The organism is Sporosarcina contaminans (genome assembly GCF_042679045.1).
Taxonomy (GTDB): Bacteria; Bacillota; Bacilli; order Bacillales_A; family Planococcaceae; genus Sporosarcina; species Sporosarcina contaminans.
In genome coordinates this window covers 1-40,942 of record NZ_JBHTLT010000121.1, presented here as the reverse complement: position 1 = coordinate 40,942, position 40,942 = coordinate 1, and the positions used below count along the sequence as shown (strand labels likewise).

The following is a 40,942-nucleotide window of genomic DNA, read 5'->3' as shown; positions in this document are numbered from 1 at the left end:
GAACGGAAAGCGACGGTTGTCAGGGGTTCCCCATTTATTCTCCAACCAGAAAGGGACTATCACAGAAAATCAGTTTTCACTGACTTTCTGGACAGCCCCTTTTATAGGAGCAACAGATTCTTTTATTCGAAAACGCATAAATCATTTCAAATACGCATAAGTGTCATTGCATGGAGCATAAATAACATCGATTGCGCATAGAGCTTCCCAAACGAGCATAAATTGCATAAATAACGCATTAACCTCTTCAAAAACACATAAACCTCATTACTCACAAACTCATAAATATTCACTAAATGACATAACCCCAAAATAAAACAAAGAAGAAATACAAAACGAACAAATTCAATTCTGCAAACTGGCAGTATGATGAAGAAAATGATGTGTACTTATGCCCGAATCAGCAGCGCCTCCCATTTAAATATCACTCTGTCCGCACGGATAAGTCTAGTTTCACGCGAGAATTTAAAGTTTACGAATGCGAAGACTGTTCAGGGTGCCCATTTCGTTCATTGTGTACGAAAGCAAAAGAAGGAAACAATCGAACACTAATGGTGAACAAGAAGTGGGAACAGCAAAAAGAATATGTAAGAGAAAGGCTTTCAGAAGAAAAAACAGATTCAATTTATCGTCAGCGAACAATTGACGTAGAACCAGTTTTTGGATTTTTAAAGGCTAATTTGCGTTTCACTCGATTTTCCGTTCGAGGAAAATCGAAGGTTGAAAACGAAATGGGCCTTGCGCTAATGGCCGTGAATTTACGGAAATTCACGGCCAACCAGTAAGGTTACCGTAAAAAAACAGGAAAAAGAGAAATTGAGCGAGCTCAATTTCTCTTTTTCCTTATTTGAAGTTCGTTATGTCCCAGCCTCTAAATTCATTTCTTTTTCTTTGAAGGGTGCTTCCGCATTCCTTTCGTTACTTGTTTCCACTTATTCCTTTCGGCAATTTGTGCTTGGCGATCCATTTTTCTATCTAAAAAGGCAAGTTCTTTTTGCAATTTCAAGTAATTGTCATATCGCTCTATCGGCAAAACACCTTTTGCAAGTGCTGCCTGGATTGCGCAGCCCGGCTCTGAGCGGTGTCCACAATCCCGGAACTTGCAAGCTTCTGCCAAGGTCTCAATATCTTTAAAGCCTGAATCCAAGCTTTCACTTTCATTCCATAATTGAAACTCTCTCATACCCGGCGTATCGATTAAAATACCGCCTGTTGGAATTTTAATTAATTCACGGTGCGTCGTCGTATGCCGACCTTTCGCATCGTCTTCCCGTATCCCTTGTACCGCCATACGATCCTCTCCACAGAAAGCGTTAATAAGCGATGATTTACCGACACCCGATGAGCCTAATAGAGCTGCAGTTTTTCCGTTCTTCAGCATTTTAGATAGAGTATCGATTCCATCTCCTGTCACGACGCTAACCGCTACAACATCTGAACCAATTGCAGTTTGCTGCGCTTCTTCTATATACAATTCCGGATTGTCACACAAATCCATTTTCGTTAAGACAATGACTGGCAATGCGCCGGAATCATAAGCCGCCACTAAGTAACGTTCTAATCGCCGTACATTGAAGTCATCATTCATAGACATAACAAGAAAAACGATATCGACATTCACTGCGATCATTTGCTCCGCAATCGTAGTTCCCGCAGCTTTCCTTGAAAAAAGAGAAGTTCGTGGCAATACTGTATGAATAATCCCTCGCTCCTCGCCCGGCATTTTCTCTACAGCTACCCAATCCCCTACTGCTGGGAAATCCCGCCGCTCAAACGCCGCATGCTGAAAAGCTCCAGAACAGACAGATAGCCATTCTCCCTCTGCTGTAGCAACTCTATACATCCTTTTATGCTCAAGTGTAACACGGCCGGCTACGTAATTTTTTTCTCCGCCAGACACGATGTAATCGTTCCAATACTTTTGACGTTCTTCATTCCAACCATATTCTATCAACTGATTCAATTGTAATTCCTCCTGTTATACACAAATAAAAAAGCATGGTCCCGATCGGATCCCATGCTTTCACGCGCATAACAGAATAAACATGCCTTCTATACAGGCATGGCAGGTGAATGCATGGATCCAATCCTATTTACAATAGCCATTTTGATTGTCACCATAAAACATCACCTACTTTCTGAAAGATAAATATAGAGTAACAAATAAAAAATTTGGAGTCAATAAGGAATTTATATGTATTTATTTTTGTGGAGTTACATTTGTCGGTTGAATTTGCATCTCGGGCGATTAGCAGGATGAAATGAGCGCTTGTAACTGTGGATCGAGCGGTCGGTAGGAGGCAACAGCGGGTGTAGTTGCGGATCGAGCAGTTGTGGAGTTACAACGGGCGATTCAGTTTGCGAATCAATCTTTTACTGCCCCTGCTTAACATTTGAGATCCGCTAGATCCATCCCTTTTCTCGACAAATGCCTATCGCTTCAATTTTATTTTTCGCCCCTACTTTTTGAAGGATTTCAGACATATAGTTGCGTACTGTTCCTGCTGATAAAAACAGCTCCTCACCAATTTCTTTAGACGTTTTCCCATCCACGGACAGCTGCAATACTTCGATTTCCCGGTCAGTTAATGGATTATCCGAATGGTACGTATTCATTATGAGCTCAGGTGCAAATTCACGTCCACCTGCCATTACTTTGCGAATCGCCGCCGATAAGTCGTCAATGGACCCATCCTTCAATAAATACCCATGAACCTTTGCCTTCATAGCACGTTCGAAATAGCCCGGGCGAGCAAACGTCGTTAAAATGATTACCTTGCAAGCGGAACCATTTTTCTGCAACTCATCCGCCACTTCCAAACCGCTTTTCACAGGCATTTCAATATCCAAAAGACAAATATCCGGTTGTAATGATTGCACCATTTGCAATGCTTGCTCTCCATTTTCCGCTTGACCGATCACTTCTATATCTTTTTCAAAATCCAATAGCGTCCCTAAAGCACCACGAAGGATTCGCTGATCTTCCGCAATGACGATTCGAATCATAGCACAACAACCCCTTCCTCGGTTTTGACGACAATGGGTATCGAAATCCGCAAAATCGTCCCCTTTTCAGAATCCACACACAGTTCTCCTTCTATTAGAGAAAGCCGTTCCTCCATACCTTTCAGACCATTCCCCCACTGCTGATCACGGATTCCGACCCCATCATCTTGAATGAACAACGACAGCTTGCTTTCATCACGTCCGATTCGCAAAAAACAATTATTCGCTTTACTATGTTTCACAATATTCGTGGAGGCTTCTCGTATGCACATCCCAATAATCTTTTGCTGCAACAATGAAATATTGGGCAAAGTATCCTGCATATGAAGATGCAATTGTATATTCGCCGCTTGCAAAATCTTTTCTGCTTCAGCTATTTCCTCTTCAACTGTAATGACCCGCATATCCGAAATGAGTTCCCGTACTTGCTGAAGTGCAGTTCTCGACGTTCTTTCAATGCCCTCAGCTTCTGTCTTCACTTTTTCCGGATGATTAGCCACTCTTTGAATAACCTGACTTTGCAATGTAATTAACGATAAAGTATGTCCTAATGTATCGTGAAGATCCCGTGCGATGCGGATCCGCTCTTCTCTTTTAATGAGCGTCCTAATTTGTTCATTCGCTTCATCCAACCGGCTTTCCAACTCCATTTTCGCATTCATATTCCGGATTGCAAAAGGGGAAATGAGCATTACAATGATAAAGGGTAATTGGAAAAGCACGTTTTGAATGTTATATGCATACGTTATATAGGAAATCATTCCTACGTATACGAGTGTGAATACGGCAATTGCCCGTTTAAAGTTTTTCTCTCTTTCATACCAACTAATGAAATTTGATATGTAAAATCCTAAAAATAAATTATTGGGATGATAAAATATTGAAAGAAGTACGATCACGCAACCCTGCACAATTAGCCATAACGAGAACTTTCCATCACTTTTCCAATTGTATAATTGCCGATAAGAGAGTAGAAAAAGCAACAATAAAGCATAGCCAATTGCTGCCTTTCCTCCTTCTTCCTGTATTATAAAATAGAGCGGCATTAATAAATAAACTAAAAAAACATAAGGGGCCATGCCGAATCGTTTCGGAAAAACTTTGATTTTCTTCGCCATTACACCACTTCCTGTCTCCTTCTAATATAAGCCGATAATACCATGAAAAGGACAAGATAAATGAACAAAAACACAAAATTTTTAATTTCGGGAACGCCCCCGCGTATAATGGACCATGCGCCACTGCCGTAGTGAAAAGCCGGCAAGTACTCCCCAATCTGCTGCACAATTTTCGGCAATGCTTCCATTGGCATCCATAGGCCGCCTGTTATCGCCATCGAAAGATAAAGTAGATTGCTAACCCCGGAAGCCGTATCTACTCTCGACATCGTACCAATCAACACACCAATTGCAAGAAACGGAAATGAGCCAATTAATATCCAAGCGCCCGAAAAAAACCATTCATGAATCTGCATCGATACACCATTAATGACGACACCGGCTAAAAAAATAACTAAGATCGAAAATATGTGGACCGATGTCTGCCCAATCATTTTCGCAAAAAAATAACTCACACTTGGAAGTGGCGTCACTTTCACCATCGTCGTCCAGCCTGAACTTTTTTCCTGCACCATTCGAATTCCTAACGTCATAATCGAACTGCCCATCACACTGAAAACAGCGATGGACATTAGAAAGTGGCGGTTCCATAACGCTTGATCATCCATATTTGTATTCAACACTTTTGTAAAAATGAAATAAAACAATATTGGCATGAACAAGGACCAAAAAACATAATATGGGTTTCTAAAAATCCGGAGTACTTCAATTTTGCATTCATTCATTAACATTTTCATTTAAGAAACCCCCTCTTTGTCCGTCAATTGTTCAAATACATCATCTAAACTACCTCTTTTAATTCCAATATCCTTAATGCCAATCTTCATTGCAAATAGCTCTGCCAAAACTGCATCTGCATTATCCGTCAATATGGAATACGAGCCGTTCACGACATTTACCGCTTTTACATTCGGCAACTTATCCAATTGTCCTTCGTGAATGCTCTCCTTCGCACGAAAAGAGACCGTTTGCTGTAAATGGTTTACTTTAATTTCTTCCGGCGATCCATCTGCAATGACCTTCCCTTTGTTGAATAAAATGATGCGTGTTGCAATATCATCCGCTTCTTGAAGATAATGTGTAGAAAAAAGAATTGTTTTCCCTTCTGCCGATAGCTCCTTCACCTTTTTCCAAAACTTTTTACGGACTGTACTGTCCATTCCAACTGTCGGTTCATCGAAAAAAAGAACATCTGGATTTCCAGCAAGCGATAGCATAAAACCTACTTGCCTTTTTTGCCCCCCTGACAGTTTATCCGTCCGTTTACTTAACTCATTTCCTGTCAGCCCGGTAATGCCGACCAGTTCCTCCAACGATAATGGGTTTGCATAATAATTCCTGAACAAGGAGATGAGCTCTTTCACTTTTAACGCGTCAATTAGGTTGATATGTTGCGGCATTACACCGATACGCTCACGAACTCGCCGATCGTTCGGAACGAGACCAAATAATTTCGCTGTTCCTGCAGACGGCTCTAATAGCCCTAACATCATGTGCATCGTTGTACTTTTACCAGCACCATTCGGACCTAAGAGCGCTACAACTTCCCCTTCGCTGACCGTAAAAGAAACATCATCAACAGCTTTCTTTCCTTTAAAACTTTTTGTTAGATTGCTTATTTCAATCGTGCATACCATGAAATCCCTCCCCTTGTAAACCATCATATGAGAACGGTAAATGGATTTTAAGTAAGCAATGTCATCGTCTTAGATGACAGTTGTCATGTAATTTAAAAAGCACAAGCTACCATTTTGCAGATAGCTTGTACCCTATGAATCATAATTTTCTTTTCATTCGTAGCGAAACTGCTTGATCTTCTGGGCGTGATTCATAACTCATACGCTCTTCCATTTTTACAAAGCCGCGCGCCTCATAGAAAGGTATGCCTTTTCCATTGCCTTTCGTGACGGAAACCCATTGTTCTTCCGCTCCATAAGATTGCTTTTGAATATCTGTCAAATAAGAAAGCAGTTTCGAGCCAATTCCTTGCCCGCGCATTGTTGGGTCTAAATAAAGGACAAAAACTTCAGCCACTTTCGCATCAATCATACCGCCGCCAATTGCACCGACAATTTTGCCATTTTGAACAGCAACAAAATACCCGTTCCATTCCTCGCTCGTCTCCATAATTTCTTGCCGGATCCGCGCTGGTGTATAGAACTTCTCAATGACGCCTTCTATATAAGACTTGTCATATATTTCACTGTAAGTTGCCCATTGTGCATCGATGCACACGTCAGCAATTTGCTGTTCATCTCCAGCGACAGCTTTCCGTATTTGCACTTCTGGTGACAAGCATTTTTTCGGTATCCATCCGACCGTACCGTCGCCTTTTTTAACTAAAACATAGCCTTCGCATTGATCATGGACAATCGATACAGTTTCTCCTTCACGAACAGACAACATTGTTGTGCTTATGTCGCCTTTGCAAACCCCATCCTGAATAAATTCATTCTTAATCCATTGCTCAATGCCGAGTGTTTTATTTTCACAAAGCGTAAAGAAAGGCTCTTCTCGAATAATTTTCAATTCATAATTCGGATACGTGACGGTGCCGATTCTCCCTGTCTTATCAGTATGAGTTGCATAAACAACTTGTTCTTTCAAGTCATCAACATATGTATAAGAAATTTCTTCGCCTTCTATGAGGATGGCGTTTAATTGGCCGTCCCTTTTAATTCGATTTCCTCCGTCCATCGAAATGATCCTGTTTTCTAAATCGATGACAGGATTGTTTGAACTAACCGTATTTGCTCGATAATTAACGGTTGGCCAATGTCCTACGATAACTATTTTGTCAGCTTGATGTCCTTTTTCATAGAATGAGGGTGTATATAAAGCGACTTCATAGGTCGTTTCTTTCCAATTCTGTATATTTTCTATGCCAGCATGGATGAGTATGTAGTCATTCGTTTCATAAGCAATCGGCAAGCTATTCAACCATTCGATTTCATCTCGGTAATGCGTGAGGTAAAACTGTCCCAACTCGTCTAATGAGGCAAATTCCTCCAAACTTTTGCCTTGCGCAGCAAGCATTTCATTCAAAATGGAATCTTTTCGTTGCGTCATATAATTTTTAACGCCTTCTACATTATTAAAGACATAGTCATGGACAACATCGCAATTTCCTTTTGTAATGAATACACGATCCGACTGTGCGGAAAGCTCCCTAACATAAGCAATGGTACTAAGACTGTCCTGCCCCTTCTCACATAAGTCACCGACAATGAACAAATAATCTTCGGTTGAATACTCCACTTTTTCAAGTAGTCTTTTAAATAATGGCAAATTCGTATGTATATCAGAAGTAATAATGATTCTTCTATCTTTCTCCAAATCCAATTGTCGAATATCGATCATGTTAGTCCGACCCCTTTAATTTCTTTTCAATGAACAGCGGAATTTCAGACAAACAATCTACTATATACTCCGCTTCACTATGCTTTTCATCTTTATTTCTTTTCCAAACACCAATCATACCTGCCGCAATCGAAGCCCGAACGTCATTTTCAAGATGATCCCCAACGAATACACAATTCGCACGCTCTACTCCTAATCGTTCTGCTGCCCGCTTAAAAATTTCGCTATCCGGTTTCTTAATTCCTTCTTCTTCAGAAATTAAGATTTCATCAAAAAAATGTCGTATACGCAAAGCATCTATATTGCCGTTTTGGAATGCCGTTCTGCCATTCGTAATCATCCCTATTTTATAACCTTTCTTTTTCAATTCATTCAATGTTTTTTCCATATATGGAAACGGAATGCAAAAACGAAAAAATTCTTGTGTGTACTCTATTAGTAAATCGTCGAATGGCAAGTCAATCGTAAATTCATCAATCAATCGCTTGTACACTTCATCTTTCCATACATAACCGCCGGCATCATACTCAACATACTTCTTAGTGAATATTTCTTTTGGAATATGGCCAATCGCAGCATTCCTTGCTTCGTATTGATAATCAATAAATTGCAGTAGCGAAGCATCCCGGTCTAATAGCGTTCCATCCAAATCGAAAATTATCGCCTGAATCGACACGAACTCTCCCCCCTCACCAAGAATCAGAAATCTTCAACTCTTTCAAGTATATAGTTAGCATTTTTGCCTGTCCATATAGGAATTGCAGATCGCCTATACAATAGATGATTCCAACGACTGCATATTTGATAAAAGCCATCCATTTCATTTGAAAAATTGTATATCATCTCTTAAGATAGGCATATAATATTAGAGAGAAGTGACTGAACACTTCTCCCTACAACCTCTACCATCAGGGTGGCGGTTGTCAAAAATTATTTTTTGTTTTGAAAACCACCCTTTTGCTTGTGACGGCGGGGGGTGGTTTTCCTTTCTTCTAAAAATTTCATCTGAAAGTAATGCCCGCTCGTAACGCGAATGATCCCTTTCAGAACTTCTTTTAGAAAATCAAGGAAAAGCTCCATGGAAATCACCTCCTTCCAACGAAGAAGTGATAACCAACCACCCTCACAATATAAGGTTGTACTCTATTATATTTCGAGAAAATGACGATCTATATGCATTTCCTCCATGTATCGAATTTTTATTGTGCTTGGCGCTTTAAAAATTGGGATTATGCATAATGGTATTATTCGGTAAGGTTTATTCTCTCTTGAACTGTTTTCAGCAGTAAGGAAGATTAGTTGACGATGTTATGAGGCTGTTTTTAGCGTAACGGGAGGATTTATCATGGCAGGAGCTATTGTATCGCAAACGGGATTGGTTCAGACAAGCAGGAAAATTTACTGACGTAACGAGTAGGTTTTCAACGGCCTATTTTCATACATGGTCAAGATAGATAACATAAAACCCTATCTTGATTGGAAGAATGATAATTGCGATAATGGAAATAGGTTAATTCTGGCGGAAATGTGGAGGGATGGTATGATTAAAACGATCATTGTTGATGATGAAAAGCTTTCTTTGCAACATTTGCAAAGGAAATTGAATGACTTTGACAATGTTGAAGTCGTAAAAGCTTTCACAAATGCCACTGACGTTTTGAAAGAAATGCGGCGCATTGATTTTAATACTGCCTTCTTAGACATTGAAATGCCCGGATTGAATGGATTGGAATTGGCTGAAATCATCCATGATTGGAATTCCGATATTCAAATTGTCTTTTGCACTGCTTTTAGAGATTATGCCGTCCAGGCTTTCGAGCTTCATTCAATTGATTATTTACTGAAACCGCTTTTAACGGACCGGCTTCAAAAGACAATTACGAGACTCGAACGGCAACTAACAGCAAGTAGTAATACGGAAGCCAAAAACAAGCACATAGATTCACTCCTACGGGTCAAATGCTTCGGAGAATTTGTCGTATACGAGGACGATTCGCCCGTGAAATGGAGAACTGCGAAGGCGAGGGAGCTGTTTGCATTTTTTATCGCAAACCACCAAACCTACATTCATCGAGACTCGATCATCTATGCAATTTGGCCTGACATCGAATACGGCAAGGCGAAAGTCCAATTGCATACATCAATATCCTATTTACGGAAAACATTGAAGTCAATCGGCTACCCGGATGCCCTTACTTTTCTAAATGAAAGCTATGCGATGGAACTTGATAAATTCCAATGTGATGCGATTGAATTGGAGCAAGCTTTTCATGACCATACGACTGTCAATGAAGACAATATAGCATTTTTGGAATATGTAGTAGATCGTTATAAAGGCGACTATATGGAGCAAAACGGCTATGAATGGGCATTGCCAAAAGTCGAATACTACCGTACTCTATACATGCAATTACTGCAAAAAATAATTGCCTACTATGACATGAAAATAGGTACTGAGCAGAAAAAAATAACCTACTTACACCGTTTATTGCAATACAGTCCTTACTCTGAGCATATTATCCAGCAACTAATGAACTGTTATATGGATATGGGCAATCGAGGGAAAGCAATTACAATTTATCATACATTCGCAAATAATTTGTTAGAGGATCTCGGCATTACGCCAGATCAGACAACTCAAAAACTATATGAAACTGCCATCGGATTAGAAGAGTGAAGAAAAGACGCCCAAAATGGCGTCTTTATCCTTTTATTGGGATAACGAAAGATACGGAAGTACCGATCCCTTCTATACTTTTAATAAAGAGACCCTTGCCATAAAGTTGCTTCAAACGTTTATTTGTGTTCATAAGGCCGATTCCTTTGCCAGGTTTTTCTTCCACAAACAAGTTTGTAATTTGCTTATCTGACATTCCAACACCGTCATCCTCCACTTCGATAATGACGTAATTCTCTTTCTCCAAAATTGTAATCGTTACTGTGCCACCTTCCGGACGTTTGAGAACACCATGCCTTACAGCATTTTCAACAATCGTTTGCAATGACAGCGGTGGGATGTTTACTTTTGATTGAACATTTATATTAAAGTTCGCAATTAGCCGATCATCGAATCTCGCCTGCTCAATGAACAGGTACGATTTCACCAGTTCGATTTCCTTTTCCAACGGCACTTCTTTATTGACATTTTGAAATATGAAACTTGAGTTCAGATAGTTGCCGAACTCATCCAAAAGCCTCATCATTTTCGGAAGATCTACTTCACTTAAGGCGGCGATCGCATTCAATGTGTTAAATAGAAAATGCGGCTGAATCTGCGCTTGCAGCCAAGCAGCTTCTAATCGTACCTGGTCGTTAACGGAGCTTTTTAAATCAATCAACAGTTTCACACGCATTAGCAACTCTCGCTTATCAACTGGTTTTGTTACATAATCATTTGCTCCACAAGCAAAACCGATTTGCATATCTTCCACCTGACTTTTTGCAGTTATTAATAAGATCGGGAGTTCAGTTATGCTGTAGCGTTTCCGTATTTTCTCTGTCAATTCATATCCCGACATGCTCGGCATCATAATATCCGATAAAATTAAATCCCAAACAGTACCGTTCAATTGTTCCAAAGCCGCTTTCCCGTTCGGGCATGTTTTCACAAAGTAGCCTTCTGACTGTAAAAGACGTTCGATAATTTCCAAGTTCAAAGGATCGTCATCGATGACTAAAATACGTTTCCGATCGACTGCATTTGTAGTCTGCTTCATTTCCTGCATTAGCTGTATGATAGGGAATTGTTGTGTTTGTTCTGTTTTCCCGCTTCCTTTAGGCAACGAAAATGTAAAAGTAGATCCCTTTCCTAATGTTGATTGAACAGAAATCGTGCCTCCATGCAGCTGTACAAGTTGGTCGCAAATACTTAACCCTAAACCAATGCCGCCACCAATCGACGTTGTGCTTGGATCGGCTTGGTAATAAGGAAGAAATATTGATTGTTGCACTTCTTCATCTATGCCAATTCCTGTATCGATTACATGAATATTGACAAACGAACCGTCCCAGTCAGCAGTGACGGTAATTTTACCTTCTACTGTAAATTTCAATGCATTATGAATTAAGTTATATAGAATTTGGAACAGCCGATTTTCATCTGCCTCCACATAAGGAGTTTGTTCAGGTATTGATAAGGAAAGCTCAATGTTTTTATTAGCTGCCAAATGGTTTAAAGTATCAAATATGCTTAGGACGACTGCAGAAATGCTGACATCTTTCAACTGCAGCTCGATTCTATTTTCCTTCAGTTTCGTTAAATCAAGTAAATCATCTAAAATGTAAGACATCCGCCTTCCGAGCGTTTGGACTATTTTTAGGTTTCTGCGGCTCTCATCAGATATGCTTTTCTTCTCTGCTTCGTATACGGCTTCCGAAATATGGATGATGCCGTGAAGCGGGTTCCTTAACTCATGTGATGTATTTGAGAGAAAATCATCCTTCTGTTTATCCATCTTCTGCAGACGGATAACCAATCGTTCATTTTCGTTTGAGGTCCTGAAAAACTGATTGACAAAAAACATTGTGAGCATAGCAATACCTATTAAAATGTCAAAAGGATAATATGGATAAACTAATGAAAAATTGGTTTTTATAATTCCCCACAAAGCACTTAGCCCGACTGCTGTCGCTCCTAAGAGCAAATATATATAGCCTCTTTCCCGTCGGTCCCCAAAAGCTTTGAAAACGATAATTACGATAAGGATAGGGATGCCGAGCATGAAGATTGCCATTGGAAATTTATAGACACTTCTTTCTGCCAATATAATCAAGAGCAGAAGGGTTGTCATATACATACAAATGATTGGATTGATCATTTTACCAAAACGCACTCGACCCCAAACTTCCGGAAAGATGGATCTTATAAAATAGAAAGCAAAAAATAGAGCCATTACATACATCATTAAGTTCAATTTAATGAGCCATTCATATCCATTGACTTCCATAATATACATAATCGTTCGATCATCATCAAAAAGTATGGATAGCCCTCCAAAGAAAGTTGCCAATGATAAATAAAGCAATTCTTTCTGTCGTGAAAATAAGACATAAACCCCGAGCGCGTAAATTGAATGCAGCAAAAGAATCGCAGCAGCGATAAATTGCGTCGCCACTGTTTTCGTCTTTGCCGTTCCGATCGCTTCTTCCTTGCCAAATAGTATATTCTCTGTTATGCCCCCGGATTTATTTGAAGAAAAGTTCGCCACTTGTATTGTTAAATCGATTTCGCCATCCACAGGCTCAAGCCATATGTCCATCGGTCGGTAGTCCGAAATGGCAAGTATGTCGTTTTCAGCTATCTTCCCTCTACTGCTCTTCAATTCACCATTCACGAAGACATTCGCTGCCACTTTTATTTGCTTTGCATACATCCGGAAAGCCTGCTGTTCCGCGTCCGGTAAAAGTATACGAAGATGATATGTCCCAAATCCTTTCGGTAATTGTTCATCTTTTGGAAATCCCTTCTCCCAATTTCCCGGAACCATTACAGTATTTCCCTCTGCTTTTTCCCTAATTTCGTCAGAAGTAAGAAATTCAGAAGGAAAAAAGAGCCATTCTCCTTTCAATAAAACTACTTCATCTTCATTGAAATTCGAATGACGAAGATCCAATATTCCCTTCTCAATCAGCGAGTCATGTGCAGTTTGATATTTCCAAACCCATCCAAGTCGCAATGCCGTCAGCGCAATGATAAACAGCAAGATAACGGCAATGATATTTTGCTTTTTCATAATCACCTGTCCGCTCTTTATGAAATGGAATCCGGACGATCTTCAAAGAAGACGATTGGTGACTTCATTTCTCCCGTGGAGTTTTCCAATTCTCTGGGTCTCGAATGATCACCTATAGTTCATACTTCCAATCGATTCCTTTCCCTATTTCTTTTCACAACTATAAGTACAATCAGAATCATAATAAGTAGACTTGCAAACCCTACAAACCACCAAACAACAGACTCTTTTCCCTCTGTCTGTGTTTGTTTGCTTTTCAATTCCCCAGCCATGCTACTTACTTGCATGGCATTTGTATAGAAGCGCTGGTCCTTCGTTTGAACTGCAATTGTTGCAGGGTCTTCTAAATTTTTAATGGAGTCAAGAAGTTTATCATTGATCTTTTTTTCGGTCTCGCCCATTTGACCAATCATCATCATTAGATGATCTTTGCTGAATGGGCTTTCTTGCATCCAACTGTAATAATCGACTGCCTCTTGCAAAAAGCCGAACGGTTGAAAATTAGGCACACCAGTTTTGTGAGAAACAATTAGGTCATCAGCGTGCTTTTCAAGCACTGGCTGATTTGCAAGTCCACCAATAAACAGCAAATGTTGATCGCCTAACTCATCGTCTTTAAGTTGCCCTCCATCCGCCAATTCAACAAGTGGGACACGTCCATTAACGACAAGCGAATTGTATAACGTTAATAAATCATCATCATCCACTTCTACTGCCGCCGGCAAGATGATCATCATCTTTTTTGTTCGTTCACTAAACGGAAAAGGGAAGCTTGATAGCATTCCCGCGTCTGCAGCATCATTGTTTGGGAATGAAATAAAACTGTCATCCATCACGTATACCCAACGATTATCATCAAAACTAAAGCAAGGATTTTTCACCCTCAACCCGTTCGCTTCAAAGCTTAATGAAATCATCCTATTATTTTTTATAACATTTCTCTCAATGGGCAATGTAACTGTATAGATGCCATCCTCTTCCTCACCAAGATTTTGTAAATTTATAGAATGAGGAATCTCATTAACAAAAATAACCAACTCCGGCGCTTGGTTCGTAACGCTAGTAGACAACTCTTCATCTATCTGACCAAGTGTTTCGGAACGTTTTAGACGAAGTTCCAATTGGGCATTCTTGTCATTTGGTATCGAGGAAGGAGCATAACCGAAGTAAGTTTCACTTTTTTTGTTAAAACGGTCAAAAGTTAAATTTCCAACACCAAGAGATTTAAAAGTAACAATCTCTCCATTTTCTTTTGTAGTTTTTGCTGGTTCAGATTTTACTTCCATCTTCTGCCCTATTAATTGTTTACTATACTGTTCATTCAGAAGAATCTCCATACGTTTTTCAATCTGTTCTGGCGACTTGCCCGTGACGATCAATGAATCAACAGTGCCGCCATTGCCGACAATATGATGAAGGGATAAAACAAGACCTTCTGCCGGGGCTTTTACTTCTGCCTTGGATAGCAACTTTTTCATTTTCTCTGAAACAAATTCATCCTGTGCTCCTATAAAAATGAGATTGCCTTTAACAGTTTCTAACTTCGATTCACGAATAATTTCTACATTTGCACGCTCTGCTAAAAAAGCACCTAAAGCTGTTCCGCTATTCCTCGTCCCTAATGAAGCCAAATCCGGCAAAACAATTGTAACATTGGCATTGCCATTCATTGTAAATAAAGATGGATAGTCTGATAATGATGCTTCTCCTGGCACTTCTCCACTCAATTGAATATAGGAATCAATTCCAATCATCAAGTAGTTTCCAGATGTCTCTTGATCTACACAAACGCCTTCTTTTAGAATGCCATGAAAAGAGACAGTTACTTTATGAAACCCTTTTGATAGATGGTTTCCAGTCAAAGGTATCGTGAGCTGATTTGTCAGTTGTTCATTGTTCAATGCAATTGTTTTCACTTTCTCATCGTCAATGCTTACCGATACAGAAGAAGGTTCAATCAATAGTTCAGAATGTTTTAGTTTTAAAACCAATTCATTACCGCTCTCATCCACGGTTGAACGGATTTCATAATAAAATGTTGCTTCCTGTTCAGGGCCATATAATTCCAACGGTTGGTTTGTAATGACATGGCGGTTTATAGATGGTGAAACCGCTTCTTTCGCAACCTTTATATCATCCATCTGTATTTCATAATTCGCTTTCGCAACACTGTTTGTAAATAAACAGCAAATGATTAGAACAATAGCAAATATAAAGCTTCCCATCTTGAATGTTCTCATTGCACATCTCCTCGTTTCTGTGAAAATCTCTCTGTTTTATACCAACGGACCTCTTGTCGGAAAAGGACACGTTTCATTTCTAAAAACAATGAATAGACGACTAACACGATCCACATTTGTGAATAAGTAAAATACATTAAAATGACACAAAAAAAATTACTCCGATTCATTTCATCTTTTTCAATACTTAATGCAATCATGACTTCAGCCAAAAAGAGAAGGAATGCGAGACCCCAAAGCACGACTGCTACGTTTCCGATTGACAATTTCAAATCGTAGAACAAATTGATGATGAAAAGAGCATTTGAAACGATAACCCCAAAGAAGAATAGAAAGTAGGTGAAAAAGAAATAAAAAAGATCGAAGATGATGCGCTTCCTTTTCAATTTGAAAATTCGACTTAAAAACTTCAAGACGACGTATAGGTTCCCCCTTGCCCACCTCGTCCGTTGTTTCCACCAAACACCTAACGTCTCGGGCTCCTGCTCCCACGTAATCGCAGCTGGGAAAAAGCGGATATGATAGCCTAAGTTATACACGCGAACAGTCAATTCAGTATCTTCAGCAAGCGCCCTCACGTCCCAACCGCCCAATTGTTCCATTACAGATCTCCGAATCGCAAAATTGGTTCCAGGAATTGTAGCGATATTAAATAACTTCCATCTTCCAGCTTGAGCCATCCACTGAAAACAGATCGTTTCGATATTTATGAACCGGGTGAGCCATGTTTTTTTAGCATTGATCACCCGAAACTTTCCTACGACAGCAGCCGCTTTTGGGTCATTAACCAATCCCATTACAAGATTCCAAACTGCCATTTTTTCAGGAGTATTGTCCGCATCATAAACAACAATCACATCACCCGTCGATTGACTAAGTGCCTCATTCAAAGCAGATGATTTACCTTTTCCCCGATTCGGCGGCCTCGTTTCGATTACTTTTTTGAATGGAAATTTCTCACTGAAAGACCGCCCTATCTCTCCCGTCCTGTCCGATGAATTATCGTTAATGACAATGACTTCTAATTTGTCTTTCGGGTAATACAGGCGTGACATCGCTTTTAACGTCTGTTCAATTACGACTTCCTCATTATGCGCAGGGATGAAAACACTCACCGTCGGCAAGCTCTTCATATTCTTACTCCATTCAGGGATTTTTCGATCAAAGGTTTTGAAATGACGATACCCCCCTTGCATTAAAAACATATGATAAAGCAGCATTCCCCATATTAAAATGAGCGCTGTATAAAAGAGCGTATTAGCCAATAGATTCCCTCTCCCTGAATAATCTTTTTTTCAATCGCATGCGTAAAGTGGCTATATGGATGAAAAAAGCCATTATGAACGCCATAACAACGAAAGACATAATCCACAGTGCCGCTTCAAAAGGGCGCTCTGCAAATTGTGTTAAAACGTCATCCCATTTACTTTTGGTAGAAGAAACGGTAAGACCATCTTTAACTGTTTGATGGATTGTTACATATTTCGTCTTCGCGAACTGTTCAGTATTTCTCAGATCAATCCATTCAATATTTCCCGTAGACTCAATTAACTCGAGCATTTGCGGTAAATATTCAATGCCTAAATAAGGATGGTAGAAACCCCCAATTATTGACCCCGGTACAGTTTTTAAACGATTGATTGATTGCTCCATATCTTGAAGTGGATTTACTGAAGATAGTGGGTCAACATAGCCAATTGTTTCTGGAAATAACGTCATTCCATTCAATATGCTTGGTTTCCCTATAAATAGAGGAGCATCCATTACTTCCCAATCCGTATCACTTAATTGGATCTGACCAAAAATCGCCGAAAATGATTGAGAAGCTACTTCATATCCATTTGAGCTCATCGTGTAATGAGGCGCTTCAAACGCTAAAGGATATAATCCGATCTCATATAAATCTTCAATTGACTTTTGAAGCTTCTGCTCTACATAATTCCTCTCAATTTGTTTCATCTCTTTTGTGTATTTATCAAAAGACGCGTCATTAAGAAATGATTCACGTTGTCTTATTGGAGGAGGGATTTCGTCTGTACGCTTAGTTGTAATTTGTTGGTTTAATTTGCTATCCCAAAATTCAAAGCCCTCGCCAGTTTCCTCATAACGATAGGAATGTGTATAACCATGTGCGATTACGATTCCGCCCCTATCCTGCAACTTCAATAACACATCAACAAGCTTCTTATTGGAAGAGAGGCGAATATGTTCACCTGTTTCATTATTTACATAAACTGGAATAATCGCCATGTAAAAAGGAATACCACGATCTGCCAAGTACATTCCTGTCTCTTCAACTAACTTGTAATCTGAAATAGGAGAAATGTCTTCTAACCGGATATAGGCCGGGTGATTGGAAGGTGGATCTTGTTCTAATAGTGCATAAATAGACTTCGATAAAATTGCATTTTCTTCTACACCAAAATTAGTGGATGCTATATATGAAATTCTTCCTTTTTTAATGATGAAAGGAATGTTCTTATCAATCGACTTTCCGGTCGCAAGCGTTTCGCTTTCATTCGGAGGAAGGATATGGGTAGTGTATAAAGGTGTCGCTAGTGAATGATTTTCAATTGCCCTAACTTCAGCATCACCAATAATTTGCCAATCAATTAAAACATTGAATTGGTCTACATTCAGCCCTAAAAAAATCAATTTTCCTTTGAATGCATCGATTGATTCTATCAATTCCAAAGGCAAGGTTTTTTCAACTTCACCGACATATACAACAACATGTCTCCCCTCGATTTGTTCAGCAGTAAAATCAGCTGTCGAAATGAGGGTTTGCTCTGTTGCAAATGCGGAAAACGTAGCATCCAATAACAAAATATCTTTATTTGGCAAATCGTCTTCTGTCGAATAAACGATCAATATACTAATCTCTTCATTTTCTGCATAGATCGTAGGTCCGAAAAGAAATAATGCACATATTAGTACAAAAAAGAAAATCCGTTTATCAAAGTTCATGAGACAACATCTCACTTTCCACTTTCTCTATGAAATCTTCAACGCTTTCAAAAGCTGAAGACTGATTGTAAAGAGAATGGCCAAGCCGATAAGAAAGTGTTATATAATTCTCATTGAGCAGCCTATTTGTCTTAAGATTGCTGCTTAATTTATTGAAGATCACTTCGATTGAATCATCCGGCGTATTCGTCAATAACAAAGCAAAGCGATCATAACCATATCGGAATTTCCTATCAGTCGCTCTCATCGTCTCCCCTAATACTTTGGATAAAGAGGAGAGTAGATGCACCTTTTCTTTCTCTCCGTATAATTTCCGAAAAGAATCAAAATGATCGATTTGCAATAATATAAGTGTAAATTCACCACCATACCGATTGATCCGTTTCATTTCCGCATTCAATTCAAATTCCATCCTTTGTTTATTGTCAAAATTAGTTTCCATATCAACCGCGACAAATTGGCGGATTTTTTCTTTCAGCTGGTGTACCATTTCCCCCTGTCTCGTAACACGTTCATGTATCTTGCCAGCAATTAACACAAGGATGACAATAGAAAGTCCATATGCCATGAAATACGGCAACGGCATAACATTAAGATTGGTTGACAAACTGCTTGCAGGCAGATTGGAATAAATTAATACCGATCCGATTATGAATAAAAAAGGCAAGCACCAAAGCAGTCCTGCAATCGTCCCTTTGAAGAGAGATACTAAAACGATTAACAGTAAAAAAGAATAAAGAAAGATGCCAATTGCTCCTTCTTTAAAAAGGAAAATCGCTGGCATCTGTGCTGCAACAAGCAGTAAAGAAAAAAGAGCAAGAGAATATGTTTCCAACTCAATATGCTTGTTCATCGATCCATCTCCTTTCAGCAATCATTGCGAGCAAATTGTCGAATGTATGTGTGTCGCGTGAATGCAGATCGATATATCCTCCATAATACGGCTGTTTAAAGTCCCGTACCTGCAATGTATTCATGCGACTGATCAACTTTTCTGCAAATTCAACTTCCCCTATTTCTAAACACATTAAAATTGCAAGAGCATATACGGCTACCGCTTCATATTCAACGATCGGCCTTCCAGTAACTCCATCGTATCTCCCATAGATCATTCCGCCTCCATCCGAGAATGCCTGTTTCGCAAATGCTAACAAAGGCGAGACATCTCCGCCCCATTGGGCACGATGATAGCCAACATAAAACTGATCAATTAGATTCACTTGATCGTCATAGATCAGTTCCTTTGTTGGAACGTTATACGTTTTCGGAAAAAACCCAATAGATGAATTAGGTAATTCAAGCAATAGTTGTTGGGTTAAGTTATACGTATTACTCGTTATTACTTCTTCTTCCTTTAAACGATCAAACGCTGCAGGTATAATGTAGCTCAATGTTATTTCAGTGCCTTGATATTTCGTTTCCAAGTCGACATAATCTACAAGAAACCCTTGACGCAAATGGTATTTTGATAAACTTTCCGCCATTTTTCTCGCCATTTTTGTATAGGAGCGATTGTTCCATTTTTCTCCTGCTTCATAAAAGGCATTCATTATACGAAAGTCATCGATAGATGCATTCGCAGGTGCTTTCATTGTCCCTTTCAGTTCCCAAGCGACTAAATAATCAGATGTTAGAAAGTATTTTTTCAGTACTTTTGCTTGCTTATTGAATTGCTCGGAATCTTCCTTTGCTAGCAGGTAATCCATCCATAACCCAACCGTTTCAGACAGGTAAATCTCTGATTGGTCTGTAATATTTGTTCGAATCCGGCCATCATCGGCAATCAAATGTTGCTGTATAAAACTCTCTGTCGGTAACGGATCTTTCGCTTGGACGACTTCCTGTTTCTTAAACACATAAAGCTTCAAGAGTATGAGCGTTACAATGCCCACCACAATTATTCCAACGATTGCATTTCTGCCTTTCATTTGTTGCGTCCTCTCTTTTGTTGAAGGATCTCATTGCCAAAAATTTTATAAGGCAAACGGCGATCCAATTTAGCCTCAAACATTGCTGTATCCGCATATTCAATTAATCTTTTCGGATGTATGCTATGGTCTGGGAAAATACTAATTCCAATACTGACACTGGCTTCAAAGTAAATTGATTCCAATGTGAATGGGCCATCAAACACTTCAATAATTTCTGCTATATTGGATTCAATATGATCGATTTCTTCGATCAAGAAGATAAACTCATCTCCACCCACGTGAAAAATCCGGTTGCTTAATGTAGTCAGCTTTTGCAGGCGATCGGCGATCTCTTTTAAAAACCAATCCCCAACCGAATGGCCAAAAGTATCATTAATTAATTTAAATTGATTAATATCCATGAATAAAACTGCAAATCGGTTATCCGTCCGAATTGCCCGTTCCGATAGAGCATCGAGCTCCTGTTGAAGCATTCTTCGATTTGGCAATCCCGTAATTTCATGGCAAGTTGCTAATTGTTGCCAATGTTCTAAGCTGCCTTTCTCAGAAATCTCTAGTAGCAGACATACGACTTCATTTTGGTGTTCATGCTCGTTACGTACAATCGGCACGAATAAGCAAGTAAACCAATTGGAAACGCTGTTCTTTGAAACTAAACATAATTCACCCTTCCACCGTTCCCCATTCATTGCAATATCTATGGCGTTTTGTATAAAAGCGGTTGATTGTCGCTTATCTTGAAATGATTTGAAATCTCGCATATATAATTCAGAAGAAGACGCAAATCTCTCTTGGAAACGCTCATTTGCTTTTATTATTTTTCCTTCGAAATCCAAGATAGTCAGCATAAAAACGTCTTCTAATAATTCATAAACACTTTCGCTTAAACTTGAAAAATCAACCGTTAGCGCATTGCCGCTATGTTTTTGGTGCATTTTTCATATCCTCCCACTCGCTTCAATCCTTTTAAAGCATATAGGGGCACTCTTACCATTCGCTTACTCAACACTTATCAAACACTTAACAATTTGTTACCTTTTTCCCACACACAGAAAGCAACTAAAAACACATACTTTTTCCTCTATTTGCTAATTAGTGCAATTTTCAAGGTTACTCGACTATCCCGCTTAACTTTTTGATAGTAGTCAGTAAAAAGTCTGTGTTGGTTTTTCAGTAGGAAATTATGTCGCCCTCCATTCCGATAAGAGCTCTCATGGCTTCAGTCATAGATAGAGTTTGAGATTCACACACAAAAAAAGCCTTAAAAATTTACTTAACGCAAAATTTTTAAGGCTTTTTATTCTTATTAGAGTGGTTTTGATCCTATTTAGCTATCCAGACGAGGATGTCGCAAAGAACACTGTTTTTCCATAACAACAGTTCAACCTATTCCTTCACATAATGATGCAAAAGTACATGTGCTTAGCGGATAATCTCCTTTATTTATCCCAAAGCGTGAACATACATCCTATCAATAGAATTGTGATGAAAAGTGAACACATCATCCAATCCTTCCTGCTGACAACAACTACCTTATAAAAAGACTTTCTCTTTTCACCTGTGAATCCTCTTGCCTCCATAGCGAAAGCAGCTCTTTCCGCTTTACGTACTGCACCTGCAAGCAGTGGCAATAGCACCCTACGCAGATTGAATAGCCTTCGGATAACATTTTTCTCTACATTGGCCCCTCGTAACCTATGCGCTTGCTGTATTTGGATGAATTCATCCTTCATGACTGGCAAAAATTGATAACCGACTAATATGCTGTAAGCGATTTTCGGCGACAGCTTCATTTGTTGCATCAAGCTCATAATGAAAGTTGTAGGATTCGTTGTCAATGCGAATAGTAAAGACAATCCTGCGAATGCCAATACTCGGAAACTGAGTGATAGCGCATGATTGAATTGGCTTTCTGTAATATCTACATTCCAAACCGACCAAAGGACTTCTCCTGTACGCTCCTCCGCAAATACAATCGTCGTCCAAAAATAGCCGAAAGCCATGATGGCAAACGGAACCATAAAGAGCATCCATCGTTTCCAACTAATTGTACTAAAAAACGCTTGGAGCATTATAACGCCTGCAAAGCAAACAAGAGGAGTCCACGGATTGAAAAAGAATGCCATCGCCAACATGCATATTGTAATCGAAATGAACTTTATGGAAGGGTTCATATTATGCAAGGCTGACTTCACGTTGGCTCCCTCCTATCGGCTGAAGCAAATGGTGTTCAGACAGCAGTTGATGATCGTTCCAAACGGTCTCCGCATTGTACTTCCCTGTCAGCTTTCCATCTTTCATTAATAAAACGGAGTCGGCTATTCTATACGCAAATTCCATATCATGTGTGACGATTAAAAAAGTCGTGCCGCCAACTGCCCGCCCATCGATTAGGCGGTACAATTCTTCCAAAGCTGCCGTATCTTGGCCGGATGTCGGTTCATCCATTACAATCACTTCCCTGCCATCACAAAGCATCGAAGCAATGGCAACCCGCCTTTTTTGTCCATGGCTGACCGCAAACGGATGGGCGTTTGCAACTTCAGCTAAATGCAAACGTTCGATCAGTTCATTTACCGCTTCTCCACCGCCATATGCAATTTCCTCACGGACCGTTTTCGTTAGGAATAAAAACTCCGGCGATTGCGGAACATACCCGACTGAGTTTGGCTGCACTTTTCCTTCCGTCTTTATGATACCGCAAAGTGCCTTCAGCATCGTCGATTTCCCGCTGCCATTCGGCCCTGCCAACACAGCCACTTCACCACGGTTTAACGTAAAGGAAGAGGAATGTAGAAAGGTATCTGTTCGCAGACCATTCACAATAAGTGAAGGGATATTCTGCTTACTGCTTTTCCTTTTTTCGATAGTAGCTGCAGTCGGCATTTTCTTAAGTGGAATTTGCCTTTCAAAAAAGCCATCCCATAATTCAAGCCGATGTTCAATTGCGACGATCGTCAAGGATAACCTTCTTTGCAGGCGGTCCAACCAACGTATGAACTGTTTTGCCGTATACGGATCCAAATGGGAAGTCGGCTCATCCAATAAAAGGATTTCCGGTTTCATTATTAAAGCGCAAGCTACGGCAATCTGTTGTTTTTGTCCTCCGGATAGATTGTGTATGACTGCATGTCTGAATGCTGTCAACTTAGTTAGCGCAAGCACTTCAGCTATCCGATCATCCATTTCCTCTCTATGGACATTCAAATTTTCCAATGTGAAGGAAAGCTCTTCTTCAACCGTTTGCATGCAAAACTGAGCATCTGGATCTTGGAATACAGTCGCAATTCGATGATTCACCTCACCCGGTTTGTAAGCTTCGCTATCTTTCCCGAACAGCGTAATCGTTCCCTTTACAATGCCATCGCAATTATAAGGATATAGCCGATTGATCAAATAGAGAAGCGAGGACTTTCCACAACCGCTGGGACCAGTGAAGACGACCCGCTCCCCTTGCTTGATTGAAAATGAAAGATCTTTCAACACCCACTTGTCATCTTCCGGAAATCGAAAATGTACCGCATCAAACCGAATCACTTCAGGCACGCGCATCACCTTTTTCAGAACGGGCAATTGCATATCCACGTAGAGACCCAGTCGCAAGTAATCCGTCTGCAATCGCTTTTCCTCCAACTCCAGCAATTACTGCACCGCTTACAATTCGTAAGCCAAACATGAGCAGTACATACCCGGTGCTAAACACTGAAAAGCCACCTAAGAAATAGCCGTAAACGAAACTAAATATTGCAGATCCTGCGCCAGCCAACATGAGCACCCAAAGGTCGAAGCGTTTGTATCTCGTCACGGCAAAAGCTGCCTCTGCACCTAAGCCTTGTATAACCCCGGACAAGATAAGTCTTGGTCCGACTGCATTTCCTAACAACACCTCAATAGCTGCCGCAATCGTCTCGGAAATGACTGCCGCTCCAGGCTTGCGGATAATGTACATACAAATAATCGAGACGATAAACCAAATGCCAAATATCCATTCATAAGCAATCGGCCCAATGAAGCCCGCCCATATATTGCCCGCATGAAGAAACAACAAATAGACAATCCCAAATACGACCGAAAACAAAGACATTAATACGACTTCTTTCAACTTCCACGATTTCAACATGTTATCGTCCTCCATGCGAAGGGCTATTCATGCTCATCGATACCGTCATAACAAGATGTTTATACTCTTCGGAGCGAGCATTTGAAAAAGCTTCTTCATAGAAATTGAAAACATCATGAATATCTCCGTGAATGCCGCTTGCATAATGCATTGATTCATTGAAGACACCATGCTCTTTAGCACGATCTACTTCGCGATAAATCATATCCATATACGAAGGATTGTTCATTGGATACAATGCGAATTGCGACGAGACATATTGCCTCGTATGATCGTTGTTCAGCACTGCATCTCCCATATCCAAATAGACATCTCCTGCGCTATCACCCGGGCAGCCTGCAGAAAAGGTTCCAGATAACGCAATATGTTTTCCAGTTTTTGCCGCGTTCAATGCGATTGCCTTGGCGACATTGAATACATGGACCTGTTTTCCGCGAATAACCGTAGAAACATCGTCTGTATGCATCCAAACAGCTGATGTATCCGTTTCTTCCAGTGCCCCTTTAATAATTGCTACAAAATCATCTGCCATCGGATGAAGCGAAAAGCGAAATCCGACAATTGGACTGAATCCACATTCCATTTTGTGACCCCCTATATTTTTTTCATAAAAAAGAGACTACATCCGAGAAGATGTAGCCACTTGTCCATTCATGATGAGTCTTTCATTCAGCAAACATACAAATGCATTCGTCCTGTCAATAACGAAATGCCATCCGCTGAATAAAGATCTTATAGGAAAGTCACTACACTTCCCCACGCAGGCATTATCCTGATCGGGTCATAAGGGATCGGAGCAACAGCTCACATCTCAGCCAAAATGGCACCCCTAGTGCAGAAACGGTATGTAGTTCAATTCTATGATGCCACCAGTATAGTCGAAGAGATTATGTTTGTAAATAGATTCATATGACTCCCTACTTTTATATAGACAAAGTATCTTTTCGCTTTGTCTTCAGTCATTATAGGGTCTGTAGGAAATAGATAGAAGTTTCTTCAGCTTGGCTTGAGAACGCTTGCCAAGGAAGACAACCTAAGCCTGCTGGCCCAAACGTAGTAGCGAGCGTTTGTCAACAAGCTGAGCCTTTGATTTAATTTAAATTCAAAGGCTCTTACGATTTCTATTCATCACGCCCGATTTTTTTATCCCTATACTGCTGCTCCTTTTCCATTCCTTCTTTGAAGTACTCGTTAAATTGCTCCCTCTCTTCTTGATGAGTATCAAGCCACGCCTTATTTCCCTCCATTACACCGTATCTCCATTTTTCAAAAACATAACTTGTAACTGCGTATTCTAAATGCCATAAATCTTCCCCGTGTTTTTTTAACAAAAACTCCTGCGCAACAAGCATTCGTTCCTTCTCACGTTCACTTTTCTCTTTAATCCTCTTGCCTAGTTCACTTGCCCATTCCCTTTTCTCTTTTCCAATCGCTGTCGTTTGTGAAGTTCCTTCCTTTCTCCATTCCATCCAACGGTTTTGTAATTCTTCGTACTGCTCCCTCATATACGCTTTCAAATCGCGCTCTGAGTTCACATACGTAAAGTCTCCATTTCCTGCATCCGCTACTTCTTTCAACAGTTTTTGCCCTTCGTTGTCGACGTCAAATCCGATAATATTAACGACTGTTTCAATGTCCGCAGCGACTAAATCCTTTGCTGCCTGGACAGGGTCGCCATCACAAGTTTCGATGCCGTCACTGACAACATATACGACAACATGGTCGGTATTTTCGGGAATGTCCTCCGTTACCGTCTCAAGCGCAAGCCCGATCGGTGTCCATCCCGATGCTTGGAATGAATTCAAAGACTGCTTGAACTTTGCGCTATCAAAATGACCTTGGAACAAGTTTTCTGAGCTACTGCACGACAATTGTTTGTCTGCCACCGTTCCAGTCCCTTTATGGCCGTATACCCTTAACGAAATTGTCGCTCCTTCAGGCACTTGTTTAGCGAACTCATAAACAGCTTCTTTCGCTGCTTCCATCCGTGTTTTATTGCCAACTGCCGCTCTCATGCTTCCGCTCGCATCGATTAGAATGGCATAATGCGCTGTTCGCAATTCAGGTGAATCAATTTTATCATCAGGGCGTTCAATATTTACTTCAACAGTTGAATCAAAATGAATAAGCTGATCGACTTCTTCGTGATAGTCTTCAGACAATAAATAAACAAGTTCTTTTAAAAATTCCTCTTCCGTTAAATCATTCGGCAGCTGATCCAAATAATCAATTACTCTATTCTTATCGTAATGTTCTCCACTATATATACCAGGTTTACGCAACATTTCCTGCTCCACTTCTGTTAGTGCTCGTGGAGCATCAATCTCATAAAAATCATCCTCCAATCTACCATTGTCTTCCTCAATCTCTTCATTCTCAGCAGCTTCTACAGTTTCAACTTGCTGCTCTTCTTCACCCGCGCCATTGTCATTTGTCACTTCCGGATTTTCTTTTGCAGAGCATGCTGTCAATAATAGAAGGGATAACAGCGATGCGTACAAAATACTTCTCAAGTCGCCAACTCCTCACAAATTATATTGTATTTTATATTAGTACAGAGTATTCAGAAGTCAAAGGGTCGGAAAGTCTAATAGTAAATGAGAGAGAATTTAAATATGTATTTTTGAGAGAAAGCAGAAGAAGTCTTCAAGGCAAATTATTAACTTACCTATGAGTGCAAGCGATGCAAAAGAAGAAGAAATTGTATAAGCGTTAGAAGGAATACGATTTTAGTGAGAACCACCCTCAAGCGAAGGTGGTTCTTCCTTTATATTAAACTTTCCTACTTGGCAATAATTGAAATTCCGGATGTGTTTTGTACTCCATATACTCCACAGCCCCATCAAAATCGAAGAATGACTGTATTCTACTTCGAATTGCCGGCGATGTGATTATATCAAGAACATTTTCATTTGGCACCCAACGGACATCCGATGTTTCTTCAGAGGTGCACAATTCACCGCCGATCGGCTTACATGCAAAATCGAACATCACCTTTGTCGGTACATCCGTCATGCTATCCTACCATTTATGGATCCCTGTATTTGAGTAAACGCCAATGAGGTGTTCCACTTCAACGTCCATCCTACTCTCTTCCTTCACTTCACGAATTACACCATCCATCAAGTTTTCTCCTACTTCAACTTGTCCACCTGGAAAAACCCCATCTTTCATGCTCGGTTTTCACTACTAATAAATTGCCTTCCAAATCTTCTACAAGGCCCCCACAAGCAATAATATGCGTCGGCATTTTCATATCCCATTCCCCTTATCAATCGATCATACCAATCCCACAACATTCCGCAAATCAATTCCCCTTTGAAAATAGGCAGTTTATGCGCAATTCCAAAGGTGTTATGCGTTCTGTAGGCAAGTTATGCGTTTTTTAATTGGAATATGAGTTGTGGACTTGTCGATATGCGCCAAATTGATAAGTTTATGCGTTGTTGTATGATTTTATGCGTGTTTGAAGTAGATTTTCATGGACGTTTCGGAAGTGGTAAGTTTATGAATCAATCAAAAAGAGCTTCCATAGTTGGACGCGCAACTTCGGGAAGCTATTTTTAGGTAATGGAATTTATGAAGTAATAAATTCCCCGCCATTCACATGGATCGTCTGCCCCGTGACAAATCGGGAATCATCTGAGGCAAGATAAACATATGCAGGGGCTAATTCAAATGGCTGCCCTTGGCGGTTCATCGGGTTGCCGGCTTGCGTAACAACATCTGCCGAGAAGCTTGCAGGGATTAATGGCGTCCAAATGCGCCCTGGCGCAACGGCGTTCACTCGTATTCCCTTGCTTACTAAGCTGTTCGAGAGTGCTCGTGTAAATCCGACAATTGCAGCTTTCGTCGCCGTGTAATCGATCAGCTGTTCATTGCCATCGTACGCCACAACGGATGCTGTATTAATAATGGCGCTTCCTGCTTTTAAATGAGGCAGCGCTGCTCTCGTCGTATAAAAATGCGAGTACACATTCACTTTAAACGTGTCGTCAAACTGTTCATCGGTAATATCCAATAAGCTTAACTGCTGGAATTGAATGCCTACATGATTGCAAAGCACATCCAATCCGCCAAATTCCTTCACTGTCTTTTCAACAATATGAATGCAATGCTGTTTGTTCCGTACGTCTCCCGGAAGCAATAAGCAACGCTGCCCTAACTCCTCAATTCTTCCCTTCGTCCGGCTCGCATCCTCATGTTCATCGAGGTAAGCAATTGCAACATTTGCTCCTTCCTTCGCGAATGCGATGGCGACGGCTGCTCCAATTCCACTATCCCCTCCTGTAATTAAAGCGACTTTGTTGGTTAGCTTTTCGGATCCTTTATAAGATGGATTTTCGATAATCGGTCTCGGATTCATTAACTTTTCTACACCGGGCTGTCGATACTGACGCTGTTCTGGAACGGTCATTGGCACGTCTTCGTATTGAGTGATTTTGCCATAGTTCGGTTGCATCGGATATGCCGAAAAATCATCATGATCGTTCATCATTTTTGTCCCCTCTCTCAAAAGCCTTTCAACGGCATAGTATGATACGCCCAATCGTTGCGTTACTATTTCGCACAACAATTCATTCAAGGATGAATACGATAGAACAATTGACAATAGGAGGTTACGATCATGCACTCAACGAATTCATGCAATGCAGATGTTTTACTGACGGATGATTCGGATGAAAAAGTGACTGTTCATTACGGTGAAACTACATTTCGGCTGCCTAAAATCGGGCCAAGGCCGCCATTTTATTATAACCCGAGATGCGAACCGTATTATCCAGAAATTTAAGAATAAATCCAATAGCAAAAGTATATCTTCGTCCTCCGGCTTTCAGTACAATATCCGAATAGCGATACCATCTAATCCTTATGTTAGGCTTAAGCGATTACAATGAAACGAATTTCGGAATGAGAGAAAAGCGTAATTCTACTCTTTGTACTAACTTGATTAGTGTGGTTTCTTTACTTATTAGTGCATGCTTGAGATAGGTATGGAGACCAGGTCCGATGATTTCGGAGCGTGGATAGAGGTAGTTTTATCGGATGAATGAAAGGGAATCGATGACAAAATAAGTAAAACAATAGAAATGACGCCTATTCACATCGATTCGTGTTCTCCTGCAAGCAAAAAGACATATGTTCAAGGAAGTAGGGAGGACATCCCAATAGTTTAAACGATCTCCGACGATTATAGATATCAATTCACTAAGTTCAGTTTGTTCTCTTCTATAGATAGTTTGAAAAAGGGAAGGCTCACGGATTAACGTCTATCCGGCTTCCCTTTTCATATGCTTAATTCATATACTGCCCATCAATAGTTCAACCAAATAATTCGGCAGCAACTTTCTTTGCAGTTATAATATCTTTTGTGCCGTGGATGAGCATTCTACCGTCGCGAAATAAGACGACTCGTTTCCCATTGTACTCGCAAGCGACCAAATGCTGATTATGGATCATGTTTGCAACTGAATTCCGGATCGACTCGGCAAAATGAGAAAGTTCAACTTGTCTTTTTTCCGGCCATGTCAATTGGACAGTGTCCCTTCCACAAAGCACTGCCGGCCGCATTGCATTTCGAGCATTCAGGAATGGAAAAATCGCATTTTCGGAACAGCTCGGGCAGTTTCTTTTTTTCAAATCTCCTACTTGAATTGACGCCCGCTCTTCAGTCCATACATCAACGGATTCTAATTTGGGCTCAATCTTTGTTCCTGTCAAATATTTCAATACACCCGTAATTTGACGGGCAGCTGTCGTGACGACAATCGGACTGATGACGCCGACCGTATCGCACGTCATATTCAGTGTTGGAAGTGTGTCCAAGAGACAGTGGAGACAAGGTTGGCCGCTTCTAACACCGATTGGAAACGTCAGACCATAACTGCCTACACATGCCCCCATGAAAAAAGGCAGGCCAAGTTTCATTGCCGCGTCATTGGCAAGCATTCTTGTTTCCATATTGTCTGTTGCATCCACAATCACATCGTGTCCTGTAAATAGATCAAGAACATTTTCAGGAGTCACATCCGCAACAATCCCTGTAATGTTTACATCACTGTTGAGAGTAGACAATCTCCTCTCGGCAGCCACAGCTTTTGGCACTTGATGTACAGCATCCTGCTCAGTGTATAGCTGTTGTCGATGTAAGTTCGTCCATTCAATTATATCCCTATCTACAATTGTCACTTGTCCTACACCAGCACGAACAAGCATTTCAGCTCCCGAAGAACCTAATGCTCCGGCACCTAAAATAAAGACACTCGCTTGACCTAATTTTTTTTGCCCTTCCTCTCCTATTGGAGCGAATAATTCCTGTCGTGAGTATCTTTCATTCATTTAAAACGAACCCTTCCATCGGACTGCTTGCAACGGCATAATTACGTTTCGGCATCCGCCCTGCTTCAAACCCAAGTCTTCCCGCCTCAACGGCAAGTTTCATAGCAAGTGCCATCTTAACCGGATCCTTCGCTTCAGATACTGCGGTGTTGAGCAGTACCCCGTCAGCACCTAATTCCATTGCATACGCCGCGTCCATTGGCGAACCGATACCAGCGTCTATAATTACCGGCACATCTGATTGCTCGATAATGAAAGACAAATTCATCGGATTTAAAATGCCGCGTCCCGAACCGATTGGAGATGCGCCCGGCATGATTGCATGAACACCTAACTCGCATAATTTCCGGGCAAGTACAACGTCATCCGATGTATATGGCAAGACAATAAAACCTTCAGCCATCAGCATTTCTGAGGCGCGCAGCGTTTCAATAGGGTCCGGTAGCAACGACCGGTCGCAGCCGATGATTTCCACTTTCACCATATCGCAGAGTCCGGATGCCTTTGCTAATTTCGCAATTCGAAGAGCTTCCTCGGCAGTTTTAGCCCCTGCAGTGTTCGGCAGCAATGTGTATTTCGTCAGGTCAAGCTGTTCCAATAAATTTGGTTGTGAATTCTCAAAAATATTCATACGTCTTACTGCAAATGTCAGAATTTCTGTTTCGGACACACGAACAGCTTCCTTTTGTGTTTCATAGGAAGGATACTTTCCTGTCCCTAACAATAATCTGGATTGAAATGTCTTATTTCCGATCGTTAACATTTTTTAGCCTCCTCCTACAAAATGAACAATTTCAATCTTGTCTCGGTCATTAATAGGTTTGCAGTATTCTATCTTTGACAAAATGCTATTGTTTACCTCGATGACAGCAATACGTTCGGACACCTTCAAGTGTTCGAGCAATTGCTGCATCGTCTCAATTTTTAGTGGCACTTCATATCTTTTGCCATTCAATTCGATGATTTTTTGCATTTGCACTCCTCCTCTTTGTATAGAATGATTCAATCTAATTTCATTGCAACCTTGTAATTGGATAGAGCTAGTTCTGGAGAACTGCTTGTGAAAATAGCAGACATAAGTGCGACGCCCGAAACACCACCACTTTGGAGTAAGTTCACATGCTCAGGAAGGATGCCACCGATTGCATAGATTGGCAAAGGGATTGATTGGCAAAGCTTGAAAAGCTCCTCACTTCCTCGAGGGGGCAGGCCATTTTTAGATGCAGTTTCGAACACATGCCCATAAAGTAGCCAATCAGCTCCTGCTTTATATGCCATTTGGGCTTCTGCAATGGAATGGACGGATCGCCCAAACGATAACATAGGAAAATGCTGTCGCAGCTTGTCAACAGGCAGCGCATGTCCCGGAAGTTGTACACGCCGTATTCCTGTAAGCAGCGCAATATCAGCGCGACCATGAACGATTATTTTTTCTTCATCAAAATTAGCTGTTTGCAAAAGCCTTATTAGACTAAGAACCTCTGCATCCGTCTTTAACGTTTCCCTCAAAATTACCGCGTCAATAGACGCCTCTATTCGAAGCAGAATGTCCAGAAGCTCCGAATTGTCCATTCGGCTGTTCGTCACAGCAATTAAATCCATTACCATCCCCCCAATTAACTAAAAAGACCACTCCCTATGTAAGGAAGCGGCCTTATAATTAGCATGAAAATGCATAGCAAAAAAGACACCACTTCCCTACGCAGGTTCGAACCTGTTCAGGTAATAAGGGTATCAGAGTTCAACTCTTCTCTCAGTCCTTTAAAAGGATTCCCCTAATGGTCAAAAAGTTATGAAATTAGTATCCAATAAAAGCTTACCACTTTATCTGAATGATTGAAACTATAAAACGTATATCCACTATTCTTTTAATAACTTTTATTACCCATTTGCCTTTCGAACGAATGACATGCAAAATAGTTATGAAAGGCAGGCGTGTCTATTGAATGAAACATTAAACGATTTCTTGTATAAATATTTCGACAACCTTCTCTTAAAGCCCCCACTCTTCTATTCATGGCATTATAGCATTCGATTTGAGATCGCAAAGCCCGGCTCCGAACATGAAGACAAACAAAATATGAAGCAAATTCAAGAGAGAAGCAGGACGTTATTTGATACTGTTTTTGAGGATGAGGATGAACTATTATTCGTCAGCAATATCCACTGTGAAAAAGCGAATCATTTTTTACAAAAACGGCCAGCCAATATTTATCGCAAATATGTGAAAGACAAAAACAGACGGATGCAATTAACGCATAGCGTTTTGCCAAGCCTCATATGGGATGCCGATGAGGATGATTATGACACAATGGTGACCCATCAATTTGTATTGGCATGCTCGAAACAGGGGATCGCTTATGCTGATCTTTTATTGGCGATTAGCCATAATGATTTTGCGCACCCTAGACGAATCTTAAAAAACAATATCAAGGATGGCTGTGATATTTTCTTCGTCAATGTACCGAAAAAAAATGATCTACCATTTATACGATGATCGAGGTTGTGACATTATTGCTGTAAATATCGAAGATTTGCGAGAGCTCTATGAAAAATACAATGATTGGATATTAGATTATGATCGTGAAAGAATTGACCTTTTATTCACCTAAAAAAGCCGGAAACTATGTTTTCCACTCGTTTCCGGCTTGTCATCATTTTATATAATTTTCTCCATTTGATACTCAGAAAGCTCTTTATAATATTTGTTCATGGAAGAAGGGGACACGCCAAACCATTCGGCAATCTCCTTTAGTGTCATGGAGAGTGGCTCGAAGAAAGTTTGCTCCTGTCCAAAACGGATTGCACCAGCAGCTATGGCTACTTCTTTTCTTGCATTCGGCTGCTGTTCGACTAAGTAATCTTCAAGCATTTCAATGAATTTCTCAGATTTCCGATCATGCTGTTCCAAAAACTTCACGACATGCTGTAAAACACCTGCTTCAAAGTTACTAAACTCTTCTCCTGCGTAGCCATCCGATACTAACATACGCCAAAACTCTAACGTATTCTCTTTCAAGAAATCGGCAGCCGACTTATCGTTTTGGGCTGAAAACTTATTAGCAAATGCGTTAATTTGCGCTGAATGGTCAACGGGGAAGAAAATGAGTGTCGATACTGCTAAATAATGATCTTCTTTTAAACGATTGTCAGGCAAAATGAAGCTGAAAAGGTGTATGCCGTCAGGAATCGGCTTGTCGCTCTCTCTGCGAAGCTTAATGGATTCGTTCTCAAAAATATTGCTCACCGTCATATACTCATCTTCTACCGCTTCTACTTGTCCAATGAACATACGAGGACTTTGCCAACGGTCCAATACTTGCAATACAGAAGGCCGTACAATCTTTTTCTTCTGCTTCTTCAAATAGTCTTCCCAAATATCGGGTCGTTTATGGAAAAAGAATTCATCCAAGGCGATCGCTTCGATCATTTCTTCCATAAGAGCTTGGCCCAACTCTTGTTTCCATTCGTTTGCAGCCTCTATGTATTCATAAATGTCTTTTCGCGTAGGATATTCATCATAAAAATTTTGTAAAACCCGTTCCAATTCTTCCATTTGCACCGTCTCAACTGTTACTGCCTGTTTACTAGCGCAGCACTTTTTATACTTTTTACCACTGCCGCATGGGCAGGGATCATTACGTCCAACCAACAAAAACACTTCCTTTTATCAATCACTCCTCGGCATGCTTTGGAGCCAAATTGCCGATTACGCCAAATCACATTTATCCAGTCATTTTCAAAATGGACGGCTTTATAAGTTTAACATATTTTAGGCTATGCTTCATTCCCTTAATTAGCCACATAGCAAACGTTTTATTGTCATTGAATAAGATGATCAATTAACCAAGCTTCATTGTGCATATCTCAAACGTCTGCTGAATAAAGTTGAATATATCCATGCAAAGGAGTGATCGGGTGGCAAAATGCAAAAAATGTGGTGCTAACAAAACTGAATGCAAGACATGCAAGAAATGCAATTGACTATACGAATACATTGAACAATTAGTAAGAGCATAGATCGCAGTTATTTAGTTCCCGAATGGGGACTTTTTTTATTTACGCATAGGAATGCAATCCTGCGATAACTAAATTGACGAATACTTGGTTAAAGACGATCAGGCCAAACCCGATAATCGCCATCCATGCTGTCCGGTTGCCTTCCCAGCCCTTTGTCGTTCGCAAATGCAAAAGACCCGCGTAAAATAGCCATGTAATTAAAGCCCATACTTCTTTCGGGTCCCATCCCCAAAACCTCCCCCATGCGAGATGCGCCCAAATCATTGCAAACAATAATCCGCCCAATGAAAATAGCGGAAAGCCGATTACAACGGCACGGTACGTTATTTCATCCATTACTAAAGGGTTTACTTTTTGTGTGAGCGGCTTTATGAGCTGGCTTATGTTTTTACGTGCTGCGATACGTACTACCAAATAAATGACTGAACCGAATAAAAATGCCCAGAAGATCGTGTTTAGCTTCTGTGCATCGATCGAATTCGTCAGCTCGATCCATCCAAAGCTTGTTTGCTCATGAGCTAACTTTGCTCCGTCATTCACAAAGAGAGCAGGCATTTTGTAAATTGCTCTCTCAACTGTCCCTCCTTTATTTTCGAACTCAATTATCTTTTCATCGTATGTAAATGAAAAAATGATGGAGCTCATAATAAAACCAACGACGATTACGAGGCAATACATGACGAATTCCAATCCCCGTGCACCGCGCGTTTTTTTATCCACATCCATCGCACTTACTAAATAAATAATGCTTGTAACGAACGCTATTGAAAGAATCGCACTTGAGATTGCAACAGTAATGACATGTACGGAAAGCCAATTGCTTTGCAGCGCAGGAATAAGCGGTGAAGCTTCACTTGTAAAAACTGACCCATACCCTATAATGATGAGAGAAATTGGAATTGAAAATAACAATACTACAATTTGTTTATAGAGATGAAAGATGAGTAATGTGCTTCCAATAAGCATAATGCCAAAAAAGGTCATGAACTCGTACATATTGCTAACAGGGGCATGCCCGATCGCTGCCCATCTTACGAAAAAATAAAGAAGCTGCATGAGAAATGCCAAATGGGTTACACCGATCCCGATTCGGCTTGTCCAAACCCTCTTCGACTTTACCGCCATACCGATCGGCAATATTGCAAGCAGCAATACGATAAACGAGACGAATAATGATTGACTGCTCAGTTCAATCATACTTTCAGAATTCATTCAATAAACCTCCAGTTTCCATAAGTCTCTAAGGTAGTTGTTTACATCAATAGCCCATTATACATAGAGTTGAGGTGATGTAAGCTTTGTTTCTCTTCAACGTCTAAAAAACAATCCTAACCGTCTAATTGGAATGCAATGACATTGGAAAAAGGAAGTATCTATGATGACGTTTATAGTCTTTAGTTTATTTAATTTCATAATTGTTTACGGGTCATTATTTTATATTTTATCGTTAAAAATAACAGTAAAGCGCTTTTTACTCAGCTTGATATCCAACACAATCATTTCTTTTTTCGCTATCTATTATCAAGATTCCATTTGGATTTCCATGAGTTTAAGTATTTTATTGGCCGGCGTTCTTTTCTATTTATTTTCCAAGGATTATCTTGTTTTTCACCATCTCTTTGTCATTCATATCGGGAGTATTTTAACCGAGTACACAGCATTATTAGTCCTTGATTTTTTCCATTCATCCCTTTATAGAGCTACTCTTTTGCTTGTAGTCCAATATATTTTAATAATTTTTATTCAGTTTACTTTGTTTATCGTCATCTATAAAAGAATCATTACCCGCTATCAAAAGGATGTGCAGCTTTCCTCTGTATCAAAAATCGTATTGTTATTCATTGTAGGTATTACCTTTTTCGTTTTTTATGCACTTGTTTTCATCCCTTCCGAAATAGGTGACGTTGACCTATCCGGACTCAATTTACTGTTGCTACTGTTTTATTTTTTAGTAATGGTAGGACTTACCGGAATTGTTTTGCGTACGATACTGAAGGAAAATCAAATCCATAGAAAAATGATGGAGCATCAGCAATTCACACACTATATGCATGCGTTGGAGCAAGTGAACCGTGATATGCAGTCTTTCCGGCATGATTATGCCAATATCCTTATTTCTTTGCGCGGCTACATTGAAAATGAGGATTTGAAAGGATTGCAAACGTATTTCAATGAACATATTGTAAAGGTGGAAGAACGCACGCTTCACAAAAACCAGATGTTCAACCAACTTGACCGGCTAAAGCTAATTGAACTAAAAGGACTGCTCGCTACAAAATTGCTTTCGGCGGATGAAGCTTCAGTGCCCGTAAATATAGAAATTCCTGATACAATCGATACGATAGCAATTGATATAATCGATTTGACACGAGTTATAGGGATATTCTTAGATAATGCCATAGAAGTTAGTGCCATGATGAATGATCCACAAATCAATATCGCATTCATTTCAAGGAATACTGAAATCATTATCGTCTTTGAAAATCGCATCATGGAAGATAACTTAGTGATCAGTCGTTTATTTCAGGAACATTATTCAACGAAAGGAAACGAACGAGGATTGGGGTTATCCAATGTAAAAGCTATTTTATCTAACTATCCAAACGTCTCACTTAATACATACATTGAAAATCATTGGTTTGTTCATGAAGTGATCATTGAGGAGGTGCGTTAAAATGAAAGTTGTCATTTGTGAAGACGATTCTCTTCAAAATCAAGCATTGTTTACAGAGATCAATAACTACGCCATGTTTCATGAACCGAGTATCGAAGTTGTCCTATGCGCAAAAAAACCTGACGAAGTGTTGAAGTATTTGAAACAACATAAGGCAGATTGCTATATATTGGATATTGAATTGAATGATGATATGGACGGTATGGAATTGGCGATGGAAATCCGTAAAAACGATCCGCTATCTACGATCATTTTTATAACGACACACGCGGACCGACTCAAGTTGACCTTCACCTATAAATTAGCTGCGCTCGATTTCATTGTAAAAGATACACGAGAGCAAATTTCCTCACAATTGAGGGACGCTCTGCAAGCCGCCTTTTCGAAATACAAACAGATCGGTCAATCAGAACAAGCAGCTATGATTCAAATCCAAATTGGTGAACGCATTAAAAACATTGCAATTGATGATGTTTTTTATATTGAAACATCTTCAACACCTCATAAACTTACTCTGTATGAGAAGAACGGCATTTATGAATTTTATGGAAAACTTTCAGAATATGAACAATTGGATGCTTCCTTTTATCGTTGCCATAAAAGCTATCTTATCAATCTCCAACATGTCATAGAGTTCGATAAAAAAGAGCGATTCGTGCAAATGACAAATGGCGCTGTCTGTGAAGTTTCATTTAGAGGAATGAAGGATTTGAAAAAGAAAATAAGTCTTGTCTACTAAAACATTCCTACTTACGTCGAAAACACGCATAAAATGATACAACAACGCTAAACCTATTAATTCGACACTTACGCCCATCAAAAACACAAAATAGTGAGTCTCCCCAATAACTGAACTCTTATAATTATGAAAGGAATTAGAAGGAGGAATCAATAAAATGAGGAGATTGCTTTTAACCTATACTTCTTTTTGGTTGTTCTAATCATGATAAAGACACGGAAAGCTCCGCGCAAGTTAACCTTGAAAAAGCAAGTCAAACAATTGATGAATCCGCTATTAACTCTGAAACATTAGAAGAAAAAATCAACTCCATTATGGCGGAAAAGGGTTACCCCAATTCCGAAGTTATCAAAATTAATTAAGGCGACTCTTTGAATGGACATTCAAATACAGTCACAGCATCTTTTATTAAAAAAGCCCTCATCTTCCGACAGAACTGTTATCGCGAATAAAGGGAGGCAGCTATTGATCGGTTTTTCCCATATGAGCATAAAAAAAGAAAAGCAGAAGTTCCGCTTTTCCCATGCAGCATGAAGAATCGTCGAGAAAACTATTGAAAAAGACAGACCTATCCCGTTTCTGCAGTACAGAGCCTTTGAACGTATTCAATTACTTGTTCAAAGCTATGCAACGGATTCTGAAGGAATGCATTTTCAATCCTCCTCTCCTTCAAAGTGAAGCTCATTATACAAACCCAATATTTCAAGTCAATTTACAGTACCGGGCGACCCATTTTTCGTATGGGGGATAAATCCGCCCAAATATTTTAATTAATTTCCGCAGCTTTCCTGCAACAACTTACTCTTTGTTCTCTCGCTCCCAACGCTCTACTTCCCTTCGAACAATCGGTGCCACTTTTGTTCCTAAAAGTTCAATCGCCCGCATCACATCATCATGAGGCATCGAACCGACTGGTACGTGGAGCATGAAGCGTTCTACTCCAACGTTTTTGCGAAGGAATAGTATTTTTTCCGCAACCGTTTCTGCATCTCCTACATACAGAGCACCTTCCAAACTGCTCGCAGCGTCAAATGTTCCACGTGTATACGGGCCCCAGCCGCGCTCTCTTCCTAACACATTCATTGCTTTTGCAGTCGATGGATAAAATTTATCTTTCGCTTCGGCAGTCGTTTCACCAACAAATCCATGGGAATGAGAAGCGACTTTCAGTTTAGAAACATCATGGCCCGCTTGCTCTGCTGCCCTCTTATATATATCAACAATAGGAGCAAATTGTAATGGGCTTCCGCCAATGATCGCTAACACAAGCGGCAAGCCTAAAACTCCTGCGCGTACAGCTGATTGAGGTGTACCGCCGCTCGCAATCCAAATTGGCAATTTGCCGTGTTCGGCCCGAGGATAGACGCCTAAATTCGGAATGGACGGCCGGTGCTTCCCATTCCACGTCACTTTTTCAGATTCATTTATTTCAAGCAATAACTGCAGCTTCTCATCAAATAATTCATCATAATCTTGTAAGTCATAACCGAATAAAGGAAATGATTCGATGAATGATCCTCTGCCCGCCATAATTTCTGCCCGTCCGTTTGATATGGCGTCAACTGTTGAAAATTGTTCATATAACCGTACGGGATCATCTGAAGACAACACAGATACAGCACTAGTCAATTTAATTTGTTTTGTCCGTGCTGCTGCAGCGGCAAGCAAAACCGCCGGCGATGAACAGGCGTAATCTGCACGATGATGTTCGCCAACTCCGAATACATCTAAACCGATTTGATCTGCTAAAACGATCTCTTCAACAACTTCTCGAATTCGTTCAGCATGGCTTACTACTTTTCCCGTTTCCACGTCAGGTGTTGTCTCAACGAATGTTGTAATTCCAATCTCCACGAATAACTCCTCCTGTTTATAGGACATCTACGTAGTATAATTCCTACCAATTTTAGCATAATACAATTCAAGAAGCTCATTAAGTATCTTCAATTCAAGATGTTTTGTTTGTAAACGGTATTTTTTTCATTTAAAATACTATTTAAAATTCATTTTAAAAAGGACAGGTGATGGTAGATGGTTAAAGTCGGTATAATCGTAGGATCTTTAAGAAAGGATTCCTTTTCCAAAAAAATTGCTAAAAATGTCGCTACCTTATTTCCTAATGGGTTTGAAACAGAATTTGTCCAAATCGGAAATTTGCCTTTGTATAACCAAGATTTCGATGATACAAATGATGCCCCTTCAGAATACAGCAGTTTTAGGGACGCGGCTAAGCAACTTGATGCGATCTTATTTGTTACGCCCGAATACAATCGATCCGTTCCGGCCGTCCTGAAAAATGCATTGGATGTAGGTTCTCGTCCTTATGGACAAAGTGTTTGGGACGGCAAGCCTGCGGCGATCATTAGTCAATCTCCCGGTAAATTAAGTGCCTTTGGTGCGAACCACCATTTACGCCAATCCCTTGTATTCCTCAATATGCCAGTATTGCAGCAGCCTGAGGCGTATATCGGTAATGTTGGAAATCTCTTAGATGACAGTGGAAAAATTAACGACGACAATACAGTGCAATTTTTACAATCCTTTGTCGATGCTTTTGTTGAGTTGATTAAAAAATATGTAGCCTAAAAACTAAGGGGCTGTCCAGAAAGTCAGTGAAAACTGATTTTCTGTGATAGTCCCTTTCTGGTTGGAGAATAAATGGGGAACCCCTGACAACCGTCGCTTTCCGTTCCAGG

General features: G+C 40.2%; 37 protein-coding genes, 1 pseudogene and 2 riboswitches. Of the genes and pseudogenes, 8 read left to right on the top strand and 30 right to left on the bottom strand.

Annotated features, from left to right (window positions below; genetic code table 11):
• Positions 1–320: 320 nt before the first annotated feature.
• Positions 321–785: pseudogene (locus tag ACFQ38_RS14825) on the top strand (transposase); the annotation flags it as partial.
• A 92-nt stretch (positions 786–877) separates the two neighbouring features.
• Here the strand turns inward: ACFQ38_RS14825 and rsgA are convergent.
• From rsgA to ACFQ38_RS14785, 8 genes are all read right to left on the bottom strand, one after another.
• Positions 878–1,963, bottom strand: coding sequence for a ribosome small subunit-dependent GTPase A (gene rsgA, locus ACFQ38_RS14820; protein ID WP_381481907.1), 1,086 nt, complete (start codon positions 1,961–1,963; stop codon positions 878–880).
• Positions 1,964–2,403: 440 nt separating this feature from the next.
• Positions 2,404–3,006 carry a response regulator gene (locus ACFQ38_RS14815; protein ID WP_381481905.1) on the bottom strand — a complete coding sequence of 201 codons (603 nt, stop codon included), beginning with the start codon at positions 3,004–3,006 and terminating at the stop codon, positions 2,404–2,406.
• Positions 3,003–4,124 (bottom strand): sensor histidine kinase, encoded by a 1,122-nt coding sequence (locus ACFQ38_RS14810; protein WP_381481903.1) that lies wholly within the window; start codon positions 4,122–4,124, stop codon positions 3,003–3,005. The genes ACFQ38_RS14815 and ACFQ38_RS14810 overlap by 4 nt, the downstream gene beginning before the upstream one ends.
• Positions 4,124–4,861 carry an ABC transporter permease gene (locus tag ACFQ38_RS14805; RefSeq protein ID WP_336822277.1) on the bottom strand — a complete coding sequence of 246 codons (738 nt, stop codon included), beginning with the start codon at positions 4,859–4,861 and terminating at the stop codon, positions 4,124–4,126. The genes ACFQ38_RS14810 and ACFQ38_RS14805 overlap by 1 nt, the downstream gene beginning before the upstream one ends.
• On the bottom strand, positions 4,862–5,761 hold the full coding sequence (locus tag ACFQ38_RS14800) for an ABC transporter ATP-binding protein (protein ID WP_336822276.1): 900 nt from the start codon (positions 5,759–5,761) through the stop codon (positions 4,862–4,864).
• Between the two features lie 139 nt (positions 5,762–5,900).
• Positions 5,901–7,484: a GNAT family N-acetyltransferase gene (locus tag ACFQ38_RS14795; RefSeq protein WP_336822275.1), complete on the bottom strand. Its 1,584-nt coding sequence runs from the start codon at positions 7,482–7,484 to the stop codon at positions 5,901–5,903.
• 1 nt (position 7,485) lies between these two features.
• Complete coding sequence (locus ACFQ38_RS14790; protein ID WP_336822274.1) at positions 7,486–8,160, bottom strand: HAD family hydrolase; 675 nt, start codon at positions 8,158–8,160, stop codon at positions 7,486–7,488.
• 254 nt (positions 8,161–8,414) lie between these two features.
• Entirely contained in the window at positions 8,415–8,564 is a 150-nt protein-coding gene (locus tag ACFQ38_RS14785) for a hypothetical protein (RefSeq protein WP_336822273.1), read from the bottom strand.
• A 460-nt stretch (positions 8,565–9,024) separates the two neighbouring features.
• On the opposite strand from ACFQ38_RS14785, the gene ACFQ38_RS14780 reads away from it, so the two are divergent.
• A complete protein-coding gene (locus ACFQ38_RS14780; RefSeq protein ID WP_381481899.1) occupies positions 9,025–10,161 on the top strand; it encodes a response regulator in 1,137 nt (378 codons plus the stop codon).
• A 25-nt stretch (positions 10,162–10,186) separates the two neighbouring features.
• Here the strand turns inward: ACFQ38_RS14780 and ACFQ38_RS14775 are convergent, their stop codons facing one another.
• From ACFQ38_RS14775 to ACFQ38_RS14705, 15 genes are all read right to left on the bottom strand, one after another.
• Positions 10,187–13,216, bottom strand: coding sequence for an ATP-binding protein (locus tag ACFQ38_RS14775; RefSeq protein ID WP_381481897.1), 3,030 nt, complete (start codon positions 13,214–13,216; stop codon positions 10,187–10,189).
• Positions 13,217–13,335: 119 nt separating this feature from the next.
• Entirely contained in the window at positions 13,336–15,456 is a 2,121-nt protein-coding gene (locus ACFQ38_RS14770; protein WP_381481895.1) for a cellulose biosynthesis cyclic di-GMP-binding regulatory protein BcsB, read from the bottom strand.
• Entirely contained in the window at positions 15,453–16,721 is a 1,269-nt protein-coding gene (locus ACFQ38_RS14765; protein ID WP_381481893.1) for a glycosyltransferase family 2 protein, read from the bottom strand. Before ACFQ38_RS14765 ends, ACFQ38_RS14770 begins: the two co-directional genes overlap by 4 nt.
• A complete protein-coding gene (locus tag ACFQ38_RS14760) occupies positions 16,714–18,423 on the bottom strand; it encodes a DUF2334 domain-containing protein (protein WP_381481891.1) in 1,710 nt (569 codons plus the stop codon). The genes ACFQ38_RS14765 and ACFQ38_RS14760 overlap by 8 nt, the downstream gene beginning before the upstream one ends.
• Positions 18,413–19,276: a GGDEF domain-containing protein gene (locus ACFQ38_RS14755; protein WP_381481889.1), complete on the bottom strand. Its 864-nt coding sequence runs from the start codon at positions 19,274–19,276 to the stop codon at positions 18,413–18,415. The genes ACFQ38_RS14760 and ACFQ38_RS14755 overlap by 11 nt, the downstream gene beginning before the upstream one ends.
• The gene (locus tag ACFQ38_RS14750; RefSeq protein WP_381481887.1) at positions 19,260–20,351 is read right to left on the bottom strand and encodes a hypothetical protein; all 1,092 of its coding nucleotides are present in this window, start codon (positions 20,349–20,351) and stop codon (positions 19,260–19,262) included. Before ACFQ38_RS14750 ends, ACFQ38_RS14755 begins: the two co-directional genes overlap by 17 nt.
• Positions 20,348–21,289 carry a diguanylate cyclase domain-containing protein gene (locus ACFQ38_RS14745; protein WP_381481885.1) on the bottom strand — a complete coding sequence of 314 codons (942 nt, stop codon included), beginning with the start codon at positions 21,287–21,289 and terminating at the stop codon, positions 20,348–20,350. Before ACFQ38_RS14745 ends, ACFQ38_RS14750 begins: the two co-directional genes overlap by 4 nt.
• A 504-nt stretch (positions 21,290–21,793) precedes the next feature.
• Positions 21,794–22,549 carry an energy-coupling factor transporter transmembrane component T family protein gene (locus ACFQ38_RS14740; protein WP_381481883.1) on the bottom strand — a complete coding sequence of 252 codons (756 nt, stop codon included), beginning with the start codon at positions 22,547–22,549 and terminating at the stop codon, positions 21,794–21,796.
• Positions 22,530–23,972, bottom strand: a complete 1,443-nt coding sequence (locus ACFQ38_RS14735; protein ID WP_381481881.1) for an ABC transporter ATP-binding protein — start codon at positions 23,970–23,972, stop codon at positions 22,530–22,532. The genes ACFQ38_RS14740 and ACFQ38_RS14735 overlap by 20 nt, the downstream gene beginning before the upstream one ends.
• The gene (locus ACFQ38_RS14730) at positions 23,893–24,474 is read right to left on the bottom strand and encodes an ECF transporter S component (RefSeq protein WP_381481879.1); all 582 of its coding nucleotides are present in this window, start codon (positions 24,472–24,474) and stop codon (positions 23,893–23,895) included. Before ACFQ38_RS14730 ends, ACFQ38_RS14735 begins: the two co-directional genes overlap by 80 nt.
• A 1-nt stretch (position 24,475) precedes the next feature.
• Positions 24,476–25,057 (bottom strand): YkoF family thiamine/hydroxymethylpyrimidine-binding protein, encoded by a 582-nt coding sequence (locus tag ACFQ38_RS14725; protein ID WP_381481878.1) that lies wholly within the window; start codon positions 25,055–25,057, stop codon positions 24,476–24,478.
• Between the two features lie 153 nt (positions 25,058–25,210).
• Positions 25,211–25,315: riboswitch (TPP riboswitch) on the bottom strand.
• 280 nt (positions 25,316–25,595) lie between these two features.
• Entirely contained in the window at positions 25,596–26,987 is a 1,392-nt protein-coding gene (locus tag ACFQ38_RS14720; RefSeq protein ID WP_381481876.1) for a vWA domain-containing protein, read from the bottom strand.
• A 259-nt stretch (positions 26,988–27,246) separates the two neighbouring features.
• Positions 27,247–27,489 carry an NUDIX hydrolase gene (locus ACFQ38_RS14715; protein ID WP_381481874.1) on the bottom strand — a complete coding sequence of 81 codons (243 nt, stop codon included), beginning with the start codon at positions 27,487–27,489 and terminating at the stop codon, positions 27,247–27,249.
• A gap of 6 nt (positions 27,490–27,495) precedes the next feature.
• Positions 27,496–27,597 carry a hypothetical protein gene (locus tag ACFQ38_RS14710; protein WP_381481872.1) on the bottom strand — a complete coding sequence of 34 codons (102 nt, stop codon included), beginning with the start codon at positions 27,595–27,597 and terminating at the stop codon, positions 27,496–27,498.
• Between the two features lie 454 nt (positions 27,598–28,051).
• Positions 28,052–28,972, bottom strand: coding sequence for an SDR family oxidoreductase (locus ACFQ38_RS14705; protein WP_381481870.1), 921 nt, complete (start codon positions 28,970–28,972; stop codon positions 28,052–28,054).
• Positions 28,973–29,101: 129 nt separating this feature from the next.
• Between ACFQ38_RS14705 and ACFQ38_RS14700 the strand changes: the two genes are divergently transcribed.
• A complete protein-coding gene (locus ACFQ38_RS14700; protein WP_336822255.1) occupies positions 29,102–29,266 on the top strand; it encodes a hypothetical protein in 165 nt (54 codons plus the stop codon).
• Between the two features lie 530 nt (positions 29,267–29,796).
• Here the strand turns inward: ACFQ38_RS14700 and ACFQ38_RS14695 are convergent.
• The 4 genes from ACFQ38_RS14695 to ACFQ38_RS14680 are packed head-to-tail and all read right to left on the bottom strand — an operon-like array spanning position 29,797 to position 32,415.
• Positions 29,797–30,813: a ThiF family adenylyltransferase gene (locus tag ACFQ38_RS14695; protein ID WP_381481868.1), complete on the bottom strand. Its 1,017-nt coding sequence runs from the start codon at positions 30,811–30,813 to the stop codon at positions 29,797–29,799.
• On the bottom strand, positions 30,806–31,576 hold the full coding sequence (locus ACFQ38_RS14690) for a thiazole synthase (protein ID WP_381481866.1): 771 nt from the start codon (positions 31,574–31,576) through the stop codon (positions 30,806–30,808). Before ACFQ38_RS14690 ends, ACFQ38_RS14695 begins: the two co-directional genes overlap by 8 nt.
• A gap of 3 nt (positions 31,577–31,579) precedes the next feature.
• Entirely contained in the window at positions 31,580–31,786 is a 207-nt protein-coding gene (gene thiS, locus ACFQ38_RS14685) for a sulfur carrier protein ThiS (protein WP_381481864.1), read from the bottom strand.
• A gap of 29 nt (positions 31,787–31,815) precedes the next feature.
• Positions 31,816–32,415: a thiamine phosphate synthase gene (locus ACFQ38_RS14680; RefSeq protein WP_381481862.1), complete on the bottom strand. Its 600-nt coding sequence runs from the start codon at positions 32,413–32,415 to the stop codon at positions 31,816–31,818.
• A gap of 76 nt (positions 32,416–32,491) precedes the next feature.
• Positions 32,492–32,600: riboswitch (TPP riboswitch) on the bottom strand.
• A gap of 155 nt (positions 32,601–32,755) precedes the next feature.
• On the opposite strand from ACFQ38_RS14680, the gene ACFQ38_RS14675 reads away from it, so the two are divergent.
• Both ACFQ38_RS14675 and ACFQ38_RS14670 read left to right on the top strand, forming a co-directional pair.
• Positions 32,756–33,310 (top strand): DUF3885 domain-containing protein, encoded by a 555-nt coding sequence (locus ACFQ38_RS14675; protein WP_381481860.1) that lies wholly within the window; start codon positions 32,756–32,758, stop codon positions 33,308–33,310.
• On the top strand, positions 33,249–33,425 hold the full coding sequence (locus tag ACFQ38_RS14670; RefSeq protein WP_381481858.1) for a DUF3885 domain-containing protein: 177 nt from the start codon (positions 33,249–33,251) through the stop codon (positions 33,423–33,425). Before ACFQ38_RS14675 ends, ACFQ38_RS14670 begins: the two co-directional genes overlap by 62 nt.
• 47 nt (positions 33,426–33,472) lie before the next feature.
• On the opposite strand, the gene ACFQ38_RS14665 is transcribed toward ACFQ38_RS14670, so the two are convergent.
• The gene (locus ACFQ38_RS14665) at positions 33,473–34,465 is read right to left on the bottom strand and encodes a YecA family protein (RefSeq protein ID WP_381481856.1); all 993 of its coding nucleotides are present in this window, start codon (positions 34,463–34,465) and stop codon (positions 33,473–33,475) included.
• A 407-nt stretch (positions 34,466–34,872) separates the two neighbouring features.
• The gene (gene ccsB, locus ACFQ38_RS14660) at positions 34,873–36,045 is read right to left on the bottom strand and encodes a c-type cytochrome biogenesis protein CcsB (RefSeq protein ID WP_381481854.1); all 1,173 of its coding nucleotides are present in this window, start codon (positions 36,043–36,045) and stop codon (positions 34,873–34,875) included.
• Between the two features lie 166 nt (positions 36,046–36,211).
• Between ccsB and ACFQ38_RS14655 the strand changes: the two genes are divergently transcribed.
• Positions 36,212–37,507 (top strand): GHKL domain-containing protein, encoded by a 1,296-nt coding sequence (locus ACFQ38_RS14655; protein WP_336822247.1) that lies wholly within the window; start codon positions 36,212–36,214, stop codon positions 37,505–37,507.
• 1 nt (position 37,508) lies between these two features.
• A complete protein-coding gene (locus ACFQ38_RS14650) occupies positions 37,509–38,246 on the top strand; it encodes a LytR/AlgR family response regulator transcription factor (protein WP_336822246.1) in 738 nt (245 codons plus the stop codon).
• A 798-nt stretch (positions 38,247–39,044) separates the two neighbouring features.
• Here the strand turns inward: ACFQ38_RS14650 and ACFQ38_RS14645 are convergent.
• Entirely contained in the window at positions 39,045–40,100 is a 1,056-nt protein-coding gene (locus ACFQ38_RS14645; RefSeq protein WP_381481851.1) for an LLM class flavin-dependent oxidoreductase, read from the bottom strand.
• 177 nt (positions 40,101–40,277) lie between these two features.
• Between ACFQ38_RS14645 and ACFQ38_RS14640 the strand changes: the two genes are divergently transcribed.
• The gene (locus tag ACFQ38_RS14640; protein ID WP_336822244.1) at positions 40,278–40,832 is read left to right on the top strand and encodes an NADPH-dependent FMN reductase; all 555 of its coding nucleotides are present in this window, start codon (positions 40,278–40,280) and stop codon (positions 40,830–40,832) included.
• Positions 40,833–40,942 lie beyond the last annotated feature (110 nt).

What these genes read in the sequence shown, in the direction of transcription:
- thiS (WP_381481864.1), bottom strand. Translation starts at nt 31,786, where the DNA reads ATGCAAAAAATCATCGAATTGAATGGCAAAAGATATGAAGTGCCACTA.
- ACFQ38_RS14690 (WP_381481866.1), bottom strand. Translation starts at nt 31,576, where the DNA reads ATGTTAACGATCGGAAATAAGACATTTCAATCCAGATTATTGTTAGGG.
- ACFQ38_RS14710 (WP_381481872.1), bottom strand. Translation starts at nt 27,597, where the DNA reads ATGGATGGTGTAATTCGTGAAGTGAAGGAAGAGAGTAGGATGGACGTT.
- ACFQ38_RS14670 (WP_381481858.1), top strand. Translation starts at nt 33,249, where the DNA reads ATGGCTGTGATATTTTCTTCGTCAATGTACCGAAAAAAAATGATCTAC.
- ACFQ38_RS14805 (WP_336822277.1), bottom strand. Translation starts at nt 4,861, where the DNA reads ATGAAAATGTTAATGAATGAATGCAAAATTGAAGTACTCCGGATTTTT.
- ACFQ38_RS14715 (WP_381481874.1), bottom strand. Translation starts at nt 27,489, where the DNA reads ATGACGGATGTACCGACAAAGGTGATGTTCGATTTTGCATGTAAGCCG.
- ACFQ38_RS14695 (WP_381481868.1), bottom strand. Translation starts at nt 30,813, where the DNA reads ATGAATGAAAGATACTCACGACAGGAATTATTCGCTCCAATAGGAGAG.
- ACFQ38_RS14755 (WP_381481889.1), bottom strand. Translation starts at nt 19,276, where the DNA reads ATGAACAAGCATATTGAGTTGGAAACATATTCTCTTGCTCTTTTTTCT.
- ACFQ38_RS14785 (WP_336822273.1), bottom strand. Translation starts at nt 8,564, where the DNA reads ATGGAGCTTTTCCTTGATTTTCTAAAAGAAGTTCTGAAAGGGATCATT.
- ccsB (WP_381481854.1), bottom strand. Translation starts at nt 36,045, where the DNA reads ATGAATTCTGAAAGTATGATTGAACTGAGCAGTCAATCATTATTCGTC.
- ACFQ38_RS14775 (WP_381481897.1), bottom strand. Translation starts at nt 13,216, where the DNA reads ATGAAAAAGCAAAATATCATTGCCGTTATCTTGCTGTTTATCATTGCG.
- ACFQ38_RS14700 (WP_336822255.1), top strand. Translation starts at nt 29,102, where the DNA reads ATGCACTCAACGAATTCATGCAATGCAGATGTTTTACTGACGGATGAT.
- ACFQ38_RS14780 (WP_381481899.1), top strand. Translation starts at nt 9,025, where the DNA reads ATGATTAAAACGATCATTGTTGATGATGAAAAGCTTTCTTTGCAACAT.
- ACFQ38_RS14705 (WP_381481870.1), bottom strand. Translation starts at nt 28,972, where the DNA reads ATGATGAACGATCATGATGATTTTTCGGCATATCCGATGCAACCGAAC.
- ACFQ38_RS14800 (WP_336822276.1), bottom strand. Translation starts at nt 5,761, where the DNA reads ATGGTATGCACGATTGAAATAAGCAATCTAACAAAAAGTTTTAAAGGA.
- ACFQ38_RS14680 (WP_381481862.1), bottom strand. Translation starts at nt 32,415, where the DNA reads ATGGATTTAATTGCTGTGACGAACAGCCGAATGGACAATTCGGAGCTT.
- ACFQ38_RS14760 (WP_381481891.1), bottom strand. Translation starts at nt 18,423, where the DNA reads ATGAACTTTGATAAACGGATTTTCTTTTTTGTACTAATATGTGCATTA.
- ACFQ38_RS14750 (WP_381481887.1), bottom strand. Translation starts at nt 20,351, where the DNA reads ATGAAAGGCAGAAATGCAATCGTTGGAATAATTGTGGTGGGCATTGTA.
- ACFQ38_RS14815 (WP_381481905.1), bottom strand. Translation starts at nt 3,006, where the DNA reads ATGATTCGAATCGTCATTGCGGAAGATCAGCGAATCCTTCGTGGTGCT.
- ACFQ38_RS14770 (WP_381481895.1), bottom strand. Translation starts at nt 15,456, where the DNA reads ATGAGAACATTCAAGATGGGAAGCTTTATATTTGCTATTGTTCTAATC.
- ACFQ38_RS14730 (WP_381481879.1), bottom strand. Translation starts at nt 24,474, where the DNA reads ATGTTGAAATCGTGGAAGTTGAAAGAAGTCGTATTAATGTCTTTGTTT.
- ACFQ38_RS14640 (WP_336822244.1), top strand. Translation starts at nt 40,278, where the DNA reads ATGGTTAAAGTCGGTATAATCGTAGGATCTTTAAGAAAGGATTCCTTT.
- ACFQ38_RS14655 (WP_336822247.1), top strand. Translation starts at nt 36,212, where the DNA reads ATGACGTTTATAGTCTTTAGTTTATTTAATTTCATAATTGTTTACGGG.
- ACFQ38_RS14650 (WP_336822246.1), top strand. Translation starts at nt 37,509, where the DNA reads ATGAAAGTTGTCATTTGTGAAGACGATTCTCTTCAAAATCAAGCATTG.
- ACFQ38_RS14810 (WP_381481903.1), bottom strand. Translation starts at nt 4,124, where the DNA reads ATGGCGAAGAAAATCAAAGTTTTTCCGAAACGATTCGGCATGGCCCCT.
- ACFQ38_RS14795 (WP_336822275.1), bottom strand. Translation starts at nt 7,484, where the DNA reads ATGATCGATATTCGACAATTGGATTTGGAGAAAGATAGAAGAATCATT.
- ACFQ38_RS14745 (WP_381481885.1), bottom strand. Translation starts at nt 21,289, where the DNA reads ATGCACCAAAAACATAGCGGCAATGCGCTAACGGTTGATTTTTCAAGT.
- ACFQ38_RS14725 (WP_381481878.1), bottom strand. Translation starts at nt 25,057, where the DNA reads ATGGAATGTGGATTCAGTCCAATTGTCGGATTTCGCTTTTCGCTTCAT.